We start from the raw sequence: 54948 nt of genomic DNA on the forward strand, positions 1-54948 counted from the left end.
AGTTTTATTAGTTGTGATGATGTTGTTTTAATGTTTTTTTGGGGCCTCCGCAGCAAAGCTGCGGCGCTACGTTTCGCAGCTCGCTATTCGCTCGGCCCTGCAGCCGCTTTGCGGCTTTGGTCTGGCCCTGCGGGCCACTGCTGCACATCGCTAGTCCGCTCATCTTTTGTACAAACTTTTGGCTTATCTCGCCGGCCCAAAACCTTAACCCATTGATTTACAGATATTAACCGCAATAAAGAAATCTTTAATTAAAGATTTAACGAAATGAAGATTCCGTTAAATAAAGAATTAAAGAAATAACGGAATCTTTATTCCTTCTATGGTCCAATTTTGCAGCTAGAGGCGGCTTTGCCGCCTAACTGTGGGTGTTAACCCACAGTATCGGCTGAGGGATGGACAGCAGTGGCCGAAGGCCAGACCCAGCCGCCGAAGGCGGCGCAGGGCCGAGCGAACAGCGAGCTGCGATACAGCCCGACCCGGCCTTTGGCCGGGGCAGCCCCAAACCCTAAAAAAAAAGACCTTCCAGCCAATAGGCAGAACGTCTTTAAATAGGAGCGGCGGTCTTCAATTTTCCTCGAAAATCTTCTATCGATTGATAGCCCTTGGCTTGCATAATAGCCGTTAATTCGGCGCTGATTTGCGCAAAACAACTTGGACCAGTTTTCATCAGATGCGTGCCAATTTGTACGGCCTTGGCCCCACATAAAATATGCTCAAAGGCATCTTGGCCCGATTTGATGCCCCCCACGGCCACCACCGAAATCTCTGGCCGCAAGAGCAAATAAAACTGCCGAACATTGGCCAAGGCGGTGGCTTTGATATAATCGCCGCCCAAACCGCCAAAACCATCTTTGGGCCGAATTAAGGTCTCTTCTTTTTCCCAATCAATCACTAACCCATTGCCAATGCTGTTGATGCAGCTCACAAAAGACAAGGGAAACTGATTGAGAATTTGGGCCATTTGCTCAAAATGCAGCAGGTCGAAATAGGGCGGTAATTTGACGCCCAAAGGCTTGTTGTTTTGGGCAAAAACAGCCGCTAACACTTTTTCGGTTTGCTCAAAATCGTAGGCCGTTTGCGGTTTGCCTGGCAAATTGGGACAAGACAAATTTAGCTCTATGGCCGCAATATTTTCCTCTTCTTGCATCTCCGCAATCATCTTGAGGTTATCGGCCAAACTCATCCCCGAAAGCGAGACGATATAAGGCTTTTGAAAACTGGCCAATTCCTTAGCCGCTGCCAAATAATAAGCATGGCCCTTATTGGGCAAGCCCATAGAGTTGATGCTGCCCCAGGGCGTATCTACATAGCGAGGAGCGGGATTTCCTGCTCTGGGCGCTAGGGTGGCGCTTTTGGACAAAATAGCTCCCGCCGCAGACTGACCAAGGGCTTGCAACTCTTCTAAGCTGCTGCAGGCTGGACCAGAAGCATTGTATATACAGTTGGCTAATTTAATGTTCGCTATTTTTGTTTGTAGCATTTTTTTTTAAATTAGATAATTGAATAACTCAAATCAATATTTAATTATGAGGATTTTATTTTTATTTATGGCTGTTTTGCTAGCAAATACTGCTTTTGCACAAATTCAACCTTCTGAATCGAATGATCTAGATGGACCTAAATACAGAATTTTAACTGAGGCAGAACGAGAAGCTTTGGCCCAGAAAGGCTTGCATGTTGTCACCACCCACGATAACGGACTCCCAGACGATTGGGTTGAAGTATCTATCGAAGAGCGAGAAGCTTTGGCCAGCAAAGGATTTCAAGTTGTTATCACTACAGATGAAGGACTCCCAGACGACTGGGAATTTGCGGATGAAGCCACTATCGCTAAATTAGTTGAAGCGGGTTATTGGAAAGAAAATGCTTCTACTACAACTGGTGCTTGGGCAGATGGACAAGCGGGTTCTATAGCATCTGAAGGAGAGTATACGCTTATCCGCCGCAAAAGTGATCCTAAGCAATACGCTATTGTTTGTCAGAAAAAGGATGGTGTTTTAGAGATCTGCTGCATTAGAAAATTGTTCTAAACGATATAAAATAAAGGGCTGTATACACAGCCCTTTTCTATTTATTCCCACTCAATTGTTGCAGGTGGTTTAGAGGTAATATCATAAACAATGCGATTGACCTGCTCCACCTCATTGACAATGCGGTTAGAGATTTTGGCCAAAAGGGGAAGTGGTAATCTGGACCAATCCGCCGTCATGCCATCTACACTAGAGACCGCTCTTAGGCCTAAAGTATAATGATAGGTTCTTTCATCGCCCATAACACCTACAGTTCGGATGCCTGTGAGTACGGCAAAGTATTGCCAAACCTCTTCTTCTAGATCGGCGGCTTCAATTTCGCTTCGGAAGATATAATCGGCCGCTCTCAAAATGGCCAATTTGGGTTCTGTTACTTCTCCAATTACTCGAATGGCCAAACCTGGTCCAGGAAAAGGTTGTCTATTGACCAAATAGCTGGGCAAGCCCAAAGCCGCCCCAACGGTCCGCACCTCATCCTTAAAAAGCAGGCGAAGTGGCTCAATCAGCTCTTTAAAATCGACGACATCGGGAAGACCGCCCACATTATGGTGAGATTTAATCACGGCAGCATGTCCCGCCCCGCTTTCAATCACATCTGGATAAATCGTTCCTTGGACCAAAAAGTCCACTTCGCCGATTTTCTTGGCCTCATCTTCAAAAACACGGATAAAGGTCTCGCCAATGCGTTTTCGCTTCTCTTCTGGATCGCTAACGCCAGCCAATTGATTTAAAAAGCGCTCTTTGGCATCTACACAGATGAGCTGTAGATCCAGCTCTTGGCGAAATAGCTGCTCCACCTGCTCCGCCTCATTTTTACGCAACAAGCCATTGTCTACAAAAATGCAGGTCAACTGTTTGCCTACTGCTTTATGGACCAACATGGCCGCTACCGAAGAATCTACACCTCCAGATAAGGCACAAAGCACTTTCTTATCGCCAATCTTCGCTCGAATTTCGGCCAAACTGGCCTCAATAAAGTTATCCGTTTGCCAATCGCCTTTTAGGCCCGCCACTTCATAGAGGAAGTTGTGGAGCATTTGCTGGCCAAAGGCCGTATGCATGACCTCTGGATGATATTGGAAGCCATAAATTTGCTTTTCTTTTTGGGCAAAAGCCGCCACGGGACAATGATCGGTGCTCGCAATGGCTTCAAAGCCCGCTGGCAGTTCGCTCACTTGATAAGTGTGGCTCATCCAACAATCAGATTGAGCGGGAACCGATTTGAAAATAGCTGTTGGCTGCACTTGCAGCTCTTTTTGGCCATATTCTCTAGCCAAGGCTGGCGCTACTTTGCCTCCCGACAAATGAACCAAGAGCTGCGCCCCATAACAAATGCCTAAAATGGGTAAACCCAAATCTAAAATAGCGGGGTCCATAGAGGGCGCGCCCTCTGCATAAACAACTGCGGGCCCACCAGAAAGCACAATAGCTTTGGCGCCTTTGGCCTTGACCTCTTCGGCCGTAATTTGGCCCGAAACGACCTCTGAGTAAACCGAGGCCTCTCTTAATCTTCGAGCAATGAGTTGATTGTATTGGGCCCCAAAATCAAGGACCAGAACGACTTCTTTTTGCATAGTTTTATCTTTAAGCGTCTAGGCTATAATTTGGCGCCTCTTTGGTAATTTGAATATCATGTGGGTGGCTTTCTTTGAGGCCAGCATTGGTGATGCGGACAAATTGCGCTTTTTCGCTCAATTCGGCCACGGTTGCCGTGCCTGCATAGCCCATCCCTTGGCGAATACCGCCCACTAATTGGAAAATACTGTCTTCTACATAGCCTTTGTAAGCTACTCGACCTTCTACGCCTTCAGGGACCAGTTTTTTGCTGTTTTTTTGCTCATCTTGGAAGTAGCGGTCTTTGCTGCCTTGTTCCATGGCTGCAATAGATCCCATCCCTCGATAGACTTTGAATTTTCGGCCTTTGTAGAGCTCCATAGCGCCCGGACTCTCATCGCAACCCGCAAAAATGCTCCCCATCATACAAGCGCTGGCGCCCATACCCAAGGCCTTGACCAAATCGCCAGAGTATTTGATTCCCCCATCGGCAATGATGGGAATATTATGGGCCTTAGCGGCCTGCGCACAATCGTAAATGGCCGTAATTTGAGGAACCCCCACACCCGCTACCACCCGAGTGGTACAGATAGAACCAGGGCCAATGCCCACTTTAACGGCATCGGCCCCAGCTTGAATCAGGGCCAAAGTCCCCTGAGCAGTCGCTACATTTCCCGCAATGATTTGTAAATCGGGATAAGCTTGTTTTAGCGCTTTAATCGTGGCTAAAACCTTGGCCGAATGCCCATGCGCTGTATCTACCGTAACCACATCTACATGCGCTTGGACCAAAGCCGCGGCCCTTTCCATAGTATCTGCCGAGGTGCCCAAAGCGGCCCCCACCAACAAACGACCTTGCTCATCTTTGGCGGCTTGGGGGTAGCGTTCGGCCTTTTCAATATCTTTAATCGTGATGAGCCCACCCAAACGGCCTTGCTCATCCACCAAAGGCAATTTCTCTACCCGATGTTGGCGCAAAATGGCCTTGGAGCTTTCTAAAGTGGTACCGATAGGAGCCGTAATTAGGCCCTCTTTGGTCATCACTTCGCCAATTTTTTGGTCAAAATTGGTCTCGAAACGCAGATCTCTATTGGTTAAAATGCCCAAAAGTTTTTTGTTCTCATCGCAAATCGGCACCCCCGAAATTCGATATTTTGACATCAAAGCTTCGGCTTCATGCACAAAATGATCGGGGCTGAGGTAAAATGGATTAGAAATAATGAAGTTCTGCGAGCGCTTCACCCGGTCCACCTCCTCGGCTTGCTGGGCAATGGACATGTTTTTATGAATAATGCCCAAACCGCCTTGACGGGCCATAGCAATGGCCATTCTAGACTCCGTAACAGTGTCCATAGCGGCACTAAGCAAAGGAATATTCAATTGGATTTTGGCGGTAAGTTGAGTCGATAAACTGACTTCTTGCGGAAGGACCTCAGAGTAGGCAGGGACGAGCAGAATGTCGTCAAAGGTGAGGCCTGTTTTCAGCAATTTTTCCATAGAGAAGAGATTGATAGGGAGGCATGCACTGCCGCTTGTGAAAAAATTGCAAGCAAAAGTAAGCATCTTCTGCTAGAAAAAGGGGGGCTTTTCGGCCCTAGGCGTTTAACTAATTGTTAATTCAAATTGTGCCCTTGGGCTAGTCTAGCTAATTATCCCTAGTTTTGCAGCTCATTAAAGACTGAGCTCAAAATTATCTATTGATTATCAGTTTTTTATGTTTTGAGGCTGCCCCGCCCTGCGGGCGGGTCGGGCTGTGTCGCAGCTCGCAGGTCTGCTCGGCCCTGCGGCGCTAAAGCGCCTTGGTCTGGCCCTTCGGGCCACTGCTGTCCATCCCTTAGCCGATACTGTGGGTTAACACCCACAGCAATATGGTATCGCTTCGCGATGCCTTATAAATGAGGGTTAAAACCCTCATAAATTGACCGCTTTGGGCGGATGGAGATCAGGACGATTGGCCCCATTGACGGAATAAAGATTCCGTTAAATAAAGAATTAAAGATTTAAAGAAATAACGGAATCTTTAATGCTTGCAGGCCGGAGCAGAATGCTAAACCTCCGCCCAAAAGAGGAGCGGCCTAGCGATGTGCAGCAGTGGCCGTCAGGCCAGACCCAGGCGGCGCAGCCGCCGCAGGGCCGAGCGAACAGCGAGCTGCGGAACGTAGCGCCTGCCGCAGGCAGGAGGCCCCAAAAAAGACAAAAAGTTCTTCCAAAGCCAGATTTTTGAATCATTAAGAAAAAGCAATATGCAAAAGAAAGCGGCTAGCGGAATGGATATCAATTTGGGCAATTCCTGTTCTCAGGATGCCTATGCTTGGGCCAAAAAGACCTTTGTGCAAAGAGCAGGAAAGGCTGGGGCTTTGGCGCCCAATTTAGAAGGCGGATTTTCGAATCTGCTTTTATTTGGCCAAGAGCGAATTGGTATTGCTTCGGATGGAATCGGGACCAAAATTGAGTTGGCCGAAAGAAGCAAAAAATACGATACTTTGGGTTTTGATTTGTTGGCCATGGTTGCCGATGATCTGGCCACAGCCGGTTTTGAACCCACCAACTTATCCAATATTATTGATGTAGATCATTTGGACCAAGCGGTCATCAACGAGCTAATGAAAGGCTTGTCGGAGGCCTGTGCATTTACGGGCGTGAGCATCACGGGAGGCGAAATTGCCGAATTGGGCAATCGCATTTCAGGCTATGGCGATGGGATGCACTTCAACTGGTGTTCTACGGCCATTGGGCATCTGCCCTCGCAATTGGCGCAGCCCATAGATGGCAGCCAAATAGAAGAGGGACAAGTTGTTGTGGCCGTAAAGAGCCGTGGATTTAGAAGCAATGGCTTTTCGCTGATTAGGCGAATCATGGAAAAAAACTTTGGTCCAGATTGGCAGGATGCGCCCTATGATGAAACTTGCAGTTGGGGCGAAAAACTATTGACGCCCTCACTAATTTGCGCGCCACTCATCAACAAATGGTTAAGCCATGATATTTTGCCCAGCGGCTTGGTCCATATTACAGGTGGCGGCATAGCCGATAACTTCAGGCGCTTGCTTAAGCGAAAAAATAAGGGGGCTCGTCTAGAAAATCTCTTTGCGCCCTTGCCAATGATGAAAAAAGTCATGAGCTTAGGGGAAATTACCTTAGAAGACGCCTACTTATACTGGAACATGGGAAATGCCTTTTTAGCCGTTTTGCCAGCCGAGCAGTTAGATGCTGCTTTAGCCTTGGCCCAAGATACTCCTTATCAGCTAGTTCGAGCGGGAGAAATTACGGCTACACCCAATATTCAGATTGTCTTGGAGGAAAAAACATTGAACTACAATTTCTAAGCATAGAAAAGACTACCCAAATTGGGCAGTCTTTTTTTGTTGGACCAGATACCTAATTTAATGAGTAACTACCCACATATATTCCGTTATCTGCGCCCCGATTTAGCCGATTGGCAGGGCCAGAAGATTGTGCAAGCAGCAGAGCTACATTTAGGCCTCAAAACGGGCGAAATTCGTTTGGCTCAGCTCTTTTCTTTGGCCGAAGAGGCCCAAGAGGAGCAGCTATTGGCCTTTGCAGAGGCTTGTATCCAAGATCCTTTGACGGACCAAATCGAGATCAATCAATTAAGCTGGCCCGCGGGTTTTGCCTCGGCGGTGGCCATTGCCCAATTGCCTGGCGTTACAGATGATGAGGGCCGCTCGGCCCAGATGGCCTGGGCCGATTTCTTCAATTTGCCCTTCGAGCCAGAAGAACAGCGCATTTTTAGCCAAACCATCTATCTCATAGAAAAGGATTTGACGGCCGAAGAGCTCAAGGCCTTGGCCCAGCGCCTCTTGGGCAACCCACTAATTCATCATTTTAGCTATTTCAAGGCCCAAGAAGGCGGTTTTGATCGCCCTTTTTATGTTCCTAAAGTACAAATACAAGCCAATAAAGAGCGTCAACTGATTGATTTGGCCCCTTTGAGCGATGAAGAGCTGCTGCGACTGTCTAAAGAAATGGTTTTGGCCCTCAATTTAGCCGAAATGCAAGCCATTCGAGACTATTATGGCAGTGAGGCGGTCCAAACATTTAGAGCTACCAAAGGCTTGCCCGCCCAACCGACCGACTGCGAGCTAGAAGTACTGGCCCAAACTTGGTCCGAGCACTGTAAACACAAGGAATTTAATGCCCTGATTCACTATAAAAACCTAGAAACTGGCGAAGAAAAAGACATTCATTCGCTTTTTAAGACCTTTATCAAAGGGGCTACCGATAATGTGGCCGCTTCTTTGGCCGAAAAAGGCAATGATTGGCTGGTTAAGGTGTTTTCTGATAATGCTGGAGTGGTTAAAGCTACGGATAAACATCTGTTTGTCTGGAAAGTAGAAACGCATAACTCGCCTTCTGCGCTTGACCCTTATGGGGGAGCGATTACGGGCATTTTGGGGAACAATCGCGACCCACTCGGAACGGGTGTAGGGGGCGCTCAACTGCTGTTTAATACGAATGTCCTTTGTTTTGGCCCACCCAACTACAACAAAACCCTACTCAAGGGCCAATTGCATCCCCGCCAAATCATGGAAGGGGTGGTTTCGGGGATCGAAGATGGTGGAAATAAGTCGGGCGTGCCCACAGTAAACGGTTCAATTGTCTTTGATGAACGCTATAGCGGCAAACCTTTGGTCTATTGTGGTACTGCGGGCATTATGCCCTACGATTATCTGGGAAAAAATAGCTGGGAAAAACCAATTGATGCTAATGATCGCATCATTATGGCCGGCGGTAGAGTGGGCAAAGACGGCATTCATGGCGCGACTTTCTCTTCTATCGAGATTGATGAGCATTCACCTATGTCAGCGGTCCAAATTGGTAGCCCCATCACCCAAAAAATGCTTTACGATTTTATGCGGGTAGCTACCGCTCAAGGACTCATCAAATGTAGTACGGATAATGGCGCGGGGGGACTCTCTTCTTCGGTGGGCGAACTGGCCGAAATTAGCGGTGGGGCTTTGGTCCAATTGGAAAAAGTGCCACTAAAATATGCAGGTCTTCGCCCTTGGGAAATCTTTGTCTCTGAGTCGCAAGAACGCATGACTTTGGTGGTGGAAACAGAAAAATGGCCCGCTTTAGAAAAGCTTGCACAACAATATGAAGTGGAGCTCTCTGATATTGGCTATTTCACCAATGATGGCTATCTAGATATTCGCTATGAGGAGGAACAAATTGCCTTGTTGAGTATGCAGTTTTTGCATGAAGGTGTTCCCCAAAAAGAAATGTGGGCCGAATGGGAAAAACCAGAACTCCAAGAACCAGAGCTTCCCGAAAACTTAGAGTATAATCAACTGCTCCTAGACCTAATGAGCAGCCTAAATATTTGCTCTAGAGAAAGTATTATCCGCCAATACGACCATGAGGTCAAAGGCAAAACGATTCTCAAGCCGCTGATGGGCGCCAAAGGGAAAGCCCCTCAAGATGCGGCCGTTCTCCGCTTTGATTTCTCTGATTATCAGGGGGTGGCCGTCTCTAATGGCATTATTCCCCGCTATGGCGATATTGATGCCTACCAGATGTCGGCCAGCGCCTTTGATGAGGCAATCCGCCAAATTATTTCGGTGGGCGGCCGCCTACCCAATATGACAGAAAACGATGATATTTTCTGGTCCATTAACGATAATTTTTGTGTTCCCGATTCAGAGTTTCATCCCGAACATAATCCAGATGGCAAACTCAAACTCGCCAAATTGGTGCAGATGTGCCAAGCCCTTTATGATATGGCCAGCTTTTTCGATATCCCTCTCACTTCGGGCAAGGATAGCATGAAAAACGACTTTAAGGCAGAGGGCCAAAAGATTTCGGTCCCACCCACTATTCTCTATTCTTTTACGGCCAAAATGAAGGATGTTCGCCAGACCATTAGCGCAGAATTTAAAATGCCTGGCGACCTGATTTATCAATTGGGGACTACTTATAATGAATTGGGCGCCTCTGAGTTTTATCAGCTATTTGGCGAGTTGGGCGCTAATGTTCCTAAGGTCCGAAAAGAAGCCGCCAAAGCCCTTTATCTCAAGGTCATGCAGGCTAATGAAGCTAAGTTGATCGCCTCTAGCCACGATTTATCCGATGGCGGCCTAGCCGTTGCCTTGGCCGAGTCTTGTTTCGGTGGCGATTTGGGCGCCAATATTCAACTGGACCAATTGGGCGATTTGACGGCCTGGCAACTGCTGTTTTCCGAGTCAAATTCTCGCTTTTTGGTCTCTATCGCCCCCGAAAATCAAGCTGCTTTTGAAGAAATTATGGGCGATGCCGCCTTTTTCTTGGGCCAAGTAAGCGACGACCAACAGTTGACGATCCAGCTCGGCCAAGAGGAGCTGATCCAATTGAGCAATGAGCAGTTGGAAACGGCCTGGTCGCAAACGCTTTCTCTCTAATTTCTGGACCTTATATTAAATATCTTATTATGGTACAAGTTCTTGTGCTGACCGGCTTTGGGATTAACTGCGAAGAAGAAACTGCCGCCGCCTACCAAATGGCGGGCGCCCAAGCCCATATCCACCACTTTAATGAGGTCCTTCTAGAGGGCCACGATATTCACCAATATCAATTGATTCACTTCCCCGGCGGCTTCTCTTTTGGAGATGATCTGGCCTCGGGCAAAGTGATGGCCAATAAAATTCGATATAAAAAGCTTCCCAACGGCAATAGCCTGCTCGATGAACTCAAAATTTTCCTCAATAATGGCCATTTTATTATGGGCATTTGCAATGGCTTCCAAATGTTGGTGCGCCTGGGCCTTTTGCCCAATACCCGCCTCAGTTTTGCCCAGCAATCTAGCCTTTTGCCCAATCTCTCTAGCCAATATGAGGACCGCTGGGTCTACTGTAAGGTCAATCCCGGTTCCGAAAGTCCCTTCCTCAAAGGCATCGATATTATTCCGCTGCCTGTCCGCCACGGAGAAGGCCGCCTCCTTTTTGGCGATGATACGCTCAAGCAGATTGTCCGCACAAAATCACTCAATTGCCTGAGCTATTGCCTAGAAAATGGCGACTTGGCCACTGAATATCCCGCTAATCCCAATGGCTCGGAGCTGTCTTGCGCCGGACTTTGCGACCCCACAGGCCAGGTGTTCGGCCTGATGCCCCATCCAGAAGCTTTTTTAAGCCTCTATAATCACCCAAATTGGCCCAAAATGAAACGCCAAAACCCCCAACTTTCTGAGGAGGGCTGGGGCCTGAAGTTTTTCAAAAATATTGTGCAACATATTCAAGCGAATTAAGATTTGGGGCCTCCGCAGCAAAGCTGCGGCGCTACGTTTCGCAGCTCGCTGTTCGCTCGGCCCTGCAGCGCTAAAGCGCTTTGGTCTGGCCCTAAGGGCCACTGCTGCACATCGCTAGGCCTGCGGGCGCTTTGCGCCCTGCTATACTCAATAATGGACCACTAATTTTTCTCTCACTTTTCTATCAATTGCTTCTTATGCAGCTTCGCAAAATTAAAAGAGCTCTTCTCTCTGTTTCCGATAAGTCGAATTTGATTCCCTTGGCCCAAGGCCTTCACGATTTAGGCGTTGAACTGATTTCTACGGGCGGCACAGGCCGAGCCCTCCAAGAGGCCAAAATTCCCTATACCGATATTCAAGCCGTCACGGGAAATCCAGAAGCTTTTGGCGGCCGAATGAAAACGATTTCTTTCCAAATTGGCTCTGCCCTTCTGTTCGATCGAGAACGCGATGCCCAAGAGGCCCAAAACCTAAAAATTGAGGGCATTGATTTGGTGGTTTGCAATCTCTATCCCTTCCAAAAGGTCCAAGAAGCTGGCGCCGATTTCCCTACCCTAATCGAAAATATTGACATTGGTGGACCTACGATGATTAGAGCCGCCGCCAAAAACTTTAAGGATGTGGCCGTTTTGGTCCAATCTAGCGATTATGAAGGCTTTTTGGCCGAACTCCAAAGCCAAAATGGCCAAACAAGCCTAGCCCTCCGCCAACAATTGATGGCCAAAGCCTTCAATCATACAGCCGATTATGATGCCCGCATTGCTATGCGCATGGATGAAGAGTTGGGCAAAAAGAGCCTCCGCCTAAGCTTTAAACAAGGCCGCTCTTTGCGCTATGGCGAAAATAGCCATCAAGCCGCCGGCTTTTACCGAGAAAATAGCTCGGCCCTCAGCTTGGCCGATATCCGCATTTTGCATGGCAAGGCCCTTTCTTATAATAATCTTTTGGATGTGCAAGGCGCAGTAGATGCCGTTCAGGGATTAGGTGGACAAGCGGTGGCGGTGGTCAAACATAGCAATCCTTGTGGCCTAGCCAAAAGTATGGACCAAAGAACAGCCCTAGAAGCCGCTTGGTCTGGCGACCCCATTTCTGCTTTTGGCTCTATCATCGCCTTCAATCAACCTCTAGAGCTCAAAACTGCCGAGTTTTTTCAATTAGATGCGGAGGACCGCAGCCAACGCAAGTTTGTAGAGGTCGTTATCGCCCCCAAAATTACGGCTGAAGCCCTAGAATACTTGCAGCAGCACAAAAACTTGCGGGTTTTAGAGCTCGATATTGCTGGCCTTGAAAAGGCCGTAGATTATCGCTACCTCTCTGGCAGTTTATTGGTCCAGGAAGCAGACCTTGCGCTCTATAACCAACAAGAATCGGTCACGGCCCGCCCATTTCCCAGCGATGAAGCGGCCAAAGGCTTAGTTGAATTTGGTTTGCAGGCCATCAAAAGCATTAAATCTAATGCGATTGTGCTGGTCCAAGCAGTAAATCAACAGCAGTACCGCATTTTGGGCATGGGAGCAGGACAACCCAACCGCCTAGTTGCTACTAAACTAGCCATTGAAAAGGCCAAAGAAAACTTGCAAAGAGAAGGCGCAGAAGATGTAGCTGGCATTTTGGGCCAATGCTACCTAGTCTCTGATGCCTTTTTCCCTTTTGCCGATAATGTAGAACTAGCCGCCCAAGCAGGTATCCGCTATATTTTGCAGCCCGGCGGCTCTATCCGAGATAAATCGGTAATTGCCGCCTGCGATCAGGCCGATATCGCCATGTTATTTACTGGATTGCGTCATTTTAAGCATTAAATGGTCCATTTGCGTTTGGAAGCGGGCGCAGCCCGCTGGCCTAGCGATGTGAAGGGGTGGCCCCTAGGGCCAGACCGAGGCGGCTTTGCCGCCGAAGGGCCGAGCGAATAGCGAGCCCCGCAACGTAGCGCCGCAGCAAAGCTGCGGAGGCCCCAAAAAACAAAACAGTCATCAATATGCAGCAAATAAAAAAACTGAGCATCAGCGGATTTCCGCTTTTGCATTCGGGAAAAGTTCGGGATAGTTTTGGGGTAGATGAGCAGCGGCGTTTGATTGCTTTGAGTGATCGAATTTCTGCTTTTAATCTGAAAATCAAGACGGCAATTCCAGAAAAAGGGGCCATACTAAATAGCCTTGCCAACTTTTGGATGCAGCAAACGCAGCAGATTATTCCCAATCATTTTTTGGCCCAAATTGACCCCAATTTGACCTTGGTTAAAGAGGCCAAAAGCTTCAAAATTGAGTTGGTGGTCCGCGCCTATTTGACGGGCTCCATTTGGCGAGATTATGCGGAGGGCAAACGCCTATTTTCGGGCCTAGAATTGCCCGATGGCCTGCGCAAAAATCAGGCTTTTGAGCAGCCGATTTTGACCCCCACCGCCAAAACGGAAAATGATGAGGAAATGAGTCCAGCCGAAATCATTGCCGCAGGCCTAGCTACTGCTGAGGAATGGGATTATTTGGCCGAAAAAGCCTTGGCGCTTTTTGCTTTTGGGCAAGAATATTTGGCCCAAAAAGGCATTTTGCTGGTCGATACCAAATATGAATTTGGCAAAATTGGCGATCAAATCATTTTGATTGATGAAATCCACACCCCAGATTCTTCTCGATTTTGGCGGCAGGCCGATTATGAAAAAGATCCCTTGATCGTCGAGCAGCTCGATAAGGAATTTTTGCGGCAATGGATGTTGGCCAATAAAATTGAGGGCCAATTGCCTCAAGAACTGCCCGAATCGGTCGCCCAAGAAACTAGTCGCCGCTATCGTGAAATTTATGAGTGTATTGTAGGCGAAAAATGGTCGCCCTCAAGCGAAGAACCGGCCCAAAGAATGGCCAAAAATCTATTAAAAGCTGGCTTAGTGGAGCAGCTTCCCACTGTAGAATTAAAATAAACTATGAATCATAAAGCGATCTCTCCTTTAGATGGGCGCTATGCCCGAAAACTACCCCAACATGGCGACTATTTTTCTGAATTTGCCTTGATGTACAATCGCTGCAAACTAGAATTGCGCTACGCTTTGGCCCTAGATAAACTGGGCATTTTTCCGGCCCTTTCTGCCCAAGAACGGCAGCGACTAGAAGCCCTCATCGAGCATTTTTCAGAAGAAGATTATCAGGCCATCAAAGCCATTGAGCGAAAAACAATGCATGATGTCAAGGCTTGCGAAATCTTCTTGCGAGAGAAAACCCAGATCAGTCAGGACCAACTTTTTCATTTTGCCCTGACCTCTGAGGATGCCAATAATATGGCCTACAATTATATGCTCAAAGGCTATTTGGAAGAGGTCCAATTGCCTCAAATTGAGCAGCTTTTGCAAAAGCTTATGCAATTGGCCGAAGATTGGAAAAGCATCCCTTTTCCCACAAAAACCCATGGACAAAAAGCTTCGCCTTCTACGGTGGGCAAAGAGTTGGCGGTTTATATCAATCGCATCGCTCGGGTTTATGAAAAGCTGAAAAATCATCGCTTTTATGCCAAATTGAGCGGGGCTGTGGGTAATTATTCGGCCATGTTGGCCGCTTTTCCAGAGGTGGATTGGCTAGATTTTGCCCAAAATTTCTTGGCCCAAGAAGGCTTTGCATTGAACTTGGCCACCACTCAAATTGAGGATCATGATAGCTGGGCCGAATACTTCGATCTCAGTCGCCGCCTCAACAATATCGTTATGGACCTAGATGTCGATTGCTGGCTCTATATTTCTTATGAGCTTTTTTATGAGCGCAGCAAGGCTGGCGAGGTCGGCTCTTCGACTATGCCACATAAGGTCAACCCGATCAATTTTGAAAATAGCGAGGGCAATATGATGCTCTCTAATGGCCTGTTGACGGTGCTTTCCGATAAACTTTGCCGCTCCAGAATGCAGCGAGACCTTTCCGACTCTACGGTGGAGCGTAATATGGGCGTGGCCCTGGCCCATGCCTATATGGCCATCGGCGAGACCTTGAGAGGATTGAATAAATTGGCCGTAAATGAGGCCCAATGCGCGGCCGTTTTGGACCAAAGTCCGGAGCTTTTGGCCGAGCCCATCCAAACCATTCTCAAAATTGCTGGCGTAGAAGATCCTTATAATCTCCTCAAGGCCGCTTCTCGAGGCAAAAAACCCACCCTAGACAGCCTTTTTGCCTTGGTGGACGGACTCGATATTTCTGAAGAGATTAAAAACCGCTGTAAGGCCCTGCGCCCAGATACTTATGTAGGCGATGCCATTCGCATTTGTGAGCTCGTTTTGGAACAAACGCAGACGCTTTTAAAGCAGTAGGATTTGGGGCTGCCCCGCCCTTTGGGCGGGTCGGGCCATTTCGCAGCTCGCAGGTTTGCTCGGCCCTGCAGGCTTTTTCGCTTCGCTACAAAAGCCTTTGGTCTGCCGCCTTCGGCGGCCCTGCTACAGCCCCTCAGCCAGATTTCATTCTCTAAACGACATTGATAAATATTCTTGATCTATGCGTATTGCCATTTTAGGAAGTGGGGGCAGAGAACATGCCCTAAGCTGGAAATTTGCCCAAGAATTGGGGCAAGAAAATGTTTTTTGCTGGCCCGGGAATGCGGGCATTCCCAATTCAGCCGCTATTGATATTCAAGACTTTGAAGCTTTGGCCCAATATAGCCAAGCTCAGCAAATCGATTATATTTTTGTGGGGCCAGAACAGCCCCTCACCGATGGCATTGTCGATTATTTTCGGGCAGATACCAATATTCAAATTGTTGGGCCAACTCAGGCAGCGGCCCAGCTGGAAGCCTCAAAGATTTTTGCCAAAAACTTCATGCAAAAGTATGGGGTCAGCACCGCCAAGTTTAAGGCTTTTTCGGGCCAAGAATTGGTTGAGGCCAAAGCATTTGCCGCCCAGTATTCGGGCAATTTGGTCCTAAAATTTGATGGTCTAGCAGGCGGCAAAGGCGTTTTTGTCTGCAGCAATATGGACGAACTGGAAAACGCCTTAGAAGAGCTGATTAAAAAATATGGTCCCAGCGCTCGCTTTTTATTAGAAGAAAAAATCATTGGCGACGAGATTTCCATTTTGGGCTTTACCGATGGCCAAAACTGCAAATTGTTTCCCCCAGCACAGGACCACAAACAGCTATTGGATGGCGATTTGGGGCCAAATACGGGAGGAATGGGCGTAATTTCTCCTGTTCCAGCTTGTCATGAGGACATTTTGGCCCAAATTCAAGAAGAAATTATTGCCCCTACTATGGCTGGCCTAGCCGCCGAAAACCTAGACTACAAAGGGGTTATTTATTTTGGCGTCATGCTTTCAAAAGAAGGCCCCAAGCTCTTAGAATACAATGTTCGTTTTGGGGATCCAGAAACAGAAGTGCTTTTGCCACAGCTCAAAACGCCACTTTTGCCCTTAGTGCAAGCTTGTTTATCGGGGGAATTGGCTGAGGCGAAGATGGAATTTTGGCCGGGCTACTTTGTGGATCTGGTCCAAGTTGCCCCAGGTTACCCTGGCGCTTATCCCAAAGGGATGCCCCTAGTTTGTCGGGGCCAAATGCCTGAAGGAGTCCTTGTTTTTTATGCTGGCGTCAGTCGAATAGATGGACAACTTTGCAGCAGTGGCGGAAGAGTATTGAACATGCTGGCCCAAGCGCCTACTTTAAAAGAGGCCCAAGAAAAAGCCTATGCAGCTTGTCAGCAACTGAGTTTTGAGGGCGCCTTTTACCGTAAAGATATTGGGCAGAGAGTCTATAAAGTATTAAAAGCCTAAAACACAGCCAGGCCCTCATGGCCTAGCGCTGTGCAAGGGTGGCCCGAAGGGCCAGACCAAAGCCGCCATAGGCGGCTGCAGGGCCGAGCAGACTTGCGAGCCCTGGAACATAGCGCCGCAGCTTTGCTGCGGAGGCCCCAAAACATCAAAAAAATGAAAAAAATAGCCCTATTTGCCTCTGGACGGGGGTCCAATTTGATGAACATTTTGGCAAGCATGCAAAATGGATGCTTAGCGAATTTGGCCGAGGCCGTTTTGGTCTTTTCCAACCAGCCCCAAGCGCCTGTTTTGGCCAAAGCGGAGGCCTTGGGTTTGGCGGTACACTGCATTCCGAGTCGGGGCAAAAAGCGCCTTGACTTTGATGCTGAAGTCTTGGATTTATTAGAAAAATATCGGCCCGACTACATTGTTTTAGCGGGCTATATGCGGGTTTTATCGGCTCCTTTTGTAGCCGCTTATGCGGGAAGAATCGTCAATATTCATCCCGCTGACACCCAAGTTCATCAGGGATTGGGGGCCTATAAATGGGCCTTTGAGCAGGGACTGGAAGAAACAAAAATCACCGTGCATTTGGTCGATCAGGGCTTAGATACAGGTCCAATAATCGCTCAGGCCCCAGTAAATTTGGCGGGCGTCAAAGATTTAGCGGAGGTAGAGCGGAGAGGTTTGGCGGTAGAGCATCAGCTTTATCCTCAGGCCTTGTATCAACTTTTTAGCAGCAGCAAAAACAAGCAATAAATATGTGTGGAATTGTCGGTTTTTATGGAAAGCCCAATATTGTCTATGACTTAATGTTGGGGTTGAGTGCTTTGCAGCATCGGGGACAAGATGCGGCGGGCATTATTACCTTTGAAAAAAGCTTTCATATCAAAAAGGGATTGGGCTTAGTCAATGATGTTTTTGCGCAGCGGCATGCCGATCGTTTGCGGGGAAATATTGGTTTGGGGCATGTGCGTTACACCACCCATGGCAGCAATGAACTCATTAACGCCCAGCCCATTGCGGCCAACTATCCTTTTGGGATTGCGATGGTGCACAACGGCAATGTGAGCAACTTTGAAGAAGTGCATAATCGCTTGTATAAGGAGTATCATATTTTGCCAGCGACCAGCAATGACCTAGAGCTTTTGCTCTATACTTTTAGCTCGGAATTGAATAAAAAAGACCTGGCCCAAATTGGTCCAGCCGATATATTTGATGCCGTTAGTGAGACCCAAAAAAAGGTCCATGGGGCTTATTCGGTCATTGCGGCCATTGCCAATCATGGACTTTTGGCCTTTTGCGACCCCAATGGGATTCGGCCCTTGGTTTTGGGCCAAAAAGAAGGGCCTGATGGGCAGCCCGTTTATGGTTTTGCTTCGGAAAGCGTTTGTTTTGATCATTTGGGCTATACGCCCATTCGAGAATTGAAGGCGGGAGAAATTGTCTTTATTGATGAAAATCGCCAATTGCATAGCAGCTTGGGCCATAAAACGGCCGATAAATTCTGTGTATTTGAGTTTATCTACTTTGCCCGAGAAGATAGCGAGCTGCAGGGCAAATTAGTAGCGGGCCAAAGAGTGAAGATGGGCAGAATGCTGGCCCAAAAAGTTCGAGAAATGGGCCTAGAAGCCGATATGGTTATTGATGTGCCTAGCTCGGGCTATTTTGCTGCATCGGGCTTGGCCGAGGCCTTAGACATTCCGTACAAAAGAGGCTTAGTCAAAAGCAATTATATTGGCCGCAGTTTTATTTCGCCTTCACAGGTAGAGCGAGAAGCCCTAGTTAAACGCAAGCTCAATCCTATAGCAAGGACCATCAAGGGGAAAAAATTATTGGTGGTCGATGATTCTATTGTTCGGGGCACCACCTCCAAGCGGATCGTCCAAATTTTGCGAGAAGCTGGGGCCGAAAAAGTCTATTTTGTTTCGGCGGCGCCAGCCATCAAGCACCCTTGTATTTATGGCATTGATATGTCGGTGAGTACAGAGTTACTGGCGGTGGGCCGCAGTGATGAAGAGATCTGCGATTACATTGGGGCCGATGCCTTGATTTATCAAAAATTAGAGGACCTAAAAGCTATTTTCGAGCATGCTGGTTTCTGCATGGCTTGTCTTGATGGGGCCTATCCCACTCCTGCCGCAAAAGAGGCTTTGGCCCAAATTGAAGCCGAGCGTTTGGCGATAAAGAAATAAAGATTCCGTTATTTCTTTAATTAACGGAATCTTTATTTCGTTAAATCTTTAATTAAAGATTTCTTTATTGACACAAACAGCTATAAAACAGCCAGTTAACTAAAAACTGTATTTTATTATTTAGGATTTGGGGCCCGCGGCCGGCTAGCCTTTGGCTAGGTCGGCCGCCGCTATGCTACGCGGCTCGCAGGTCTGCTCGGCCCTGCGGCGGCTGCGCCGCCTGGGTCTGGCCCTTCGGGCCACCGCTGCGCAGCGCTGGGCCAAAGGGAGGCCTAAGGGGGCCGAAAAAAGCAGAATAGAAAAGGGGAGCGCCTAAAAAATCAGGGCTCCCCTTTTGCTGTATTTCGGTTCTTTTTTGGCTCTATTTTGTCGCTTGTTTTTCCTGTTTTGAGGCCGCTAAAAAGCGGCCCAATAAGCTCTTTTTTCTGCCTTAAAATTTAACAGGAAAAAGTTGAGGGACTAATAAAAACCCTTTACCAATTTAATTTAAAATTTTGGGTGATTGGATAATTTTGCAGAAACTCTTCTTTGGCCTCTGGGCCTTTGGCGGCCTTATAGACCTGCCAGAAAAACTGCCAGAAGCTTTCTTTTTGGGCCACATAATCCTTGTGTTTTCGGGCAAAGGCATCTAGGCTAAAGATATCGGCTTTTTGCATACTGAGGCGATAAATATAGAGATAGGCCAAATCGGACCAATAGCCTTTGGGGTGGCCCAGGCGATAGGTTTCAAAATCGCGGATGTTTGTACTATTGGCAATTTTGATAAAATCTTCGGCGGCCTGTTCATTTTGGATCGCCTTATTTTTAGGGAAGCGTTCTTCAAAACTGCCGTAGCTGCTCCAGCCGTAGAGTTGGGTATAGCTATCGAGCAGCGCCATTTGGAAGAGGCTATCTTCTTTGGGCGAGACAGAATCTAGGCTAGCTTGATGTTTTCTAAAATAGCGTTCATAGGTTCTAAAATCGTTAGTCATTTGGGCCAGAATCCAAGCTCGTTGATTTCGGGCATTTTCGATATGTTCTCGATGAGATTGAGAGGGAAATTTAAAGTTTTCGATGAGTTCTTGATAGGCGGCATAGCTATTTTCTTTTTCGGCCTGGGCTTGGGCTTTTTGCAAAAGTTGGAGCTGCAGGCCCTCAATTTCTAGATGGCTCAACTTATTTTTTTGCAATTTGCGGATCCCTTTAGCATCTAGGGTAGCATATCGTCTTTGGGCTGATTTGGCATATTGAAAAGCCTGTTTGAGATTGAAGAACTCCTTGTATTTGGGGTTGGCAAAAATGCGGGCCAACTGATATTCGGCTTCTACGCCAATATATACTTTGGGGTCTAGGATACGGGCTTCAAAAAGTGTGATCGCCTCTTCGACCTCTCCTTTTTTGAGGGCCTTGTAGGCAGACTTAAACTGAGCAAAAAGCGGAGTTGCCCCTAAAAAAAGGGCAGCAATAAGAAGCAATTTAATTTTCATAAAGCACTATTTATCAGCAATTAAAATTTGTATATTTAATAGTGTTAAAGATTCCGTTATTTCTTTAAATCTTTAATTCTTTATTTAACGGAATCTTTATTTCGTTAAGTGATTGGGCAGGCGGCTTTGCCGCCTTGGCCTGCAGGGCCAAAACGGCCTAGCGATGTGGAAGGGGGGCCGTTAGGCCAGACCGAGCCAGCTTGCTGGCGAAGGGCCGAGCAGGCCTGCGAGCCCTGAAACGACAACAAGGACTTTAGTCCGCAGTTCGACGACCAAAGGGAGTAACCGCCGCAGCTTCGCTGCGGCGGCCCCTAAAAAAGGGATAGATAAAAGAAATGCCCTAGTCCGGCAAAGGGATTAGGGCATTTCAAGAAAGGGGCCTAAAAACTAGTTAGGCATAGGGAGCGAGTCGCCATTCATGCTATACACATAGGCCCAAAGGCTAATAAAAAGGATAAGAAAGAGGGCGAGGCCGAGGAGAAACTTTTCGGTTCCCCATACTTTTTGATGATTGCTCATTGTGGTTGTATTTTCAATAGTCAGAAATCTAAAGATTCAAGTGAAGGGCAAATTAAAGAAATAAGTCTAAAGAAGGCTTATTGGGAGGGGCAAAATTTGGCTTACTGCATGGCTTTTATTTTTTGAAAAATGCTTTTGAAGGCTCCTTTTCGGATCAATTGGCCGAGTTGTTTCCATCGGAGGCGTTTAAAGTAGAGCTTCATTTTTTCGGATACTATTTGATGTTGTTTTTGGCCATTTTTGGGGTGTATTTTTGTTAATTTCAGTGGTGTTTGAAGCATTTTTTGGCCTAATTCGATATCATCACAATTAGTTCCGCTACCATCTAGTCCAATATTTTTGACCAAAGATTGATAAGGGTGTAGAGCTAAGCCATTTTGGAGAAAAATGCTAGCATGCCAATGACAATCCCAATTATCAAGTTCGCCAGAAATATTTTTTTTCAATTGTTTATAGAAACTATCTTTTTGTCCTCCATTAAAGGTAAAAGGGTCATAATTTTCATTGATTTGGGCTAAAATATTGGCTGTATCGTCTTGATAATATTTCCAGGCTCTTTGCCAGCTAGCCCAGCCCCAGCAGCTATTGACATTATAAAAAAAGCTAGTTCCCAAGTCTTTTTCTTTTAGATTTAGGGGATAAATAAAGCCTCCGATATGCATTACTTCTTCAACATCTTGATAAAGGTCAAGTGCTTGATTCATATATTGAAGAAAATATGGGCTAACAACGATATCATTTTCTAGAATGATTGCTCTTCCGTGTTTTTCCATTACTTCGGTTACACCAGAAACGATATTATTAGATAAGCCCCAATTTTCTTTTCGCTCAATAATTTCGAGTTGTTTGGCCCATGTCTGTTGTCTAATCAACTGACGGACAGCCATAATTTCAGCCAAATCCTCAGGACTAGCATCTGCCTTTGGTCCATCTGAATAAATGTAGATGGGGGTTTGGCTGGCCTCTTCATTTTTAGATAGCGCTGCTAATGTCTGTGTCAAATGAGAAGGTCGTTGATAAGTAAAAAGGACAACTGGGGCCAAGGTTGATAAAGACATAAGTTTATGGGTTGAAGCTAATTTTAAAATTTGTGTTAGGCAGTTAAGCGTAAAAATGTTACAAACATATCAAAAAAGTTTGTTATAAATTATCATCTAGACTCTATTTGAACGTTAGTTTCATCAGCTGTTAATAATACTATTACTGCTTGAAAAGAACGCCTATTTTCACAACTTAATAACTAGATCGCAAGGCTTTTTACAAAGCCTTCTTAGAGATAGCCAAAGTAATTAGTTGGAAAACTGTAGTGATTAAATTAGACAGCGCTTCACTACTCAAAAAAGTAGTTTAACTTGCCACAAGTTCTACTATTGAATTATATATAGAAGCGCTGTATCTTAAAGGCCCCGATATCAGAACACCTATAATTTATTATTACAAATGAGAAGAATAAGCTTTTGGCTCTTTTTGCTCCTCCTATTATGCAGTACAAAAAGTTGGGGCCAAAAAACAGCTTTTGCTGTAGAACTAGCCGCCTTTGAACAACAAGTAGAACTCAATTATTTTGGTCCAATCAAAGGAGTTTATGAGCTCTATGATGTCAATGACTTTTATCGCTATCAAATTCCGGCCAAAACAAAAGCCGAGGCCGAAGTCTTATTGGCCGAAGTAAGAGCGGGTAAATTCCCCTATGCTCGCATCATTGATTTTAAGGCCAGAGAAGAGGCTTGTAAAAATTCTTGTGGCTTTTGGGCCCCAAAATATACTGGTCGAAACAATGATAATGACCAACAAGAAGAAGCTTGGGCCAATACCCCAAAAGCCAATCCCCCCAATCAACTTTTGGCCCCCAAACCCAAAAAAACAGCCCTAGCCGCCCCCAAAGAAAAACGAAGTTTGGGCAGTTTGGCCGCCCCAGAAAGAGGGCTGAGCTCGGCTATATTTTTTGATTTTAATAGCAGCGATATTCCCGCAGAAGAAGGCTATAAGATCAACTATATCAGCGATCTGATGATCAAAAACCCAGAATATACTTTGGTGCTCGATGGTCATTCGGATGCCATTGGGGAAGAAGATAAAAACCTTAATCTCTCTAAAGAACGACTCGAAAAAGTAATGCTCAGCCTCTTTATGAAAGGAGTAGAAGGCGAACGCATGCGAATTCGCCCCCAAGGCGAATTGGCTCCCATTGCCATCAATGAGTATCCCAATGGCAGCGATAGCCCAGAAGGCCGGCGATATAATCGCCGAGTTCAGCTTCAATTATTAGATGAAAATGGAGAAGAATTGCCCGTTTTGGCCCCCATTGAGATTCCCGCACAGCTTAAAATTGAAGAATAAAACAGCATTTTTAAGCAAAAAAAGGGCCTTTCGACAAGTCGAAAGGCCCTTGCTATTTCCCCAAATTAAAGTCTAAAGGATAAGTCTTTAACCAGTTTTTGATCCAATTCAGGCAGCAAATTTCTCGGAATGAGGTAGGTGGCCAAACTGGCCAAATCGCCAAAAATATGGTGTTTATTCATGGCTCCTTCTAGGTATCCTGCCCCAGAAGACCCCCCAGTTCCAGCACGCATACCAATCATTCTGCGCACCATAATCATGTGGCGATAACGGAAAGTAGACATCAATTCATCCAACTCCAAGAGCTTATTTAAGAGCTGAAATGGCTGCTGCAATAAGGGATATTCTCGGTACAAATAGATAAATAATGCCGAGCGACAAGCCTTTTCACTCAATCGAACTGGGCGATTTTCTTGGGCAAAAAAGAGCTCATCAAAGGCTTTCATGCTAATTTCTGAACGCTCAGAACCCTTTAATCCCGCCAAATAAATGCCTCGATAATGGGCCCAAAATGGATGCATTTCTGCGTTTTCGCCCGCTTTTTGCTCAAAGTTTTGCCAATAATCCAATTGCCAAAAAGGCATCCGAGCCAACCAATTATCCAATAATTCAAATAAAGAAAGACTGTTTTCTGCCGCTTTTATGGCCTCAATATGCTCCGCTCTAAGCTGCTTTTCATAGTACTTTTTGGCATGACGATGGTCCATTTTTAAGCCCAAACGAGTCTCAATTAAACGAAATTGAAAGCTCTGAAAACCCGAAGCAGGAGTCAATAAATCTCTAAAATCTAAGAAATCCATAGGCGTCATGGTCTCCATAACTCGCACCTGAGCCACCAATAATTTCCAAATTTCTACCACCCGATTCAAACGATGTGTAGCCACCTGCAAGCCCTTAGAATTGTCATTGATGTACTGCTCATCAAAGATTTTTAAGATAGAACTCAACTCATGCTGAACCTGCTTGAACCAAAGCTCATATGCCTGATGCACAATGATAAACAACATCTCATCATGCGCATCTACCCCCTGGGCCTCACTTTCCAATTGCTGGGCCGACAAAATTTTATCCAAGCCCAAATAGTCGTTGTAATACTGCTCTTTGCCAGTATAAGAGTTTTTCATAGTAGCTGTTTTAGTGCGACTCTCCGCCGCGTTTCCTGCAACTTTAGGCAATTTTAAGCAGCTCTCCAATTCCAAATCAAAATTCTCGACCAACAACAATTATTCGGCTTTTGAGCATACGTTTTTCTAATTTTTTTCCCTTTTATCATCCGTTTTTTTAGGGGCCTCCGCAGCAAAGCTGCGGCGCTACGTTGCGGGGCTCGCAAGCCTGCTCGGCCCTTCGGCGGCTTTGGCCGCCTCGGTCTGCCGCTTCGCGGCCCCCCTCCACATCGCTAGGCCAATGCCCAAGCCTGGGCAAAAAACAAAATCCCGATTCTATGGGCCTTTGTGCCATAAAGAATTAAAGAAATAAAGAATTCTTTATTTCTTTAATTCTTTATTTCTTTATTGGATTTCCCAAGCCAAATCCTTAGCTTTAAGCTAGACAACAAGCCCTTTTTGGGCCATTTTTTTGCCTCAAAATATTATCGTATGCCCGTCAAAATAGGGGTCGTCTCCCAAAAAGGAGGCGTCGGAAAAAGTACGCTCTGCCGCCTGCTCGCCAGAGAATATGCCGCCAACGACTGGGAAGTCAAAATTGCCGATATGGACGTCTCTCAGTCCACTTCTTTCAATTGGAATAGCCGCCGATTACAACAAAATATTCAACCCGCTATCTCTGTAGAACAGTTTGCCGAGGTCAAAAGAGCCCTCAAACTTAGCCAAAATCACGACCTCATTATCTTTGATGGCGCCCCCAGTTCTAACCGCCTTACCCTAGAAATTGCCCAAACTGCCGACCTCATTCTACTGCCTACTGGCACCGCTCTAGACGATCTAGAACCCACCATTAAGTTGGCCCATGAACTCAAAAAACGTAAGATTCCACGCCAAAAAATTGCCCTGGTCCTCTCCAGAATCGGTACCTCCAAAGCCGAAATCGAAGAGGCCAAAGATTATATTTCTATCACCGGATATACCCTAATTGATGGCCTGCTAGAAGAAAAAACAGCCTACCGTAGAGCTAGCGATTTAGGCCAAGCACTTACCGAAACACCCTACCCCAGCCTCAATGAAAAAGCCGATTTTTTGGTCCAAAATATTATCAATTATCTCAATAAATTAGGCTGATTTTTTAACCCAAATTAGCCTCATTTTCTCCCTAAAACGACCCTTTTTAACCCCCAAAACGACAAAAATACAAGCCCAAAACGACCAAAAGACGACTCAAAAACGACTTTTTTTTAAAAAACAAACGCTTATCTCTCCCCTTTATTTTCGACGTTTTTCAACAAGTCGCCTAAACTTTTATCTCTTTTTTTTTAGGCCCAAAAATGTTAACAACTGTTGTTTTGCATTAAAAACCCATAGCGTTAATCACTTTTCGTAAATAATTTTACATCCATTTTTTTAGATATAAATATGTAATTATGGCCAAAATACCCGCTCCAAAAAAGCTAAAAAGTAGCAAAGGACAGCCCCCAAAAGAAGAAAATAGCAGCAAAAATTTGGAAAAAAGACCAAAAAAAGAACGTGTCGCACTCAATTTTTCAGTCGATGCTGACTTCAGAAAAGCTCTAAAATCCGCTGCCCTAGAAGAGGAAATTTCTATGGTAGAGTTACTCAAAAAAATGTTCGATTTTTATCAAAATAAACCCTAAAAAAATAAGCCGACTTTTGGCCCTTTTTTAAGCCGTCGTTTCTAAAAAACGACGGCTTTTTTTAGTCATTTTTCTCGAAATCTTGTCGTTTTTAACATTTAACCTAAAAACGACAAAACTAAATGCATACACAAAAAAATAGCTTCAAACGACCTAAATATCGCCTATTTTAAAGAATTTACAGTTTATTAAAATTTATATATTTTTGCCTAAAAACAAGATATACGAAAAAAACGCTTTTTAAAATTTAGTTTTAAAACTTTTTCTCGTTTCTAAGCGGTAGAAACTGCTTTTTTGAGCGCTGGAAAACTTGGTTTTTCGTATACAGTTTTAAGCGGATAGAAATTGCGTTAGCTTGGCAAAAAAAATTTTAATTTTTTAAAACAAACAACAACAAAAAAACAAACAACAACAAAATAAACGAAAAGTCAAGGGCCAGCCCGAGCACATGGGCGCGCGCTCGCGCGCGTACGCATGAGACCAGGCTCTTGGTAATACCCTTTTGTTGTTGTTTTCTTTAACAACAATACTTTTCTATATTTTCCGACCCCGCAACTAGTTGATTGTCAGCGAGTTACAAAGGCTAACAACGACGGATTTGGGGTGTTCGAACGACGGATTTGGGGTGTTTTTGGTTTTTAACGACGACGGATTTGGGGTGTCGAACGACGGATTTGGGGTTAAAAACGACAAATTTGGGGTGTTTTTTACCCTTCAAATTGCAGTTTTTTTTTGGCGCTGCGTTGATAATGCCGTTTTTTGTGGATAACTTAGCCCAAAATTGTGGATAACTGCCTCAAACGCCCATTTTCCGTAAATAACGTTAAAATATGGAACGAAAAAACGAAAGACAAGTCTCCTCAACAGTTAGAGAAGCCAACGAGCTGATTGAAGCCAGCTACCGATTTTCGGTCTGGGAGGATCGGATTTTTTTGCTCACCCTCTCGCAGATTCAAGCCGAGGATGACGACTTCAAAATTTACAAAATCTACGTCAAGGATCTGGCCCGAGAATATGGGTTGGCCACCAAAAGCGTCTACGAGAATATTCGGGAGGCGGTCTCTTCCCTGCAGCGCAAAACCATCAGCATCCCTTTTCGCTTTGACGAGGGGCCCGGAAAACTGACCACCAGCTTTTTCACTTCCTTCGGCGAATTGGATCAATCGGATTTTAGCCACATCCTGGTGGAGCTGCACCCCAAGCTCAAGCCCTACCTGCTGCAGCTCAAGGAGCGATTCACCCAGTACAACATCTCCTTCCTCGTCCGCATGCAGAGCCACTACTCCAAGCGGATCTACAAACTTCTCAAACAGTACCACCCTTTGAGTAAACGCAGAATTAGTATTCAGCAGCTCAAGCAAATTTTGCAAATCGAGCCCGAGGAGTACAAGCGCTACTTCGACTTCAAGCGCAGGGTAATCCTCAAGGCCCAAGAAGACCTGGCCGAGTACACGGACCTGAAGTTTGAGTTTGAGGAGGAGCGAAAGGGCCGAAAGGTGCAGGCCATTTTGTTCACAATTGCTACCAACGAGAAAAACGAAATTGAGAGTAGCCCCGCCCCCAAAAGCAAATCTCCCAAAAAATTGCAAGCCGCCCCCAGCCAAGGCAAGCTCTCGGCCGAGGCCAAAAAACTTTTTGAGCAAGTGGAGCATTGGGGGCTCTCGCAGCAGGATTTTGAAAAATACCTCAAGCAGAAAACCCAAGAGGAATTTCAAACTTGCATCGACCTAACCCTGCAAAACGAAAAAGTCAAAAATCGGGTGGCTTACTTGGTGAGTTTACTTAAAAAAGAAAATTTGAAGGCCGTCAAAAAGTTACCTGATTCTGGCAAACGACCTGTGCTCAAAAATTCCTTTCACGAGGAATTCAAAAAATTGGAGAAGGAGCACCAGCAGCAGGTGAGCCAATGCCGAGCGCATTACCACCGGCTGGCCCAAGCCGAGATTCAGCGCCAGCTCCAAGATGGCCCAAGCATCGAGCGCTTCATCAGCCAGTTTAGAGCCCAGAACTCCTGGATGCCCCTCAACCTGCAGGCCTTCCGCCAAGAGTTTGCCGAGAGCCGAATGTTTCAGGGGCGGGTCTACAACCTCTTCCGGCTGGTGCTACCCAAATTGCCCGAACTGGAGCAAAAACGAGAATTGAAGATCAAAACGATGGAAAAAGAATTCTGGGCTTTGGTTCGCAAGCTGAGGAATGCCTAAGAGGTGCCTAGCGGCCCGCCTAAGCGCTTTAAATCCCTTTAGGGTATGTTGGGTCCAGACGGTTGGCAAAAGGCCCTTAGGAGCGAACTGAGGGCCTTTTGCGCAAAAGTGCGTCTTGGCCCTAGAGGAAATTAGGGGCTGCAGCTGGATGTGGAAAAAAATGGCCCAGTTTGTTCTTGAACTTTGAATTTGGGACCCAGTTTGCCGTTTAAGGCCCCTAGTAGCCCGTCTAAGCGCATCAAATCCCTTTGGGGTGTATTGGGTCCAGACGGTTGGCAAAAGGCCCTTAGGAGCGAACTGAGGGCCTTTTGCGCAAAAGTGCGTCTTGGCCCTAGAGAAAATTAGGGGCTGCAGCTGGATGTGGAAAAAATGGCCCAGTTTGTTCCTGGACTTTGGGTCTGGGGCCCAGCCTGCCGTTTAAGGCCCCTAGTAGCCCATCTAAGCGCATCAAATCCCTTTGTGGTGTATTGGGTCCAGACGGTTGGCAAAAGGCCCTTAGGGGCGAAATGAGGGCCTTCTGCGGTCACTGGCCTCATCCTGCGCTTAGAGGCGAGCGCAGCGAGCCGGCTTAGGGATGGGCAGCAGTGGCCCTCGGGCCAGACCCAGCCCCAAAAACGCCCTGCGTTTTTTGGGGCGCAGGGCCGAGCGAACAGCGAGCTGCGAGACAGCCCGACCCGCAGGCCCATCGGGCCGGAGGGGAAGCCCCTAAACAGCGTTATGAAATGACTTAAAACTTTGCTGCTTGTAAAATGATTAGCGGCTACCCCTTTAGTTTTTCGGCCTAAAGCATTGATTTTCAGTATAAAGATTTCTTTATTTAACGGAATCTTTATTTCTTTAAATCTTTAATTAAAGAATTCGTTAAATATACGAAAATTGTTTATTTGGGCCAGTTTTCGGCCTCTAGTTCTATGCTTTTGAGCAGGCTTAAAAAGTCTTGAAAGCTCTCTATAAATAGGCTCATTTTTGGAGATTTCAGTTGAGTAAAAGCCTCTAAATCTTGGGCCATTTGATAAGCTTCTAGGCAGCCAAACAAATGCAAATTGCTTTTTAGTTGATGTAGGAGTTGGCCAATTTTGGACCAATTCTTATTGATTTTGGCGTTTTTTAGGGCCATTTGCATCTGTTGAAGTTCTTGGGCAAAATCGATAAGAAAGGGGCGCCATTGCTTGTCTTCTTGGCCCACCAACTGTTTTAGGCGATCTAATTGGAGGTGTAGAGCAGTCATATTTTGCTATTTATTCTTCTTGTTCTAAGATGCGGTAAATGGTAGATTTTCCGATGCCTAGGGCTTGAGCGGCTTTGACAACATGGTTCTTTTGGACATAGAGTTGATGCCTAATAATTTGCCGCTGGTACTCCTGCATGCTGCTTCCGTTTTTGATCCATTGTTGGACCTCTTGTTTAAAGTCATCTTCTAGCCAAAGGTCCTTGCCCTTAATAAATCGGCCAGTGCTCAGTAGGGCCGAGCGTTCGATCAGTTGTTTGAGCTCGCGGAGGTTTTCGCTAAAGTACCAATTTTTCAGGCGGTTTTGTGCCGATTTATGCAGGCTCTTTAGTTGCAAACCCTGCTCTTCGCAAAACTGTCTTAAAAACTGCTGGCTAAGTTGAATCAGTTCACCTTTTCCTCTTTCTGACAAAGAGGGGATCCGCAATTTTCTAGTTTTGAGTTGTTGGAGCAGTTGGCTAGAAAACTTCTTTTGCTCTTGCAAATAATCCAGATCTTTGCTGCTACTTAGATACAGTTTCTGGTTGAGAAAAACGGGGCTATCGCCTTGGGGTAAAATGTATTTTCCCTCCTTTAATAATTTGGCCAATAGCTCTTGTAAGTCAAAGGGCAGCAGCTCAATATGCTGAATCAAGAGGGCCTGAAACCCTCGGCTAGAGAGTAGGCCAAAATGCCGCTCATGGCCTTTTTTTTTGCCTTGGCCAAAAAGCAAACGCTCCAAATCTTCTCGTTTGTGGTCCATCAAGTTGACCGTTATAAAGGGCTGTTGCTCGAAGGGAGAAAGGCCGTGCATGGCCCCCGCCAACCAGCTTTTTCCGCTGCCTGCTGGCCCTTGCAAAAAGACAAAGTCCTTGTTTTGGGCCAAAAGTTTGGCTCGTTTAAATAGGCGAATCATCAGTTTGCTTTGTCCCCAAAGCCCCAGCTCGGCAAATTCGGTTAAAATAGCTTCTTCTTCCTGAGCCAAGGCTATTTGCTCCTTCCACCAAGCCTGAAGAAAGGGCAAAAGCTGCTGTAGAAAAATGGGAAAAGGCGCCCGAAATACCAGCACCTGCCGAGCCAATAAATCTTGATAATCTTCCCAGCTGATTTCGGGCGCCCAGCAAAATATTTGCCCCAATTGGCGAACTTGGCTGGCGCTCAAATTGGCCAAAGCCGAAAAAGGCAGAATAGAAGCCCCTAATTTTTCTTCGCCCAGTTCCCAATGCTTTATGCTTTGCAAACTGCCCAGTAGCGCTTGCTTTTTTGCTTTGGGCCAAGCCCATAATCCCAGTCGTAAAGGCGCTTTCATCGGATAAAAATTGAAGAAATAAGAGGATGTTTGTTTTTTTGGGGCCTCCTGCCTGCGGCAGGCGGTTACTCCCTTTGGTCGTCGAACTGCGGCCTAAAGGCCTTGTTGTCGTTCCGCAGCTCGCAGGTCTGCTCGGCCGTTATTCCCTTTGGTCATCGAACTGCGGCTTTCAGCCTTGTTGTCGCCAGCAAGCTGGCTCGGTCTGGCCTGACGGCCACTGCTGCACATCGCTAGGCCAAGGGCCATTTCCAAGCCTTAGGCAAAAGTTGAGGCTTTTTTGTAATTTTGGAGGACGCTCGATTTCCTTTGGGCCAAAATGAAAATAAAACTTATGCCTAGTTTAGAAAAAGAAAGCAAAAAATCTCAAATCTATCGAGCCGCCGCTCAACTCTTTAAAGAAAAAGGCTATCAAGCTGCTTCTATGCGCGACCTAGCCGAGCGAGTAGAGCTGCGAGCCTCTAGTCTATATAATCACATCGGTTCCAAAGAAGAGATTTTGCAGCAAATTTGTTTTGAGCATGCCCAAGATTTTCTCAAAGCCATGCAAGAGGTCGAGCAGCTACCCATTAGCCAAGGCCAAAAAATTGAACGCCTGCTGCGCTTCCATATTCGCAAGGCGCTCAAGGAGGTAAGCAGCCTAACGGTCTTCAATGATGAGTGGAAACACCTCAGCAGCCCCCAGCTCGAAGAGTTTAGAGACCTGCGCAAAGATTATGAAAATCGCTTTAGGGCCATTATTGAGCAAGCTGTAGCTAGCGGAGAATTGCCAAATTTAGATACAGAGCTCTTGCTTTATGCCCTGCTCAATGCTATTCACTGGCTACCCAATTGGAACCATCGGAATAGTGAGCTTACCGCCAGCGAATTAGAGGAACAAGTGCTGCGCATTCTGCTAAAAGGAATTCAAAAATAAATGCTTGAAGGCCTTTTTTTTGAAGCCAAATTTATAGAAACGAACATTTGTTCGTATTATTTAGCTCGCCCAATTCAATCAAGAGAAACAAACTACTTATGGAAAGCAATATTAGCACCCAAATCGATAAGGCGACTTTGCGCCAATCTTTCTTTTTGGCCAGCCAAGCTAGAGCCATGGCGGCCCTTTATGAAGATAATTTCAAGTTGGTCTCTAAGTATGTGCATGCCACTTCTAGAGGGCATGAAGTTTTGCAAGTGGCCTTAGGTAGCCAATTGCTTCCTCAAGATTTTGTGGCCCCTTATTATCGAGATGATGCGCTTTTGCTGGCTATTGGTATGCAGCCCTATGATTTGATGCTACAGCTACTCGCCAAGCGAAATGATCCCTTTTCTGGTGGCCGAACTTATTATTCGCATCCCAGCCTAAAGGATGAGGATAAACCCAAAATTCCCCATCAGTCTTCGGCCACAGGCATGCAGGCTATTCCCACCACTGGGGTGGCCATGGGCATCCAGTACAAAGAAAAAATGGGCCTTTATACCGAAGATTTTCAGGGCCAATTGCCTATTGCAGTCTGCTCTTTGGGTGATGCCTCGGTAACAGAGGGCGAGGTGGCGGAGGCTTTCCAAATGGCCGCCCTCAAACAGTTTCCCATTTTGTATGTGGTCCAAGATAACGGCTGGGACATTTCTGCCAATGCCGAAGAAACCCGCGCCCAAAATGCTTTTGAATATATTCAAGGTTTTCATGGCATCGAGGCCCGCCAAATTCAAGGTAATAATTTCTTAGAAAGCTATCTCGAGATTCAAGATATTTTGCGCATCATGCGCAAAGAACGCCGCCCCTTTTTGTTGCACGCTTCGGTGCCCTTGCTCAATCACCATACTTCTGGGGTGCGCATGGAGTGGTACCGAGACGACCTGGAGGAACAGCGTAAATTAGATCCTACCCCCATTTTTATCCGCCAAATGCTGGCCGAAGGCTTTAGCCAAAGCGATATTGAGGAGATCGAGCAGGCCGCCAAAGAAAAGGTGCAAGCCGATTTTGAGCGCGCCTTGGCCCAAGAAGATCCTCAAGCAGAAGATATTTTTAAGCATGTGTATGCCCCCACGCCTGTTACCAGCGAACAAGGCGAACGCCGCCCCACCAATGGAGAGGAAAAAGTAATGGTCGATTCGGCCCTTTTTGCCGTTCAAGAACTGATGGAGGATCATCCCGAATGTTTGCTTTATGGCCAAGATGTAGGCGGCCGTCTAGGCGGGGTCTTCCGCGAAGCGGCCACCCTGGCCCAAAAGTTTGGCGATGACCGAGTGTTTAATACGCCCATCCAAGAGGCTTTTATTATTGGAAGTACGGTGGGTATGGCCGCTACTGGCCTCCGTCCCATCGTAGAGGTGCAGTTTGCCGATTATATCTGGCCAGGCCTCAATCAATTGTTCACCGAGTTAAGCCGATCTTATTATCTCTCTAACGGAAAATGGCCCGCAAGCATGATTCTCCGCGTGCCTATCGGCGCTTATGGAAGTGGTGGCCCCTATCACTCTTCTAGTGTAGAGTCGGTCCTCACCAATATCAAGGGAATCAAAATCGCTTATCCTAGCAATGGCGCCGATCTAAAAGGCTTGATGAAGTCGGCTTATTTAGATCCCAATCCCGTCGTTATTTTTGAACATAAAGGGCTGTATTGGTCTAAGGTGCCTGGCACTGCCGCCGCCCGAACCATTATGCCCGACCGCGATTATGCTTTGCCCTTTGGCCAAGCGAATATGGTCCTTGAAGCCACAAAAGAGAAGAAGGCGGAAGGCCCTGTGGCTTTGGTCGTTTCTTATGGTATGGGCGTGCATTGGGCCCTTAATGCGGCCAAGGCTTTCCCCGGCCAAGTTTCCATTCTGGATCTCCGCACTTTGGCCCCCCTCGATACCGAAATGATTTATGCCCAGCTCAAAAAACATCATCGCTGCCTAGTCCTCACCGAGGAGCCTGTAAATTGCACTTTTGCCCAAAGTATCGCCGCCCGAATCCAAGAAAATTGCTTTGAGTCGCTCGATGCCCCCGTCCAAACTTTAGGCGCAGAAGATTTACCCGCTATTCCTTTGCACGAAAATCTAGAAAAAGCCATGCTCCCTTCTAGCCAAAAGGTCCAAACTGCTTTAGAAAAGTTGCTGAAGTATTAGTAGGGGCCTCCGCAGCAAAGCTGCGGCGCTACGTTTCAGGGCTCGCTATTCGCTCGGCCCTTCGCCGCTTTCAGCGGCTCGGTCTGGCCTGACGGCCACCCTTGCACATCGCTAGGCCGCTCCACCAAATAGCTAAGGCTGGGCCTTTTTCTTCGGCCGCCTAACCACTGAGTTTGAATTTAAAAAACACTGACTATATATGACCGAATTATATCCACTCCAATTGTCGGATGTTCGCCAAGAAACTGAGGATTGCCGCTCTTTGGCTTTTGCTATCCCCCAAAACCTCCAAGAGAAGTTTAAGTTTGTTCAGGGCCAATACCTGACCCTGCAAGCTAAAATCAATGGAGAAGATGTTCGCCGTAGTTACTCGATTTGTTCTAGCCCCTTGGACCAAGAACTTCGGGTGGCCGTCAAGTTATTGCCTGGCGGTAAGTTCTCTACTTTTGCCAATGAAACGCTAAAGGTGGGCGATGAGCTCTTGGCTATGCCGCCTATGGGAAATTTCTATACAGATTTAGATCCCCAACAAAGTAAACACTATTTCTGTGTGGCCGCAGGTAGCGGCATCACACCTATGATGTCGATTATCAAAACGACCCTAGAAACAGAGCCCAATAGCCAGATTACTTTGCTTTATGGCAATAAAAATACCCGAAATATTATTTTTCATGAGCAACTAGAAGGCCTGAAAAATAAGTACTTAGAGCGCTTTACGATCATTTATATCCTCAGCCGTGAAAAACTAGATGAGGATATCCTTTTTGGCCGCATCGATGCCCAAAAGTTTGAGGCGATTAGCCAAACTTTGGTCGATCTCAACACAGTTGATGAATGTTTCCTTTGTGGACCAGAAACCATGATTCTCGCCCTCAAAGAAGGCTTGGCCAATAAGGGCATTCCTCAAAAAAATATTCACTTTGAGCTCTTTGGGACCAACCAAAAGGGCCAGAAAAAACCAGAAATCAAAAAAGAGAACCAAGGCAAAGCCGCCAAAGTAGAGGTCCGCGTAGATGGCCGCAGCTTTATGTTTGATTTGCCCTTTGGTCAAGATAATCTACTAGATGCCTCTATGAAAGAGGGGGCCGATCTTCCCTTTGCTTGTAAAGGTGGGGTTTGCTGCACTTGTAAGGCCCGAGTAAAAAAAGGCGAAGTGGAGATGATGGTCAATTATGCTCTAGAACCAGAAGAGGTCGCCGATGGACTGATTCTCAGCTGCCAAGCTTACCCCAAATCAGAAGAAATCATGCTCGATTTTGACGATATTTAACTAAGCGTACGAACAAGCGTTCGTATTTTTCCTTATATTAAAGAATCAAGCCTTAAGTCTATTTTGACTAAGATGATAAAATAGAATACTTATGACTAAGTCAATCAATATCGCAAAATTAGAAGAGCGTTTTCAAGCTAAGGTAGATGCAGAGCAGAAAATCGAGCCTAAAGATTGGATGCCAGAGGCTTACCGCAAAACGCTAATTCGCCAGATTTCTCAGCATGCACACTCTGAAGTAGTGGGGATGCTGCCCGAGGGAAACTGGATTTTGAGAGCGCCCAGCCTCCGCCGCAAAGTGGCCCTTTTGGCCAAGGTGCAAGATGAAGCCGGCCACGGTCTTTACCTATATAGCGCTGCCGAAACCTTGGGCATCGACAGAGAGGAGCTCTATGAGCAGTTGCTTTCGGGCAAGGCTAAATATTCCAGCATCTTTAATTACCCCACCCAAACTTGGGCCGATATCGGAACGGTGGGCTGGTTGGTTGATGGTGCAGCTATTATGAATCAAGTGATGCTCACCCGCACCTCTTATGGTCCTTATGCCCGCGCTATGGTGCGCATTTGTAAGGAAGAGAGTTTCCATCAGCGCCAAGGATACGAAATTCTTTTGGCCCTTAGTCAGGGGACCGAAGAGCAGCGCCAAATGCTACAAGATGCGGTAAATCGCTGGTGGTGGCCCTCTTTGATGATGTTTGGACCCAGTGATGCAGCTTCTACGCATTCTGCCCAATCTATGGCCTGGAAAATCAAGCGAAAATCAAATGATCAACTCCGCCAAGAGTTTGTCGATGCAACGGTCCGCCAAGCCGAATATTTGGGCGTGACTTTGCCCGATCCAGACCTCAAATGGAATGAAGAAAGAGGCCATTACGATTTTGGCGAAATCAATTGGGATGAATTCTGGGCCGTGGTTAAAGGCCGAGGACGTTGCAATAAAAACCGCCTGAAAACAAGACGCAAAGCGCATGAAAATGGCGCCTGGGTTAGAGAAGCCGCTATGGCTCATGCCGAGAAGCGAGCCGCTCGCCAAAAGGAAGAGGGCATCGCCTAAAACGGAATTGGCCTAGCGATGTGAAAGGGTGGCGCAAAGCGCCAGACCAAAGCCGCCAAAGGCGGCTGAAGGGCCGAGCAGACCTGCGAGCCCTGTAACGTAGCGCCGCAAGGCGAAGCCGCAGCGGAGGCCCCAAAACATTAAAAATAACAAGCAATGGATAAGAAATCATGGCCTCTATGGGAGGTGTTTATCAGAAGTAAATCGGGTTTGCAGCACAAACATGTGGGCAGCCTGCATGCCGTAGATGCGCAAATGGCCCTAGAAAATGCCAGAGATGTATACACGCGCAGAAATGAAGGTTTGAGCATTTGGGTGATCCCCTCTAGCCAAATTGTGGCCTCTGAACCCGAAGACGAATATATCTTCGAGGCGGCCAAATCTAAGGTGTACCGCCACCCCACTTTCTATGATATTCCCGATGAAGTGGGCCATATGTAGCCCTATTTGCTCAGACCAAAAAAACTGAATCTTATGGATCAAGCTGCCGCCTTACTGGACTATGTCCTCCGATTGGCAGATACCAACCTCGTTTTGGGCCAACGCCTAGCAGAATGCTGCGGACATGCCCCAGAATTAGAGCTAGATATTGCACTCACCAATATTTCTTTGGACCTAATGGGCCAAGCGCGCTCACTTTATCAATATGCCGCCGAGCTGAAGGGCGAGGGCTGCACAGAAGATGATTTGGCCTATTTGCGGACCGAAAGAGAGTTTCGCAACCCCCTCTTGGTGGAGTACCCCAATGAGGATTTTGCCTATACCATTTTGCGCCAATTTCTCTTCGATGTCTATAATCAACTCTTTTATCAGGCCTTGCAAAATAGCAGCGATGCCCGCTTAGCAGAAATCGCCCGCAAGTCGATTAAAGAAATTCGCTACCACCTTCGCTTTAGCGCCGAATGGTGCATCCGCCTAGGCGATGGCACCGAATTGAGCCGCCAAAAAATGCAAACGGCCCTAGATGACCTTTGGGATTACACCGCCGAGCTTTGCACGCCCAATGCTACAGATCAGACGCTTTTGTCTAGCGGCATTGCCGTAGATCTCGAACAGCTCAAAGTCCCTTATTTTGAACGAGTAGAAGAAATTTTGACCAAAGCTACCCTCGAAAAACCCGATTATGAACCCTTCCAACAAGGAGGAAAAGAGGGCAGCCATACCGAATTTTTAGGCCACCTTTTGGCCGAATTGCAGGTGCTTCAAAGAACCTATCCAGGAGCAGAATGGTAATGTTTTGGGGCCTCCGCCTCGCTTCGCTCGTCGGCGCTACGCTACAGGGCTCGCAGGTCTGCTCGGCCCTGCAGCCGCCTCTGGCGGCTTTGGTCTGGCGCTTTGCGCCACCCTTTCGCATCGCTAGGCCAGGCCTGCTCTTGGCCCATTAAAGAAATAAAGATTCCGTTATTTCTTTAATCCGTTAATTCTTTATTTAAAGAAATCTTTATCCAATTATGGCGGTACAAATCGCAGAAGTAGAAGGCTATTTGGCCCAGGTCAAAGATCCCGAAATTCCGGTCCTATCGGTTTTGGATATGGGGGTGGTTCGGGCCATTCGCCCTTTTGAAGAAGAGGGGGTAGAAATCGACTTGACACCGACTTATTCGGGCTGTCCCGCTATGAGTACGATTTCATTTGATATTGTAGCGGAACTAGAGGCTCAAGGCATTCATCCCGTAAAAATCAATATGGTCCTTAGTCCAGCTTGGACCACCGACTGGCTCACAGAAGAGGGCCGAAAAAAACTGCGGGCCTATGGCATTGCTCCTCCCGAGGGGCAGGCGGGCCGCATCGATGCCCTTTTTGGAGAGGCGCCACAACCCGCCTGCCCCCGTTGCGATTCTAGAAATACAAAGCAGTTGAGCCAATTTGGTTCTACCGCTTGCAAGGCCTTGTATCAATGCCAAGATTGCAAAGAGCCTTTTGACTACTTTAAATGTCATTAAAAAGCAAATATGTCTGACTTACTACTGAAAAAACAAGAAGGGGCCATTTTAGAGCTGTCGCTCAATCGGCCCAAACAATATAATAGTTTCAATCGCCCGATGGCTTTGGCCCTTATTGCTGCTCTAGAAGAAGCCGCTGTGGACCAAACTGTTCGGGTGATTGTGTTAACGGCCCAAGGCAAAGGCTTTTGCGCCGGCCAAGACCTCAATGAAGTGACCGACCCCAATAATGGGATTAACTTTGAGGCTATTTTAGAAGAGCATTACAATCCCATTATTCGCTTAATTCGCCAGACCGAAAAGCCCATTATTGCCGCTTTGCAAGGGGTGGCTGCTGGCGCTGGAGCAAATATCGCTTTGGCTTGTGATTTTGTGGTTTGTAGCGAAAAGGCCAGTTTTACCCAAGCCTTTAGCAAAATTGGTTTGGTGCCCGATAGCGGCGGAAGCTATATTTTGCCCCGTTTGGTGGGCTGGCAAAGAGCCAACGCTATGCTCATGCTCAGCGAGAAGTTTACTGCTCAAGAAGCCCTAGAGCTAGGCATGATTTATAAAGTAGTGGCCGCAGAAGAACTAAACTCCGCCACTCAACAATTGGCAGAGCGCTTGGCCAATATGCCCGGCCAAGCTTTGGGCTGGACCAAACGCCTGCTCAATGCTTCTATTACTAATACCTTAGAAGAACAGCTCAAACTAGAATCAGACCTACAAATTAAAGCAGGCTATTCGGCTGACTTTAAGGAAGGGGTGGCCGCCTTTTTAGAAAAACGCGCCCCAAAATTTAATCAAGACAAATAAAGTAATTTCCATGAAAGTTGCTGTTATCGGAGCAGGGGCTATGGGCAGCGGCATTGCTCAAATTGCCGCCACTCAAGGCCATTCCGTATATTTATATGACAAGTTTCCGCAGGCGCTAGAAAAGGCCCTCGGAAAGCTAAAGAAAATTCTCAATCGCCTAGTTGAAAAAGGGCGTTTGGGCCAAGAAGAGGCCGAGGCCATTTATGGCCGAATTGAGCCCATCTCTGAACTTGAAAAATTGGCTGATTCGGGCCTAGTGATTGAGGCCATTGTTGAAAATCTGGAGATTAAGAAGGCCGTTTTTCAAGAGCTAGAAAGTCTAGTAGCTAAGGATTGTATTTTGGCCTCTAATACCTCATCACTCTCTATTGCTTCTATTGCGGCAGCTTGCCAGCAATCGGAGCGCGTATTGGGCATCCACTTTTTCAATCCAGCTCCCTTGATGAAGCTGGTCGAAATTATTCCAGCGGTCCAAACCGCCGATGCAGTGACCCAAAAGGCCAAAGCAATTATTGATGGCTGGGGCAAACTGACTGTATTGGCCAAGGATACTCCCGGCTTTATTGTCAATCGTGTGGCCCGCCCATTTTATGGCGAAGCCCTTCGCATTTTAGAAGAGGGCATTGCTGATGTGGCCACCATTGATTGGGCCATGAAGGAGTTGGGAGGCTTTAGAATGGGGCCTTTTACCCTTATGGATTATATCGGGAATGATATCAATTATACGGTGACCGAAACCGTTTTTAAAGCCTTTTATTACGATCCTCGCTATAAGCCCGCTTTTACACAAAAGCGCTTGGCTGAGGCTGGATTTTTGGGCCGAAAAACGGGCCGTGGCTATTATGATTATGCAGAAGGCGCAACTGCCCCGGCTCCACAAAAAGAGGAGATTTTGGGCCAGCAGATTTTGCACCGCATTGTAGTCATGTTAATCAATGAAGCGGCCGATGCTCTATTTTGGCAGGTGGCTAGCGCCAAGGATATTGATTTGGCCATGACCAAGGGCGTTAATTACCCCAAAGGATTATTGGCTTGGGCCAATGAGTTGGGCGCAGCTCATTGTGTAGAGCAACTCGATGCCCTTTATGATACTTACCGAGAAGATCGTTATCGCTGTTCGCCTTTGTTGAGAAGAATGGCCCAAGAAAATACCTCTTTCGATGTCTAAAGAAAAAGCAGAATGGATTGTGGGCGAACAGATGTTGGCCAAAGATGCCTTTAGCCAATGGCTAGGCATTCAGGTGGATGAAATTCGCCCAGGATTTGCCGAGCTAAGCATGCGGGTTCGTCCCGAAATGACCAATGGTTTTGGCATTGCGCATGGCGGCATTTGCTATTCTTTGGCCGATACGGCCTTGGCTTTTGCAGCTAATGCACATGGTCCAAAAAGCCGCTCGATCAATACCTCTATTGTACATACTTTGGCGGTAGCTGAGGGCGAAAAATTATTAGCGAGGGCCGAAGAAGAATATTTGCACCCCAAATTGGCCCATTATAAGGTCCATATTTATAACGGAAAAGGCGAACAAGTGGCCATTTTCCAAGGCTCGGTTTATCGCTCTTCTAAAAGCTGGACCCCAGAGGAGCTGGCCTAGCCGAGACAGGCGGCGAAGCCGCCGCAGGCTTAGGGATGGATAGCAGTGGCCGTTAGGCCAGACCGAAGCGCTTTAGCGCTGAAGGGCCGAGCGATCAGCGAGCTGCGACACAGCCCGACCCGCCTGAAAGGCGGGGAAGCCCCCTATTTTAAATGCGTTCTAAGAGAACAACAAGCAACAACAATATGTCTAAAGCAAGTTTTTTGGTGGATGGTGTACGCACGGCCATCGGTAATTTTGGCGGGACTTTATCGCCTGTTCGGACCGATGATTTGGCGGCCCATGTGATTAAGGAATTGGTGGCCCGCCATCCCAATATTCCGCAAGATAGTTATGATGATGTGATTTTGGGCTGCGCCAATCAGGCCGGAGAAGACAACCGAAATGTGGCCCGTATGGCGCTTTTGTTGGCGGGTTTGCCTTATTCGGTGCCTGGCGAAACGGTGAATCGACTTTGTGCTTCGGGCATGTCGGCCGCTATTCATGCGCACCGAGCCATTATGGCGGGCGATGGGGATCTGTTTTTGGCTGGCGGTGTAGAGCATATGACCCGCGGTCCTTGGGTCATTTCTAAGGTCTCTAAACCTTTTGGCCGAGATGCGCAGATGCATGATTCTAGCTTCGGTTGGCGCTTTGTGAACCCCAAAATGAAGGAAATTTATGGGGTGGATGGCATGGGCGTAACTGCCGAGAATTTGGTGGATTTGCACCAAATTTCAAGAGCCGATCAAGATCTTTTTGCCTATCGTTCTCAAATGAAGGCGGCTGCGGCTCAAGAAAAAGGCATTTTGGCCGAAGAAATTGTGCCGATTGCCATTAAGCGGCGCAAGCAAGAGGACCTTATTTTTGATCAAGATGAGTTCATCAAACCCAATTCTAGTCTAGAGGTTTTGGGCAAGTTGCGGGCGGCTTTTCGCAAAGAAGGCGGTAGCGTGACGGCGGGCAATTCTTCTGGCCTCAATGATGGTGCAGCGGTCAATCTAATCGCTTCTGCCGAGGCTGTGGAGCGCTATCAATTGCAGCCTTTGGCCCAAATTATTAGCTCGGCTGTGGTGGGCGTAGAGCCTCGAATTATGGGAATCGGTCCCGTAGAAGCTAGCCGAAAAGCCTTGGCCAAAGCTGGGCTCCGCCTCGATCAAATGGATGTGATTGAGCTCAATGAGGCCTTTGCTGCCCAAAGTTTGGCTTGCACCCGCAGCCTCGGTCTAGCCGATGACGATCCTCGCATCAATCCCAATGGCGGCGCAATTGCCATTGGCCACCCCTTGGGGGTAACGGGCGCCCGAATTTTGTTGGCGGCCGCTAGAGAGTTGCAGCGCAAAGGCGGAAAATACGCTTTGGTGACGATGTGTATTGGCGTGGGTCAAGGCTATGCAACTATCATCAAAAATGTAAATGTCTAAATAGTTTTGGGGCCTCCTGCCTACGGCAGGCGCTACGTTTCGCAGCTCGCAGGTCTGCTCGGCCCTTCGCAGCTTTCAGCGGCTCGGTCTGGCCCTGCGGGCCACTGCTGCACATCGCTAGGCCGCTCCTCTTTGGGGCTCGCTCTGAGCGGTCTGCTCTGGCCCTTAAATTTACAACTAGCTGATAAGTAGCTTTTTGGATCAATAAAGATTTCTTTAATTAAAGAAATAAAGAATTAACGGATTAAAGATTTAAAGAAATAAAGAAGATGTCAACAACTCCCAATATTTCCAACTTTGCGTTGGGGCAGTGGCAGCCGCATGAAGGTGAAGGCATTGCACAATACAATGCCGTTACGGGCCAATTGATTAGCACCGTAGGCAGCCAAGGTTTAGATTATGCGGCCATGGCCCAATACGCCAGAGAAGTCGGTAACCGCAATTTGCGCAAAATGACTTTCCACCAAAGAGGTAGAATGCTCAAGAAATTGGCTTTGCACCTTTACGGAATGCGCAAAAAATATTATCCCCTGAGTTACCAAACTGGGGCCACCAAAGTCGATAGCTGGATTGATATTGATGGGGGAATTGGGACGCTCTTCGCTTATGCTTCTTTGCGTAAAAAGTTTCAAGACCAACCCTATTTTGTAGATGGCGAAACGGCTCCTTTGTCTAAAGAAGGGACCTTTGTGGGCCAACATATTATGGTGCCTCGTCGTGGGGTGGCCATTCATATCAATGCCTTTAATTTTCCCATTTGGGGAATGCTAGAAAAATTGGCGGTTAATCTTTTGGCGGGTATGCCAGCTATTGTCAAACCTGCTGAGCAAACTTCTTATTTGACCCAAGCCATGGTGCAAGATATTGTGGCTTCTGGCATTTTGCCCGAAGGCGCCTTGCAGTTGGTTTGTGGTTCTGGTGTTGGCATTTTGGATTCAGTGACTTCTCAAGATGTGGTGACCTTTACGGGCTCGGCTAGTACGGGTCGTATGCTTAAGAGCTTGCCCCAGATTGTAGAGCAGGCCGTTCCCTTTAATATGGAAGCCGACTCTTTGAACTGTTCTGTTTTGGGCCTCAATGCCTTGCCAGGCACGCCCGAATTTGATCTATTTATCAAAGAGGTGCGCAAAGAGATGACCGTAAAAGCAGGGCAAAAATGTACGGCTATTCGCCGCATTTTGGTCCCTCGCCAGCAAATGGATGCGGTCCAAGAGGCTTTGAGCCAACAATTGGCCAAAACTGTAGTGGGTGACCCTCAGCTAGAGGGAGTGCGTATGGGCGCCTTGGCCAGCAAAGAACAGGTTGCCGAAGTGCGCAAGCAAGTTGGCCTTTTGGCTGAAGAAAACGAATTAGTTTTTGGCCAAATGACCGATTTTGAAGTGATGGGCGCTTCTGCAGAAACAGGGGCATTTTTGGCCCCCATGCTGATGCGTTCTGCAGATGGTTTTAAAGCCAGCCGAGTACATGAACTAGAAGCTTTTGGTCCAGCCAGCACTTTGATTCCTTATGATAATACAGAAGAAGCTGCGGCCTTGGCCCGAATGGGAAAAGGTTCTTTAGTGGCCTCTATTGTTACTGCAGACGACCAAGAAGCCAGAGAATTTGTCATGGAGGCGGCTAGCCATCATGGTCGAATTTTGATTCTCAACCGCGATTCGGCTAAAGAAAGTACTGGACATGGTTCGCCTATGCCTTTATTGAGCCATGGTGGTCCTGGCCGAGCAGGAGGTGGAGAAGAAATGGGCGGAATGCGTGGCGTTAAGCATTATTTACAGCGGACCGCCTTGCAGGGAAGTCCAACCACTCTTTCTAATGTTACGCAGACTTATCAATATGGCGGTCGCTATATTGAGGACCAAGTTCACCCTTTCCGCAAGCACTTTGAAGAATTGCAGGTTGGCGAAACTTGGATCACGCATAAACATACCGTTAGCGAGACCGATATTACCAATTTTGCGAATGTGAGTGGCGACAACTTTTATGCGCATATGGATGCCACTTCTTTAGAGGGGACCATTTTTGAGCAGCGAGTGGCGCATGGTTATTTTGTCTTGGCCAAGGCGGCCGGCTTATTTGTTGAGCCCAGAAAAGGGCCCGTTTTGCTTAATTATGGTTTAGAAGAATGCCGCTTTGTCAAGCCCGTTTATCCAGGAATGACGATTGGCGTACGCTTGACGGTTAAGGAAAAAGTGGCCCAAGAAAAGCGGGAGCCAGAAGATATTGCCAAGGGCATTGTCAAGTTTTTGGTAGATGTCTATGATGAAACTGGCGAAAGTGTGGCCATTGCCACTATTTTGACTATGGTCAAGATGTTGGACCAAAACGGAATTGACTAAATTTGGGCGTAGAGGCGGGCCGAAGGCCCGCCTGGCCTAGCGATGTGCAGCAGTGGCCGTCAGGCCAGACCGAGCCAGTTTTACTGGCGAAGGGCCGAGCGAACAGCGAGCTGCGAAACGTAGCGCCGACGAGCGAAGTGAGGCGGAGGCCCCAAAACATTAAAATATAGTATAAAAACGAGATAGCATGGAAGATAAGACGCAATTAGGAAAAGTAGAATTGACGGTAGAGAAAGGCGTGGCAAAAATTAGTTTTTACCATCCTGCACATAACTCTTTGCCTGGAAAGTTGCTGGCCAAATTGGCCAATACGATCACGGAAGTATCGGCTATGGAGGCGGTAAAACTGATTGTTTTGCAGAGTGAGGGCAATCGCACATTTTGTGCGGGAGCTAGCTTTGACGAATTGATTTCGATTAAGGATTTGGAGACCGGAAAAGCCTTTTTTATGGGTTTTGCCAATGTCATCAATGCTTGCCGCAAATCTTCAAAATTGATTATTGGCCGAGTACAGGGTAAAGCTGTAGGTGGCGGAGTTGGTTTGGCTTCTGCCTGTGATTATTGTTTTGCCACCAAATACGCCTCCGTAAAATTGAGCGAATTGGCCATTGGTATTGGTCCTTTTGTGGTAGGGCCAGCAGTAGAGCGCAAAGTTGGCCTATCTGCCTTTTCGCAAATGGCCATCAATGCCACCCAATGGTATTCGGCAGAATGGGCCAGAGAAAAAGGACTTTTTACGGAAGTATTTGAGAGCGCAGAATTGATGGATGAGGCCATCTTGAAATTGAGCTTCAACTTGTCCAATTCTAGCCCTGAGGCCATGCAAGAGCTCAAAGGAATTTGCTGGAAAGGCACCGAAAATTGGGATGAGCTTTTGGCAGAGCGAGCGGCCATTAGTGGGCGTTTGGTCCTTTCTGATTTTACGGTAAATGCCATCAATGACTTTAAGGCCAAGGCCTAAGCAAAAGCGAAAAAGATGTTTTACGAGTTTAGAGGATACCGCCCGGTGGTGCATGAAACGGCTTTTGTGCATCCTCAGGCCAATGTAACGGGTAATGTGTTCATTGGGGCGCATTGTTATATTGGGCCAGGGGCTGTTTTGCGTGGAGATTGGGGCGAAATTCGCTTAGAGGATGGCTGCAATATTCAGGAAAACTGTGTGGTCCATATGTTTCCGGGCCGCTCGGCTTATTTTGGCGCTGGGGCGCATGTGGGACATGGAGCCATTATTCATGGGGCGCATTTGGAAGAAAATACCATGGTCGGTATGAATGCGGTTTTGATGGATGATGTTCGCCTAGGGGCCCATAGTATTGTGGGCGCTTTGAGTTTTTTAAAAGGCGAAATGCAGATTCCGCCTCGCTCTTTGGTGGTTGGAAATCCGGCCAGAATTATCAAAGAGCTAAGCGATGAAATGATCGCTTGGAAGCGAAAAGGAACCGGACTTTACCAGCAATTGCCCAAAGATTGCCAAGAGAGTTTAAACGTTTGTGAGCCTCTACGGCAAGCAGAAGAAGGGCGGCCTGGCCGTCAAGCTTTTGCCGAATTTGAAAGCCTTAAGCGAACAAAGCGGAAATAAATGAAAAAGCCCCTACAATTGTAGGGGCTTTTTTATGGCTAAGTTGTTTCTGTTTCTCTAAAAGAGAATTGAATATCAATGTTTAATCCAGCTAAAATCTTTAAAAGAGAGGAGAATTGAATATCTGCCTTTTTATTTTCTACTCTTGAGATATAGCTTGCTTTTAGTCCTGTTTTTTCGGCTATATTTTCTTGCGTGAGCCCTGCCTGCTCCCTTATTTCTTTGATTAGCCCAAATATTTCCATGGCTTTGTCTTGACGAGCACTAATATTTTCGGCAGGAATTTCATTCATCTCCTCATTAAAATGCATAAGCAAACTAGCAGTGCTAAAATTTGCTCTTTCCTTTGTATTAGGAGCGCCATACTTTTGACTAATTAGTTCATTGACAGTAGTTATTTTCTTCATAGAATTTTATTTTTTGCTTGTTTGCAATAGCTATGTGCCTGTTATAATCTTTAGTTCCTTTTTTTGTCTAAAATTTATTAGTCCCTCAACTTTTTCCTTTTAATAAAAAGAAGTGGAAAAGCCATTAAAGCTGCTTTTATAGGAGGGGAGCTAGCTGTATAATTTGGGGCCCGCGGCCAGCAAAGCTGGCCGCCGCTATGCTGCGCGGCTCGCAGGTCTGCTCGGCCCTGCAGCCGCCTTTGGCGGCTTGGGTCTGGCCCTTTGGGCCACCGCTGCGCAGCGCTGGGCCGCTCATCCATTTTTTTCAGTCTATCTTTTCTCTTTGGCCGTCTTTTGATAAAAATTTTAAGCTGGTCAAGGCATTTTTTTAAGGCATGACTGCTCATCTTTTGTACAAACTTTTGGTCCAATGGTTTCGGCTTTTAGTGCTAAATTCTTGATTTATAGGGGTTAATAGCAATAAAGAAATCTTTAATTAAAGAAATAACGAAATAAAGATTCCGTTAAATAAAGAATTAAAGAAATAACGGAATCTTTATTGCCTACATGGACCAATTTTGCATCTAGAGGCGGCTTTGCCGCCTAGCTGTGGGTGTTCACCCACAGCATCGGCTGAGGGATGGGCAGCAGTGGCCCGAAGGGCCAGACCCAGGCGGCGCAGCCGCCGCAGGGCCGAGCAGACCTGCGAGCTGCGACACAGCCCGACCCGCCCGCAGGGCGGGGCAGCCCCAAAAGAAAAAAGCCCTTCCCCAAAAAAGGAAGAGCTTTATAAACTGAGTATTTTGCTTGCCCTAAATTAGGGAGTGGCTACGGCCAAAGAGGGAAAAATACCGGCCAAAATGGGGCGCAAACCGCTGAGGAAAAACTCTACGGCGATCACCATAACGATGAGGCCCATTAGGCGGAGCATAATTTTATTGCCCGTTTCGCCCAGCCATTTCGAGATAGTTGAAGAGGTATATAAAATGGCATAAGTGAGGGCTAGAATAAGGGCCATACTGCCAATGAGAATAAATTTTTGAGCAATATTATCGGCATCCTGCATCAGGATGATCGAGTTGGTGATTGCGCCGGGGCCACAAATAAGCGGAATGGCCAGGGGCGTAATGGAAATATCGGTAACATAAGATTTTACCTCTTCCTCTCGGACCTTAATGCGGCCCAAGCGGGCTTGCAACATATCGGAGCCCATTTGGAAAAAGATGATTCCGCCCACAATGCGAAAAGCATTGGCCGAAATACCAAAAAAGGAAAACAAAAGCTGCCCAGAAAGAGCAAAGGCCAACATGGTTAGGAAGGCGGCAATGACGGCTTTTTTTGCTGTGGCCCGCTGCTGTTGTTTTGTCAATTCGCTGGTCATGGTCATAAAGACAGGCATTGTGCTTAGCGGATTGACAATAGAAAAGTAGGAGGTGAAGGCCAAAAGGCCAAAAGCCAAGTTTTCGCTCATTGTAGTTGTTTTTTATTGCGAATTAGTTGGATTTGTTTTGCGGGGCAAATCTAGAGCAGCGGACTAGATTTTTAGCGTTTTTTTCTGAAAAAAATCTATATTTAGAAAATTGAACTGCTAAACTACTTTTTAGCAGGAAATATTTTCTTTTACCTACTCAAAAAGGCCCTGCCAAAGTAATTTTCCCCTTATTTAAAGAAAACATTAAGCCGCATGAAACTGGACCCCACTGATTTGAAGATTTTGCAACTTTTGCAAGCCGACGCCAAGTTAAGCATCAAAGAAATCTCGGCCGATTTGGGCCTGAGCAGCACGCCTGTCTACGAGCGCATCAAGCGCTTGGAAAAGCGAGGATATATTAAAGGTTATGTGGCCTTGGTCAATCGGCGAAAAGTAGAAATGGGCCTAATGGCCTTTCTCTCGGTCTCCCTAAAAGAGCATTCGCAAATGGCCCTACTCAAATTTGAGCAAGAGATCATAAAATTCCCTAAAGTGATGGAGTGTTATCATATTGCGGGACAATATGACTTCATCCTCAAGATTGTGGTCCGCGATATGCAAGATTATCACGACTTCACTTTTAATCGCTTAGCGGCCATGGATAATATTGGGCATGTGCAGACCGATTTTGTGATGAATGACATTAAGTACTCGACAGAAATCCCTTTAGATTAAAACAATATGTTTTAAAAAAGGACCAGTATTTTTTTCAAGCAGCAACAACTTGCTGAAAACTAGGCTGTAAAGCGCTTTTAGCTTCTTTTTGGACCAACATACAGCAGAGCGATAGCGGCAAAAAGTTGGAATTTCTTGCGGAATTGAAACAAATTGTTTTAAATTTGTGTAGGAAATGGCAACTCATCTTGCTCACCAATCAAAACAATCGCTATGCTTGAAAAAAATCTCAGCCTTTTGCGCCACAATATTGCTGTGGTCTGGAAAAACCCCAAAAGCTTGCTCATTTATCCACGACAAATGAGCAGAAAAGCCAAATTTCAATGGGTAGTTTTAGGCAGTTTGGCCTTTTTGCTCTCTCAAAGAGAACTGTCTTTTCAGTTATCTTTATCTGTACCCGAAGTTTTAGAAACTGGCCAAGCCGAATTGCCCCCAAGCACAGCTCGTCCACAACTTGCTGCAATACAAGCTGTTGCCAAGCCTTGGTGGAAACAGATTAAAGAAAAATCTAAAGACATTAGAGATAAACTCAATTTGGCCAATGCCGCAACTGCTGTAGGTGCCGCTTTGAGCACAGAACAACAAGCCGAGGCCGCCAAATATTCTAATTTGGGCTTTGTGCTCAATCCAACTTTACCCAAACGCTTGGGCGTATCGGCTGAAGTCGTTGCTTTTAAGACAAAAAAGTGTACAGATTATGTAGATAAATACGCCAAAATTGCTGTAGAAGAAATGGAGCTTTACGGTATACCCGCAAGTATTACTTTGGCTCAGGGTTTATTGGAAAGCAATGCCGGCGATAGCCGATTGGCCAAAAATGAAAACAATCATTTTGGCATCAAATGCAAGAAAAAATGTTTAGGCTGCCGATGTGCTAACTATACCGACGACGATAAATATGATATGTTTCGCATTTTTGAATCGCCCTGGTACAGCTTTAGAGAACATAGCAAATTGCTACAAGGCAAACGTTATAAGCACTTATTAAAACTAGAAATTACAGATTATAAAAACTGGGCCCGTGGCTTACAATCTGCTGGCTATGCGACCAATCCAAAATATGGCGTTACCCTTATCGAAATTATAGAAAAACTGAACCTACAACGTTTTGACAAGGCTGCAAATTAGAGCTGCTGATTGTTAATTTTTCAAGCCGAAGGGCCCTAGATTTTTTCTAGGGCCCTTTTTTGTTGGTTTTCAACTACTTAGATCAATAAAGAAATCTTTAATTAAAGATTTAACGAAATAAAGATTCCGTTAAATAAAGAATTAAAGAAATAACGGAATCTTTATTTTTTTGGTTCATCTTTTTTACGCCAGCCCTTTTGTTTGAGCCATCGATTGAGGTTGGAGGGGGTGGTTTTATAGCGGTCGGCAATATAACGTTGGCTGCTGCCCTGGGCCAAAAGCGCTTGAATTTCGGGCCAAAAAGGATCGAGTTTAGAGCGGCCGGGTCCTTTGGGGCGGCCCAAAGGCAGGCCCTTAGCTTTGCGTGCGGCCAGGGCTTCTTTGGTTCGCTGGGCAATCAGGTCGCGCTCAATTTCGGCGGCCATAGAAAAGACCAGGGCCATAATTTTACTCTGCAAACTTTCGTCGAGTTGCCAGCCGCCCTTGACCGCATAAATCCGAATTCCTTTTTTGAGGGCCAATTGCAAGACCTCCATAATTTCCAACATCGAGCGGCCAATCCGAGAGAGCTCATTGACGATGATCGTATCGCCTTGCTCCAATTCTTCAATAATTTGGCCCAGCCAGCGCTCCCGCCAATTTTTTCGGCCCGATACTTTTTCGGCAATAAAAAAGACCTTGCCCAAATTTTTATCATTGGCCAAAAAGAGAATCTCGGCCTTATTTTTCTCTAAATTTTGTTCTTTTGTAGACACCCGCAGGTAGGCCAATGCCTTTGCGCCTTTTTGCTGCTTAAATTTTTGCCAAACGGCCTGATTTTCTGCCATAATGCTGCTTTTGCTCCAAAATTCGCTAAAAACCATTAAAGCCCTAGTTTTTAGACAACTTTTATTGTTAATTTATCCGTGAATTATTTTATCATTTTTATTATAAAATAATGGAGGGTTTTTAATGAATTTTTTTGGATTTGGGGCCCGCGGCCAGCTTTGCTGGCCGCCGCTATGCTTCGCGGCTCGCAGGTTTGCTCGGCCCTGCAGCCGCCTGTGGCGGCTTTGGTCTGGCCCTTCGGGCCACCGCTGCGCAGCGCTGGGCCAAATAAACGCTTTGCGCTTTGGCCATTTTTTGTATAAAATTTTGGTCCAATTGCTTCAACGCAAAAGCTAAACAGCTGATTTATAGCATTTAGCAGCAATAAAGAAATCTTTGATTAAAGATTTAACGAAATAAAGATTCCGTTAAATAAAGAATTAAAGAAATAACGGAATCTTTATTGCCGCCATGGACCAATTTTGCATCTAGAGGCGAGTTCATGAGGGCTTTAGCCCTCATTTATAAATCATCGCGAAGCGATAGCATTTTGCTGTGGGTTTCAACCCACAGTATCGGCTGAGGGATGGACAGCAGTGGCCGAAGGCCAGACCCAGCCGCCGAAGGCGGCGCAGGGCCGAGCGAACAGCGAGCTGCGATACAGCCCGACCCGCCCGCAGGGCGGGGCAGCCCCAAAACATCAAAAAACTATGAAAACAAATCTTTTTATCCTCAGTATATTGCTTCTTTTTGCGGCCTGTAGAGGGCCAAAACCCCAAAACCAAAAAGAAGCCGCAGCTTTTGTCCTGGCGCAATTGGATTCGGGCCGCATAGATTGCTTTGCCCCTCATTTTGACTCGATCGAGCAGCGCTGGACCTTCTGCGAGGGCTCGGCTTTGGCCTATTGGGCCGATCATTTTTATTTGGTTTCGGATAAGTCTTTGCCGCCAAATTTGGGTAGTCCTTTGCTCAAAATGGATGCTCCATTAGGGGGAAAAGCCCAGTATTTTCCCACCAATTATTTGGCCGAAGTCGAAAAGCTGGAAGCCCTGGCCACTGGGCCAAAAGGACTTTGGGCCATGACAGCATTTGATCGCTTGAAAGATGATGATTGGGCGGGCTACAACCAACTTTGGTTTTGGAAAAATGGCGAAAAACAGCCCTTTTTAGTGGGGGCAGAAGTGCAAGAAGAGAGTGGGCAAAAGGGGAGTTTGGCCCTGCAAAAGGCCATTAAAGACTATTTGGGCCAACCTTATTTTAAGCTAGAAGGCTTGGCAGAAGGGCCAGAGCAACAACTGTTTTTGGGCCTGCGGGCCTTGGGCAAAAGCTATAAAGAATTTGATTATCAGCTGCGGATTTTATCTTTGAAATACGACTATAATGCAGCGGGCATGCCCGTTTTGGACCTCAATATCGAGGAGTTAGCGCTTGACTTGCCCGCTTGGGCCAAAGACCTTCCTTTGGGACTTTCCTCCTTAGATTATCGAGCAGAAGAGCAGGCCTTTTATTTAGCGACGAGCATGGAAGTCGAGGGCCAAGCCTTGAGCAGCTACGTTTGGCGTTTTCCCTACCAAAAAGGGCAAAAAAAGGCCAATTTAGCGGTTTTGCAAGGGGTCAAAAAACAGCCTTTTAAGGTTCCGCATAAGGCAGAAGGCCTTTGTTTTGGGCCAAAAGGCGAGCTTTACCTCCTTTTTGATGATGATCGGGAGTTGCTCTGGGGGCGGCAGCCGCATCAGTTGGATTATTATCGTTTGCGCTTAGATAAATAGTTTGGCCTTAGTTGCCTAAGCGTTTTGGATCTTCCATTTTGGGCAAGGATCTAGAGGTCAAAAGAGATTGCATTTGTTTGATGGCCGCTTGATTGAGGATATCGGCCCGTTCATCTTGACTCAATTGCATCCGAATCAATTCTGCATTAACAGCTTCTAAGTTGGCGAGGACCAATAGCTGTTCGGTGCTTGCATAATCTCTAATATTTCCTTTTAAATCGGGGTTTTGTTGTCGCCAAAACTTAGCTGTTAGGCCAAAAACAGCCACATTTAGAATATCGGCTTCTCCAGCATAGATAAATCCTTGTCCACTTACTCTAGGTGGAATCAACTCTTCTTTGATGGCATCGGTATGCACCGTATAATTGACTTTGGTCAGCATACGCTTGAGGTTCCAGCCTAAAGCCTCTTGTTTTTTGGCTTCATCAAGCTGTTTGAGGCGCTGAAACTCCTTGAAAACATAGAGTTTAAAGGTAGGGCTGAGGTAAGATAGAAACTCAAAAGCAATATCCTGATGCGCATAGGTCCCACCATAGCGCCCTTTTTTAGAGCGGATACCAAGTGCGCCCGTTTTCTCAATCCACTCGGTCAAACTTAGCGTAAAGGTTGGATCGCCAGTCTGATTTTTAATGTTCTCAAATTCGAGTACATTAAAATTGGGGTTGTGTAGGCTTTCCCAGGCCCCCAAAAAGCTAATGCTGCTTCTATTGCGCAACCAGTTGAGGATCAACTGCCCTGTTTTGGGGTTGAATTTGCGTGCAATATCGGTTAGTGAGATAAAATCTTCTTTTTGCTCACGGTATAATCGAATTTCGCTGCCTTGTACTTTAAGTATTCCCTGTTTTTTTGCCATCTCTATAAAACTAAAAAGCAGTATGGGCAACTCCCATACTGCTTGCATAATAAGTATTTTATTCCACTTTTTTGCTTGTTTTACAAGCGCTTCAAATAGGCTTCCCAACCTACTTTTCGGTATTCGGCGGCCTTTTGGGCGGGCTGTTCATCTTGGTAAATTCCTCGGCCCACAATCATCAAATCAATGCCTCTTTTTTCAAAGGCTTCTGTGGGATGATTGTATTGCTGGCCCAAATTATCAGAGCCACCGCCTAGCTTAATGCCTGGAGTAAACATCAAAAGTCCCGCATCTCTTGGCCGTTTGTTTTGACTAACCACACCCACAACCACTTCTTGCTGATCTTGGGCAATAGCCAAGGCTTTTTTCATGTTCCTTGAAAACATAGAGTTTAAAGGTAGGGCTGAGGTAAGATAGAAACTCAAAAGCAATATCCTGATGCGCATAGGTCCCACCATAGCGCCCTTTTTTAGAGCGGATACCAAGTGCGCCCGTTTTCTCAATCCACTCGGTCAAACTTAGCGTAAAGGTTGGATCGCCAGTCTGATTTTTAATGTTCTCAAATTCGAGTACATTAAAATTGGGGTTGTGTAGGCTTTCCCAGGCCCCCAAAAAGCTAATGCTGCTTCTATTGCGCAACCAGTTGAGGATCAACTGCCCTGTTTTGGGGTTGAATTTGCGTGCAATATCGGTTAGTGAGATAAAATCTTCTTTTTGCTCACGGTATAATCGAATTTCGCTGCCTTGTACTTTAAGTATTCCCTGTTTTTTTGCCATCTCTATAAAACTAAAAAGCAGTATGGGCAACTCCCATACTGCTTGCATAATAAGTATTTTATTCCACTTTTTTGCTTGTTTTACAAGCGCTTCAAATAGGCTTCCCAACCTACTTTTCGGTATTCGGCGGCCTTTTGGGCGGGCTGTTCATCTTGGTAAATTCCTCGGCCCACAATCATCAAATCAATGCCTCTTTTTTCAAAGGCTTCTGTGGGATGATTGTATTGCTGGCCCAAATTATCAGAGCCACCGCCTAGCTTAATGCCTGGAGTAAACATCAAAAGTCCCGCATCTCTTGGCCGTTTGTTTTGACTAACCACACCCACAACCACTTCTTGCTGATCTTGGGCAATAGCCAAGGCTTTTTTCATGTACTCTCTGCTAGTTAAAGTATCTACGGTCGACATTTGGGCCACCACAATCAAACCCACATTTTTCTGCAGCGCAATTTGCTTTAAGGCGTCTACACTAGAAGCGCCAGCCACCACATGCACGGTAATCAAATCGGCCCAATCGGCAATGCAGTAAGGGGCAGCTTTAAATTGTTGTTGAACGATATGCCCAATATCGGCAAATTTGCGGTCCTCAAACAAGAGAAAGTTATGGCGTTTTGCCAAAGCTTGTAGCTCAATAACCAGCTCTTGGTCAAAGTCTTCAATGCTGTCCATATGCGTTTTCAAAACGGCAATATATGGTCCCACTTCTTGGGCCAATTGCAGCAATTTGGCTTTGGTCCCCACATCCGCAGAGCAACAAAGGTTGGTTTGTTTTTGCTCCATGATGTCGATCAGGCGCTTGGTCACCCCATTTTGCGTATTCACTTTGATGGTCGAGTAGTTGAGGCGGGGAACAGCCTTGCGCTGCAAACGCAATTGCTCATAACCAATCTGGTTATTTTGCACAAAGGCCAAGGTCAGATTATACATCTGCTCATCTATGCGATCATGTCGATACAAAATGTCCAAAATCTCCGCAATGGTATAGACCGACAAAGCCTGATAACCTTGTTTTTCCAAGGTCGATACGCCCCCTTGCATACGGTCCACAATCGAAATGACATAGTCCACTTCCAAACCTTCGGCTTCAATGACTTCCAAGGTCTCAATCATCGAGATACCACTACTAATGACGTCATCAATAACAACGGCTTTTTGGCCCTCTTCAAAGACGCCTTCCACCATTTTTTTGGTCCCATGTTTTTTCACTTCCTTGCGCTTGACGATCATCGGTTTGTTGTGCATCATCGACAAGGCCGAGCTGAGTGAAAGGGCCGCATAAGGCACCCCACACAAATGGTCAAATTCCAAATCTTTGATCAATTCCCAAAGTTGCTCGCTAATTTCTTTAAGCAGTTGGGGGTAGGCCACCACTCGTCTAAAATCCAAATAAAAAGGCGAGGACAAGCCGCTCTTTAGCGTAAACTGCCCAAATTGCAATACGCCCAATTCTTCCAATTTCAGTAAAAGCGCTTCTTTCTTTTGCAT

The 54948-nt window shown here is 46.5% G+C and carries 48 protein-coding genes; 31 read left to right on the plus strand and 17 right to left on the minus strand.

Annotated elements, in window-relative coordinates; translation table 11 throughout:
* Positions 1 to 547 precede the first annotated feature (547 nt).
* Positions 548 to 1483, minus strand: a complete 936-nt coding sequence (locus tag SGRA_RS19280; RefSeq protein WP_014372797.1) for a dihydroorotate oxidase — start codon at positions 1481 to 1483, stop codon at positions 548 to 550.
* A 19-nt stretch (positions 1484 to 1502) separates the two neighbouring features.
* Here SGRA_RS19280 and SGRA_RS19285 point away from each other — a divergent pair, with 19 nt between their 5' ends.
* Positions 1503 to 2033, plus strand: a complete 531-nt coding sequence (locus tag SGRA_RS19285; protein ID WP_148268506.1) for a hypothetical protein — start codon at positions 1503 to 1505, stop codon at positions 2031 to 2033.
* 41 nt (positions 2034 to 2074) lie between these two features.
* On the opposite strand, the gene guaA is transcribed toward SGRA_RS19285, so the two are convergent.
* Both guaA and guaB read right to left on the minus strand, forming a co-directional pair.
* Positions 2075 to 3607: a glutamine-hydrolyzing GMP synthase gene (guaA, locus tag SGRA_RS19290; protein ID WP_015695499.1), complete on the minus strand. Its 1533-nt coding sequence runs from the start codon at positions 3605 to 3607 to the stop codon at positions 2075 to 2077.
* A gap of 10 nt (positions 3608 to 3617) precedes the next feature.
* Positions 3618 to 5084, minus strand: coding sequence for an IMP dehydrogenase (gene guaB, locus SGRA_RS19295; RefSeq protein ID WP_015695500.1), 1467 nt, complete (start codon positions 5082 to 5084; stop codon positions 3618 to 3620).
* A gap of 746 nt (positions 5085 to 5830) precedes the next feature.
* Between guaB and SGRA_RS19305 the strand changes: the two genes are divergently transcribed.
* From SGRA_RS19305 to purF, 9 genes are all read left to right on the plus strand, one after another.
* A complete protein-coding gene (locus SGRA_RS19305) occupies positions 5831 to 6910 on the plus strand; it encodes an AIR synthase-related protein (RefSeq protein WP_015695502.1) in 1080 nt (359 codons plus the stop codon).
* Between the two features lie 60 nt (positions 6911 to 6970).
* Positions 6971 to 9982, plus strand: coding sequence for a phosphoribosylformylglycinamidine synthase subunit PurL (locus tag SGRA_RS19310; RefSeq protein ID WP_015695503.1), 3012 nt, complete (start codon positions 6971 to 6973; stop codon positions 9980 to 9982).
* Positions 9983 to 10011: 29 nt separating this feature from the next.
* The gene (locus SGRA_RS19315) at positions 10012 to 10827 is read left to right on the plus strand and encodes a phosphoribosylformylglycinamidine synthase subunit PurQ (RefSeq protein ID WP_015695504.1); all 816 of its coding nucleotides are present in this window, start codon (positions 10012 to 10014) and stop codon (positions 10825 to 10827) included.
* Positions 10828 to 11024: 197 nt separating this feature from the next.
* A complete protein-coding gene (gene purH / locus SGRA_RS19320; protein ID WP_015695505.1) occupies positions 11025 to 12626 on the plus strand; it encodes a bifunctional phosphoribosylaminoimidazolecarboxamide formyltransferase/IMP cyclohydrolase in 1602 nt (533 codons plus the stop codon).
* Positions 12627 to 12802: 176 nt separating this feature from the next.
* On the plus strand, positions 12803 to 13738 hold the full coding sequence (locus tag SGRA_RS19325; protein ID WP_015695507.1) for a phosphoribosylaminoimidazolesuccinocarboxamide synthase: 936 nt from the start codon (positions 12803 to 12805) through the stop codon (positions 13736 to 13738).
* 3 nt (positions 13739 to 13741) lie between these two features.
* Positions 13742 to 15106: an adenylosuccinate lyase gene (purB, locus tag SGRA_RS19330; protein WP_015695508.1), complete on the plus strand. Its 1365-nt coding sequence runs from the start codon at positions 13742 to 13744 to the stop codon at positions 15104 to 15106.
* Positions 15107 to 15287: 181 nt separating this feature from the next.
* On the plus strand, positions 15288 to 16553 hold the full coding sequence (gene purD, locus SGRA_RS19335; RefSeq protein WP_015695509.1) for a phosphoribosylamine--glycine ligase: 1266 nt from the start codon (positions 15288 to 15290) through the stop codon (positions 16551 to 16553).
* A 153-nt stretch (positions 16554 to 16706) separates the two neighbouring features.
* Positions 16707 to 17291: a phosphoribosylglycinamide formyltransferase gene (purN, locus tag SGRA_RS19340; protein WP_041330017.1), complete on the plus strand. Its 585-nt coding sequence runs from the start codon at positions 16707 to 16709 to the stop codon at positions 17289 to 17291.
* A gap of 2 nt (positions 17292 to 17293) precedes the next feature.
* Positions 17294 to 18727: an amidophosphoribosyltransferase gene (gene purF, locus SGRA_RS19345; protein ID WP_015695512.1), complete on the plus strand. Its 1434-nt coding sequence runs from the start codon at positions 17294 to 17296 to the stop codon at positions 18725 to 18727.
* Positions 18728 to 19200: 473 nt separating this feature from the next.
* Here the strand turns inward: purF and SGRA_RS19350 are convergent, their stop codons facing one another.
* The 3 genes from SGRA_RS19350 to SGRA_RS19355 all read right to left on the minus strand — a co-directional run bounded on the left by SGRA_RS19350 (position 19201) and on the right by SGRA_RS19355 (position 21770).
* Positions 19201 to 20193 (minus strand): hypothetical protein, encoded by a 993-nt coding sequence (locus tag SGRA_RS19350; RefSeq protein ID WP_015695514.1) that lies wholly within the window; start codon positions 20191 to 20193, stop codon positions 19201 to 19203.
* Positions 20194 to 20580: 387 nt separating this feature from the next.
* A complete protein-coding gene (locus tag SGRA_RS24285) occupies positions 20581 to 20712 on the minus strand; it encodes a hypothetical protein (RefSeq protein WP_015695515.1) in 132 nt (43 codons plus the stop codon).
* Positions 20713 to 20813: 101 nt separating this feature from the next.
* Complete coding sequence (locus tag SGRA_RS19355) at positions 20814 to 21770, minus strand: glycosyltransferase (protein WP_015695516.1); 957 nt, start codon at positions 21768 to 21770, stop codon at positions 20814 to 20816.
* 382 nt (positions 21771 to 22152) lie between these two features.
* Between SGRA_RS19355 and SGRA_RS19360 the strand changes: the two genes are divergently transcribed.
* Complete coding sequence (locus SGRA_RS19360; protein WP_015695517.1) at positions 22153 to 23052, plus strand: OmpA family protein; 900 nt, start codon at positions 22153 to 22155, stop codon at positions 23050 to 23052.
* A gap of 65 nt (positions 23053 to 23117) precedes the next feature.
* On the opposite strand, the gene SGRA_RS19365 is transcribed toward SGRA_RS19360, so the two are convergent.
* A complete protein-coding gene (locus SGRA_RS19365; RefSeq protein WP_041330018.1) occupies positions 23118 to 24176 on the minus strand; it encodes a tryptophan 2,3-dioxygenase in 1059 nt (352 codons plus the stop codon).
* Positions 24177 to 24647: 471 nt separating this feature from the next.
* On the opposite strand from SGRA_RS19365, the gene SGRA_RS19370 reads away from it, so the two are divergent.
* The gene (locus SGRA_RS19370) at positions 24648 to 25286 is read left to right on the plus strand and encodes a ParA family protein (RefSeq protein WP_041330019.1); all 639 of its coding nucleotides are present in this window, start codon (positions 24648 to 24650) and stop codon (positions 25284 to 25286) included.
* Positions 25287 to 25585: 299 nt separating this feature from the next.
* Positions 25586 to 25816 (plus strand): hypothetical protein, encoded by a 231-nt coding sequence (locus tag SGRA_RS19375; protein WP_015695521.1) that lies wholly within the window; start codon positions 25586 to 25588, stop codon positions 25814 to 25816.
* A gap of 583 nt (positions 25817 to 26399) precedes the next feature.
* Here the strand turns inward: SGRA_RS19375 and SGRA_RS24290 are convergent.
* Entirely contained in the window at positions 26400 to 26534 is a 135-nt protein-coding gene (locus SGRA_RS24290; RefSeq protein ID WP_281046542.1) for a hypothetical protein, read from the minus strand.
* 112 nt (positions 26535 to 26646) lie between these two features.
* Here SGRA_RS24290 and SGRA_RS19380 point away from each other — a divergent pair, with 112 nt between their 5' ends.
* On the plus strand, positions 26647 to 28017 hold the full coding sequence (locus SGRA_RS19380) for a replication initiation protein (RefSeq protein ID WP_015695522.1): 1371 nt from the start codon (positions 26647 to 26649) through the stop codon (positions 28015 to 28017).
* Between the two features lie 880 nt (positions 28018 to 28897).
* Here the strand turns inward: SGRA_RS19380 and SGRA_RS19385 are convergent.
* Both SGRA_RS19385 and SGRA_RS19390 read right to left on the minus strand, forming a co-directional pair.
* Positions 28898 to 29245, minus strand: coding sequence for an Hpt domain-containing protein (locus tag SGRA_RS19385; RefSeq protein ID WP_015695523.1), 348 nt, complete (start codon positions 29243 to 29245; stop codon positions 28898 to 28900).
* Positions 29246 to 29255: 10 nt separating this feature from the next.
* Entirely contained in the window at positions 29256 to 30533 is a 1278-nt protein-coding gene (locus SGRA_RS19390; RefSeq protein ID WP_015695524.1) for a sigma-54-dependent transcriptional regulator, read from the minus strand.
* A 331-nt stretch (positions 30534 to 30864) separates the two neighbouring features.
* Here SGRA_RS19390 and SGRA_RS19395 point away from each other — a divergent pair, with 331 nt between their 5' ends.
* The 14 genes from SGRA_RS19395 (at position 30865) to SGRA_RS19460 (ending at position 45598) form a co-directional block, all read left to right on the plus strand.
* On the plus strand, positions 30865 to 31446 hold the full coding sequence (locus SGRA_RS19395; RefSeq protein WP_015695526.1) for a TetR/AcrR family transcriptional regulator: 582 nt from the start codon (positions 30865 to 30867) through the stop codon (positions 31444 to 31446).
* A gap of 98 nt (positions 31447 to 31544) precedes the next feature.
* Positions 31545 to 33623, plus strand: a complete 2079-nt coding sequence (locus tag SGRA_RS19400; RefSeq protein WP_015695527.1) for an alpha-ketoacid dehydrogenase subunit alpha/beta — start codon at positions 31545 to 31547, stop codon at positions 33621 to 33623.
* Positions 33624 to 33822: 199 nt separating this feature from the next.
* A complete protein-coding gene (gene paaE / locus SGRA_RS19405) occupies positions 33823 to 34893 on the plus strand; it encodes a 1,2-phenylacetyl-CoA epoxidase subunit PaaE (protein WP_015695528.1) in 1071 nt (356 codons plus the stop codon).
* A gap of 91 nt (positions 34894 to 34984) precedes the next feature.
* Complete coding sequence (gene paaA / locus SGRA_RS19410) at positions 34985 to 35947, plus strand: 1,2-phenylacetyl-CoA epoxidase subunit PaaA (protein ID WP_015695529.1); 963 nt, start codon at positions 34985 to 34987, stop codon at positions 35945 to 35947.
* Between the two features lie 156 nt (positions 35948 to 36103).
* A complete protein-coding gene (paaB, locus tag SGRA_RS19415) occupies positions 36104 to 36388 on the plus strand; it encodes a 1,2-phenylacetyl-CoA epoxidase subunit PaaB (RefSeq protein ID WP_002656138.1) in 285 nt (94 codons plus the stop codon).
* Positions 36389 to 36421: 33 nt separating this feature from the next.
* Positions 36422 to 37180, plus strand: a complete 759-nt coding sequence (gene paaC / locus SGRA_RS19420; protein WP_015695530.1) for a 1,2-phenylacetyl-CoA epoxidase subunit PaaC — start codon at positions 36422 to 36424, stop codon at positions 37178 to 37180.
* A 218-nt stretch (positions 37181 to 37398) separates the two neighbouring features.
* Positions 37399 to 37890 carry a 1,2-phenylacetyl-CoA epoxidase subunit PaaD gene (gene paaD, locus SGRA_RS19425; protein WP_015695532.1) on the plus strand — a complete coding sequence of 164 codons (492 nt, stop codon included), beginning with the start codon at positions 37399 to 37401 and terminating at the stop codon, positions 37888 to 37890.
* Between the two features lie 9 nt (positions 37891 to 37899).
* On the plus strand, positions 37900 to 38685 hold the full coding sequence (locus SGRA_RS19430) for an enoyl-CoA hydratase-related protein (RefSeq protein ID WP_015695533.1): 786 nt from the start codon (positions 37900 to 37902) through the stop codon (positions 38683 to 38685).
* 10 nt (positions 38686 to 38695) lie between these two features.
* Positions 38696 to 39853: a 3-hydroxyacyl-CoA dehydrogenase NAD-binding domain-containing protein gene (locus SGRA_RS19435; RefSeq protein WP_015695534.1), complete on the plus strand. Its 1158-nt coding sequence runs from the start codon at positions 38696 to 38698 to the stop codon at positions 39851 to 39853.
* Entirely contained in the window at positions 39846 to 40280 is a 435-nt protein-coding gene (locus tag SGRA_RS19440) for a PaaI family thioesterase (protein ID WP_015695535.1), read from the plus strand. The genes SGRA_RS19435 and SGRA_RS19440 overlap by 8 nt, the downstream gene beginning before the upstream one ends.
* A gap of 185 nt (positions 40281 to 40465) precedes the next feature.
* Entirely contained in the window at positions 40466 to 41683 is a 1218-nt protein-coding gene (locus SGRA_RS19445) for an acetyl-CoA C-acyltransferase (RefSeq protein ID WP_015695536.1), read from the plus strand.
* A gap of 269 nt (positions 41684 to 41952) precedes the next feature.
* Positions 41953 to 44019: a phenylacetic acid degradation bifunctional protein PaaZ gene (gene paaZ, locus SGRA_RS19450; RefSeq protein WP_015695537.1), complete on the plus strand. Its 2067-nt coding sequence runs from the start codon at positions 41953 to 41955 to the stop codon at positions 44017 to 44019.
* A 187-nt stretch (positions 44020 to 44206) separates the two neighbouring features.
* Positions 44207 to 44980, plus strand: coding sequence for an enoyl-CoA hydratase/isomerase family protein (locus SGRA_RS19455; RefSeq protein WP_015695538.1), 774 nt, complete (start codon positions 44207 to 44209; stop codon positions 44978 to 44980).
* Positions 44981 to 44995: 15 nt separating this feature from the next.
* Positions 44996 to 45598 carry an acyltransferase gene (locus SGRA_RS19460; RefSeq protein WP_015695539.1) on the plus strand — a complete coding sequence of 201 codons (603 nt, stop codon included), beginning with the start codon at positions 44996 to 44998 and terminating at the stop codon, positions 45596 to 45598.
* A 38-nt stretch (positions 45599 to 45636) separates the two neighbouring features.
* Here SGRA_RS19460 and SGRA_RS19465 read toward each other — a convergent pair whose 3' ends face one another.
* A complete protein-coding gene (locus tag SGRA_RS19465) occupies positions 45637 to 46005 on the minus strand; it encodes a helix-turn-helix domain-containing protein (RefSeq protein WP_015695540.1) in 369 nt (122 codons plus the stop codon).
* A gap of 796 nt (positions 46006 to 46801) precedes the next feature.
* Positions 46802 to 47455, minus strand: a complete 654-nt coding sequence (locus tag SGRA_RS19470) for a MarC family protein (protein WP_015695543.1) — start codon at positions 47453 to 47455, stop codon at positions 46802 to 46804.
* A 213-nt stretch (positions 47456 to 47668) separates the two neighbouring features.
* Here SGRA_RS19470 and SGRA_RS19475 point away from each other — a divergent pair, with 213 nt between their 5' ends.
* Entirely contained in the window at positions 47669 to 48130 is a 462-nt protein-coding gene (locus tag SGRA_RS19475) for an Lrp/AsnC family transcriptional regulator (protein ID WP_015695544.1), read from the plus strand.
* 213 nt (positions 48131 to 48343) lie between these two features.
* A complete protein-coding gene (locus tag SGRA_RS19480) occupies positions 48344 to 49258 on the plus strand; it encodes a glycoside hydrolase family 73 protein (protein WP_015695545.1) in 915 nt (304 codons plus the stop codon).
* A 161-nt stretch (positions 49259 to 49419) separates the two neighbouring features.
* Here the strand turns inward: SGRA_RS19480 and SGRA_RS19485 are convergent, their stop codons facing one another.
* Positions 49420 to 50085, minus strand: coding sequence for a recombinase family protein (locus tag SGRA_RS19485; RefSeq protein WP_050981210.1), 666 nt, complete (start codon positions 50083 to 50085; stop codon positions 49420 to 49422).
* A 690-nt stretch (positions 50086 to 50775) separates the two neighbouring features.
* Between SGRA_RS19485 and SGRA_RS19490 the strand changes: the two genes are divergently transcribed.
* A complete protein-coding gene (locus SGRA_RS19490; RefSeq protein WP_015695548.1) occupies positions 50776 to 51834 on the plus strand; it encodes a hypothetical protein in 1059 nt (352 codons plus the stop codon).
* A 7-nt stretch (positions 51835 to 51841) separates the two neighbouring features.
* On the opposite strand, the gene SGRA_RS19495 is transcribed toward SGRA_RS19490, so the two are convergent.
* Genes SGRA_RS19495 through pyrF form a run of 4 tightly spaced genes read right to left on the minus strand, consistent with a single transcriptional unit; the run spans position 51842 to position 54948 of the window.
* Positions 51842 to 52735 (minus strand): KilA-N domain-containing protein, encoded by an 894-nt coding sequence (locus SGRA_RS19495; RefSeq protein ID WP_015695549.1) that lies wholly within the window; start codon positions 52733 to 52735, stop codon positions 51842 to 51844.
* 32 nt (positions 52736 to 52767) lie between these two features.
* Positions 52768 to 53058, minus strand: a complete 291-nt coding sequence (locus tag SGRA_RS19500; RefSeq protein WP_071823260.1) for an orotidine 5'-phosphate decarboxylase / HUMPS family protein — start codon at positions 53056 to 53058, stop codon at positions 52768 to 52770.
* A complete protein-coding gene (locus SGRA_RS19505; protein ID WP_015695550.1) occupies positions 53000 to 53512 on the minus strand; it encodes a KilA-N domain-containing protein in 513 nt (170 codons plus the stop codon). Before SGRA_RS19505 ends, SGRA_RS19500 begins: the two co-directional genes overlap by 59 nt.
* A gap of 32 nt (positions 53513 to 53544) precedes the next feature.
* Entirely contained in the window at positions 53545 to 54948 is a 1404-nt protein-coding gene (gene pyrF, locus SGRA_RS19510; protein WP_015695551.1) for an orotidine-5'-phosphate decarboxylase, read from the minus strand.

Source organism: Saprospira grandis str. Lewin, from assembly GCF_000250635.1.
Classification (GTDB): Bacteria; Bacteroidota; Bacteroidia; order Chitinophagales; family Saprospiraceae; genus Saprospira; species Saprospira grandis.

Excerpts from the sequence above, each read along its gene's own strand:
- SGRA_RS19280 (WP_014372797.1), bottom strand. The coding sequence starts at position 1,483 with ATGCTACAAACAAAAATAGCGAACATTAAATTAGCCAACTGTATATAC.
- guaA (WP_015695499.1), bottom strand. The coding sequence starts at position 3,607 with ATGCAAAAAGAAGTCGTTCTGGTCCTTGATTTTGGGGCCCAATACAAT.
- guaB (WP_015695500.1), bottom strand. The coding sequence starts at position 5,084 with ATGGAAAAATTGCTGAAAACAGGCCTCACCTTTGACGACATTCTGCTC.
- SGRA_RS19305 (WP_015695502.1), top strand. The coding sequence starts at position 5,831 with ATGCAAAAGAAAGCGGCTAGCGGAATGGATATCAATTTGGGCAATTCC.
- SGRA_RS19310 (WP_015695503.1), top strand. The coding sequence starts at position 6,971 with ATGAGTAACTACCCACATATATTCCGTTATCTGCGCCCCGATTTAGCC.
- SGRA_RS19315 (WP_015695504.1), top strand. The coding sequence starts at position 10,012 with ATGGTACAAGTTCTTGTGCTGACCGGCTTTGGGATTAACTGCGAAGAA.
- purH (WP_015695505.1), top strand. The coding sequence starts at position 11,025 with ATGCAGCTTCGCAAAATTAAAAGAGCTCTTCTCTCTGTTTCCGATAAG.
- SGRA_RS19325 (WP_015695507.1), top strand. The coding sequence starts at position 12,803 with ATGCAGCAAATAAAAAAACTGAGCATCAGCGGATTTCCGCTTTTGCAT.
- purB (WP_015695508.1), top strand. The coding sequence starts at position 13,742 with ATGAATCATAAAGCGATCTCTCCTTTAGATGGGCGCTATGCCCGAAAA.
- purD (WP_015695509.1), top strand. The coding sequence starts at position 15,288 with ATGCGTATTGCCATTTTAGGAAGTGGGGGCAGAGAACATGCCCTAAGC.
- purN (WP_041330017.1), top strand. The coding sequence starts at position 16,707 with ATGAAAAAAATAGCCCTATTTGCCTCTGGACGGGGGTCCAATTTGATG.
- purF (WP_015695512.1), top strand. The coding sequence starts at position 17,294 with ATGTGTGGAATTGTCGGTTTTTATGGAAAGCCCAATATTGTCTATGAC.
- SGRA_RS19350 (WP_015695514.1), bottom strand. The coding sequence starts at position 20,193 with ATGAAAATTAAATTGCTTCTTATTGCTGCCCTTTTTTTAGGGGCAACT.
- SGRA_RS24285 (WP_015695515.1), bottom strand. The coding sequence starts at position 20,712 with ATGAGCAATCATCAAAAAGTATGGGGAACCGAAAAGTTTCTCCTCGGC.
- SGRA_RS19355 (WP_015695516.1), bottom strand. The coding sequence starts at position 21,770 with ATGTCTTTATCAACCTTGGCCCCAGTTGTCCTTTTTACTTATCAACGA.
- SGRA_RS19360 (WP_015695517.1), top strand. The coding sequence starts at position 22,153 with ATGAGAAGAATAAGCTTTTGGCTCTTTTTGCTCCTCCTATTATGCAGT.
- SGRA_RS19365 (WP_041330018.1), bottom strand. The coding sequence starts at position 24,176 with ATGAAAAACTCTTATACTGGCAAAGAGCAGTATTACAACGACTATTTG.
- SGRA_RS19370 (WP_041330019.1), top strand. The coding sequence starts at position 24,648 with ATGCCCGTCAAAATAGGGGTCGTCTCCCAAAAAGGAGGCGTCGGAAAA.
- SGRA_RS19375 (WP_015695521.1), top strand. The coding sequence starts at position 25,586 with ATGGCCAAAATACCCGCTCCAAAAAAGCTAAAAAGTAGCAAAGGACAG.
- SGRA_RS19380 (WP_015695522.1), top strand. The coding sequence starts at position 26,647 with ATGGAACGAAAAAACGAAAGACAAGTCTCCTCAACAGTTAGAGAAGCC.
- SGRA_RS19385 (WP_015695523.1), bottom strand. The coding sequence starts at position 29,245 with ATGACTGCTCTACACCTCCAATTAGATCGCCTAAAACAGTTGGTGGGC.
- SGRA_RS19390 (WP_015695524.1), bottom strand. The coding sequence starts at position 30,533 with ATGAAAGCGCCTTTACGACTGGGATTATGGGCTTGGCCCAAAGCAAAA.
- SGRA_RS19395 (WP_015695526.1), top strand. The coding sequence starts at position 30,865 with ATGCCTAGTTTAGAAAAAGAAAGCAAAAAATCTCAAATCTATCGAGCC.
- SGRA_RS19400 (WP_015695527.1), top strand. The coding sequence starts at position 31,545 with ATGGAAAGCAATATTAGCACCCAAATCGATAAGGCGACTTTGCGCCAA.
- paaE (WP_015695528.1), top strand. The coding sequence starts at position 33,823 with ATGACCGAATTATATCCACTCCAATTGTCGGATGTTCGCCAAGAAACT.
- paaA (WP_015695529.1), top strand. The coding sequence starts at position 34,985 with ATGACTAAGTCAATCAATATCGCAAAATTAGAAGAGCGTTTTCAAGCT.
- paaB (WP_002656138.1), top strand. The coding sequence starts at position 36,104 with ATGGATAAGAAATCATGGCCTCTATGGGAGGTGTTTATCAGAAGTAAA.
- paaC (WP_015695530.1), top strand. The coding sequence starts at position 36,422 with ATGGATCAAGCTGCCGCCTTACTGGACTATGTCCTCCGATTGGCAGAT.
- paaD (WP_015695532.1), top strand. The coding sequence starts at position 37,399 with ATGGCGGTACAAATCGCAGAAGTAGAAGGCTATTTGGCCCAGGTCAAA.
- SGRA_RS19430 (WP_015695533.1), top strand. The coding sequence starts at position 37,900 with ATGTCTGACTTACTACTGAAAAAACAAGAAGGGGCCATTTTAGAGCTG.
- SGRA_RS19435 (WP_015695534.1), top strand. The coding sequence starts at position 38,696 with ATGAAAGTTGCTGTTATCGGAGCAGGGGCTATGGGCAGCGGCATTGCT.
- SGRA_RS19440 (WP_015695535.1), top strand. The coding sequence starts at position 39,846 with ATGTCTAAAGAAAAAGCAGAATGGATTGTGGGCGAACAGATGTTGGCC.
- SGRA_RS19445 (WP_015695536.1), top strand. The coding sequence starts at position 40,466 with ATGTCTAAAGCAAGTTTTTTGGTGGATGGTGTACGCACGGCCATCGGT.
- paaZ (WP_015695537.1), top strand. The coding sequence starts at position 41,953 with ATGTCAACAACTCCCAATATTTCCAACTTTGCGTTGGGGCAGTGGCAG.
- SGRA_RS19455 (WP_015695538.1), top strand. The coding sequence starts at position 44,207 with ATGGAAGATAAGACGCAATTAGGAAAAGTAGAATTGACGGTAGAGAAA.
- SGRA_RS19460 (WP_015695539.1), top strand. The coding sequence starts at position 44,996 with ATGTTTTACGAGTTTAGAGGATACCGCCCGGTGGTGCATGAAACGGCT.
- SGRA_RS19465 (WP_015695540.1), bottom strand. The coding sequence starts at position 46,005 with ATGAAGAAAATAACTACTGTCAATGAACTAATTAGTCAAAAGTATGGC.
- SGRA_RS19470 (WP_015695543.1), bottom strand. The coding sequence starts at position 47,455 with ATGAGCGAAAACTTGGCTTTTGGCCTTTTGGCCTTCACCTCCTACTTT.
- SGRA_RS19475 (WP_015695544.1), top strand. The coding sequence starts at position 47,669 with ATGAAACTGGACCCCACTGATTTGAAGATTTTGCAACTTTTGCAAGCC.
- SGRA_RS19480 (WP_015695545.1), top strand. The coding sequence starts at position 48,344 with ATGCTTGAAAAAAATCTCAGCCTTTTGCGCCACAATATTGCTGTGGTC.
- SGRA_RS19485 (WP_050981210.1), bottom strand. The coding sequence starts at position 50,085 with ATGGCAGAAAATCAGGCCGTTTGGCAAAAATTTAAGCAGCAAAAAGGC.
- SGRA_RS19490 (WP_015695548.1), top strand. The coding sequence starts at position 50,776 with ATGAAAACAAATCTTTTTATCCTCAGTATATTGCTTCTTTTTGCGGCC.
- SGRA_RS19495 (WP_015695549.1), bottom strand. The coding sequence starts at position 52,735 with ATGCAAGCAGTATGGGAGTTGCCCATACTGCTTTTTAGTTTTATAGAG.
- SGRA_RS19500 (WP_071823260.1), bottom strand. The coding sequence starts at position 53,058 with ATGAAAAAAGCCTTGGCTATTGCCCAAGATCAGCAAGAAGTGGTTGTG.
- SGRA_RS19505 (WP_015695550.1), bottom strand. The coding sequence starts at position 53,512 with ATGCAAGCAGTATGGGAGTTGCCCATACTGCTTTTTAGTTTTATAGAG.
- pyrF (WP_015695551.1), bottom strand. The coding sequence starts at position 54,948 with ATGCAAAAGAAAGAAGCGCTTTTACTGAAATTGGAAGAATTGGGCGTA.